The organism is Achromobacter insolitus (genome assembly GCF_002209555.1).
Classification (GTDB): Bacteria; Pseudomonadota; Gammaproteobacteria; order Burkholderiales; family Burkholderiaceae_B; genus Achromobacter; species Achromobacter insolitus.
Genome location: NZ_NJIF01000002.1, coordinates 56,810 through 112,628, shown reverse-complemented (window position 1 = coordinate 112,628; position 55,819 = coordinate 56,810). Strand labels below are relative to the sequence as shown.

Here is a 55,819-nt window from a genome sequence, read left to right as displayed (position 1 = left end):
CATGGCCAGAATGACCAGGTCGCGCCGGCCCTTCTGATAATAGAAGCCCAAGCCCAGGGTCACCGCGACCCAGGCGATGCCGTTATAGAGGCCCAGGCCGCGGCCCAGAAAGTCGCCAAGCATCTGGGTCACCACCAGCGCGCTGATCGCCAGGGCGGCCAGGACCCGCGGCCCGACCAGGGTGCTGGCGCGCCAGCGGCGGGCAGCCAGCTCCCAGCCCAGCAGCAGCACCAGGTTCAAGCCGGCCATCATCAGGCCGGGCACGCCCGGGCCGCCCAATATCAGCATCCAGGAGAACACCCGCTCGCCCAGCCACAAGGCCACGGCCACATTCAGCACCAGCGCCCACAGCAGCCAGACGGCCTGGCTGCCGGCGGCCAGCGCCCAGGGCAGCAGCAAAAGCGCCCACCAGGCGAACAGCTCCCAGGTATCGGCGCCGGTCTGGTAAGTTTGGCCTAGTAAAGCGAGAAGTGCGCCGAGCAGAATGCCGGCCAGGGCAAGCAGGGCGCCTGGTATGGTGCGCCGCACGCCGGGACTGGCCCGCAGGCGCAATCCGGCCCAGGCGGCGGCCAGCGCGCAAACCGCCAGCAGGCCCTGAACGCCGGCGAAGCGCTGCACTTTTGTCATGTCCTGCCAGTTGGCGGCAACCCAGCAAACCGCGGCGCTGCCCAGCAGCAAAACGCCTAGCCAGAGGGTGCTGCGCGCCAGAAATTGACGCCAAGCGTGTAGTTCGGATCCCGCTTGTCTTTCAGTGCCGACTTGCATCTGGCGAATCTCCGATCTTATTATCCGCGCTACTACGGCGGGACTGCCGCCACTGGATACACATGAATAAAACGCTGATTATTGCCGAGAAGCCCTCGGTAGCCCTCGATATATCACGCGCCTTGGGAGGCTTTGCGCGCGAGGGCGACTATTTTGAAAGCGAACGTTACGTACTTGCGTCGAGCATCGGCCATTTGCTCAGCTTGGTCGCGCCCAACGATCCGGTCAAGGGGAAGTGGAGCTTCACGCATCTGCCCGTGATTCCGCCTGAGTTCGAACTGGGGCCCACCGACAAGAAATCCGCCGAACGCCTTAAGCTCCTGGTCCGCCTGGCCAAGCGCAAGGACGTCGACGCCATCATCAACGCCTGTGACGCGGGGCGCGAAGGCGAACTGATCTTCCGCTACATCATTCAGTATGCGGGCGTGAAAAAGCCGATCCAGCGCCTCTGGCTGCAGTCGATGACCCAGGCCGCCATCCGCGAAGCCTTCGCCAACCTGCGCGACGACGTGCAGCTCAAGCCGCTGGAGGCGGCCGCGCGTTCGCGCGCAGAGGCCGACTGGCTGGTGGGCATCAACGGCACGCGCGCCATGACCGCCTTCAACAGCAAGGACGGTGGCTTCTTCAAGACCCCGGTCGGCCGGGTGCAGACGCCCACGCTGGCCATCGTGGCCGAGCGCGAGGAACGCATCCGCCGCTTCGTGCCGCGCGATTACTGGGAAGTACGCGCCCAATTCGTGGCGGCCGCCGGCCTGTACGAAGGCCGCTGGATCGACCCGGACTTCAAGAAAGACGAACGGGACCCCGAAAAGCGAGAATCCCGCCTGTGGTCGCAGGCCGCCGCCCAGAGCGTGGTCGCCGCCTGCCGCGACCAGCCGGGCCACGTCACCGAGGAATCCAAGCCCTCGACCCAGATGTCGCCGGCCCTGTACGACCTGACCTCGCTGCAGCGCGAAGCCAACGGCCGCTTCGGCTTTTCGGCCAAGACCACGCTGGCCCTGGCACAGACCCTGTACGAACGCCACAAGGCGCTGACCTACCCGCGTACCGATTCGCGCTACCTGCCCGAGGACTACATCAACACCGTCAAGGAAACCATGCGCGCCCTGGCGCAAGGCGGCTCCAACGCGGTGGGCGGCCTGGCCCGCCACGCCGGCACGGTGGTGAGCGAAAACTGGGTCAAGCCCAACCGCCGCATCTTCGACAACAAGAAGGTGTCGGACCACTTTGCCATCATTCCCACGCTGCAGATCCCGCACGACCTGAGCGAAGCCGAGGCCAAGCTGTACGACCTGGTGCTCAAGCGCTTCCTGGCGGTGTTCTTCCCCGCCGCGGAATACCGCGTCACCACGCGCATGACCGAAGTGCAGGGGCACCGCTTCCGCACGGATGGCAAGGTGCTGGTCAACCCCGGTTGGCTCACCGTCTACGGCAAGGAAGCCCAGGGCGAAGACGCCAACCTCGTGCCCGTGGCGGACGGCGAGACCGTGCGCACCGAGGACGTGGAGGCCGTCGGCCTCACCACCAAGCCGCCGGCGCGCTTCAACGAAGGCACGCTGCTGTCGGCCATGGAAGGCGCGGGCAAGCTGGTGGACGACGAGGAGTTGCGCGAAGCCATGTCCGAGCGCGGCCTGGGCACGCCTGCCACGCGCGCCGCCATCATCGAAGGCCTGCTCAACGAAAGCTACCTGCGCCGCGAAGGCCGCGACCTGGTGCCTACCGCCAAGGCCCGCCAGCTGATGACGCTGCTGTCCGGCCTGGACGTGACCGAACTGACCTCGCCGGAACTGACGGGCGAATGGGAACACAAGCTCAAGCAGATCGAGCAGGGCGGTCTGGGCCGCGAGGCCTTCATGCGCGAAATCGCGCAGATGACCCAAGTCATCGTCAAGCGCGCCAAGGAATACGAGCGCGACACGGTGCCGGGCGACTACGCCACGCTGCAAACTCCTTGCCCCAAGTGCGGCGCCGTGGTGAAGGAGAACTATCGCCGCTTCGCCTGCACCGCCTGCGATTTCTCCATCGGCAAACACCCGGGCGGCCGCACCTTCGAGCTCCCGGAAGTGGAAGAACTGCTGGCCAAGCGCGAAATCGGTCCGCTGCAAGGCTTCATCAGCAAGATGGGCCGTCCCTTCGCCGCCATCCTGCGCATCAGCGACGAATACAAGCTGGAGTTCGACTTCGGCCAGAACGACGAAGACGACACCGAGGCCGTGGACTTCTCGGGCCACACGCCGGTGGGCAAATGCCCGAAGTGCCAGTCGCGCGTGTTCGAGCACGGCATGAGCTACGTCTGCGAGAAATCCGTCGGTCCCGAAAAGACCTGCGATTTCCGTTCGGGCAAGGTCATCCTGCAGCAGGAAATCTCGCGCGAGCAAATGGAAAAGCTGCTGACCGATGGCCGCACCGACTTGCTCGACGGCTTTGTGTCCAGCCGCACGAACCGCAAGTTCAAGGCCTTCCTCGTCCGCCAGCCGGACGGCAAGATCGGTTTCGAATTTGAGCCGCGCCCTGAAAAGCCGGGCCGCGCGCCGGCTAAATCGGCGGCGAAAACCGCGACCAAGACCGCCGCCAAGAAGGCGCCGGCCAAAAAGGCCGCAGTGAAGAAAACCGCAACCAAGACCGCCACCAAGACGGCCACGAAAACGGCCGCCAAGAAAGCTGTGAAAAAGGCTGCGCCGAAGAAGACCGCCGCATAACGCGCGAGCGGCGCCTTGCGCGCCGGCTCCCGTCATTCGCGCACAACGCCCGGGCAACCGGGCGTTTTCCATTGTTGGACGCCAGTTGCTGGGGTATTGTCTACGCCAAACAGCTGCAACCAGACCTATCCCGAGGATGACATGAGCAACAGCCCCGACTTCACCACCCGCCGCCGTGTGCTGGCCGCCGCAGGCGCCCTGGCCGGCATCAGCCTGGTCAATGGCCGCGTCGCGTTCGCGCAACCCAAGCTGGGCCGCGTCGTCTATGGCCAGGGCAGCATCGACCCGTTCTTCGCCGCCGGCTATGTCGCGCTGAAGAAGGGCTATTTCGGTGAAGGCGGGCTGGAAGTCGAATACCTGAATTCGCAGAGCGGTCCGCGCACCAACCAGTTGCTGGCCGCGGGCCAGATCGTGTTCGGCGCCACCGCCGCCACGGCCGCTCCCGCGCTGACCCTCGCGGGCAAGCCCGCCACGCTGGTGTTCGGTTTTGACCGCAAGCTCACCTATGCCAACGTCATCGTGCGCCGCGAGGACTTCGAAAGCGGCAAGATCAAATCCCTGAAGGACCTGGCGGGCAAGCGCGTCGGCGCCACGCAGCCGCAGTCCAGCACCTGGCTGATGGCGTTGTACCTGATGCAGAAGGCTGGCGTGGCCGACAAGGTGGACATCCGCCCGCTCGGCGATCTGGCCACCATGCTGGGCGCGCTCAAGACGGGTTCCGTGTCTGCCAGCATGGCCACCATGTCCATGATGGAACAGGCCAAGCAGGAAGGCTGGGGCGTGCCCATCTTCGATGCCACCACCGAAAGCTCGTGGAACGAGTTCATGGGCGGGGACGTGCCCGGTATCGCGGCCCTGACCTTGCAGGACACCATCCAGAAGCGCCCCGAAGTGGTGCAGGCTTTCGTGACCGCCCTGGTCCGGGCCCAGGACTTCATCAGCGCCAACAGCGCGGCCGCCGTCACCGACGCCATCTACGACGACTATCTGAACGCCTTCCCGCGCGCGGCCATCGAAAAGACGCTGGGCGTCTACAAGGAAACGGTGTTCCTGAAGGACAACATCATCACCCAGGACGCCTATGACCGCATGACGGCCATCATGGGCGACGGCCGGCAATTCTCCAACGATGAGCTCAAGACCGTGCCCTACGACCGTTGCGTGAACATGAGCTTCGTGCGCCGCGCCCGGGGCCTCTGATGATCACGCTGGACAAGGTGGGCAAGGCCTACCAGACGCGCCAGGCCACCACCCACGCGGTGGGCGAGGTCAGCCTGACGATCCCGGAAGGCGAGTTCGTTTCCATCGTGGGGCCGTCAGGCTGCGGCAAGAGCACGCTGCTGAACATGATCGCGGGTTTCCTGCGTCCCACCACGGGCACGATCCGCGTGGACGGCAATATCGTAGATGGGCAGGTGCCGCCGGCCCTGGGCTATATCTTCCAGAAGGACACCCTGCTCCCCTGGTTCAGCGTAAGGAAAAATGTGGCGCTGGGCCTGAAGTTCCAGGGTGTGTCCGCTGACAAGATCGAGCGCCGCGTGGCCGAGCTGCTGGAAATGGGCCACTTAAGCCAGTTCGCCGACGCCTTTCCGCATCAACTGTCCGGCGGCATGCGGCGGCGCGTGGCGCTGCTGATGAGCCTGGCGGTGGAACCCCGCATCCTGCTGCTGGATGAGCCCTTCGGCGCGCTGGACACGCACACCAAGACGCATCTGCACCGCGAACTCATCGAGATCTGGCGCAAGCTGGGCCAGACCATCGTCATGGTCACGCACGACCTGGACGAAGCCATCCTGCTGTCGGACCGCGTGGTGGTGCTTTCCGGGCCGCCCAGCCGCGTGCTGCTGGACGAGCGCATCGAGATCCCGCATCCCCGCGACGTCTTCACGCTGCGCGAAACGCCGCAGTTCGTGACTCACGTGCAAAGCCTCTGGAGTGTGCTGGGACAGCAGTTCCGCGCCGCCGCCTGAACCGATACGCGTCATGACCCCGACTTATTCCGCCGACTCCCTGCAGGACCAGCTGCGGCTGGACCGCCGCGCAAGCATTGCGCGCCGGCTGCGCATCACGCTGTGGCAAGTGCTGATTCTTGCCTTCATCCTGGGTTCCTGGGAAATACTCACGCGCATCCCCTGGTTCGCCCAGAACACGCTGTTCGATCCGTTTTTCATCAGCCAGCCCTCGCGCGTGGCGGTCAGGCTATGGGAATGGCTGCAGCCCGGCCCGCGCTCGGTCTGGCCGCACCTGTGGCTGACCCTGCAGGCCACCATGGTGGGGCTGCTGGTGGGCGTGGGCAGCGGCTTCGTGGTGGGCATGACGCTCAGCCGCAGCCGCTTCCTGGCCGACGTGTTCAACCCATTCATCGTGGCGTTCAACTCGATGCCGCGCATCGCCTTCGTGCCGCTCATCACGATGTTCTTCGGGCTGGGGCTGGCCTCCAAGGTGGTGACGTCGTGGTTCGTGGTGTTCTTCCTGGTGTTTTTCAATACCTACAAGGGCGGGCGCAGCGTGGAACGCGAACTGGTGGATTTCTGCCGGACGCTGGGCGGTTCGCCGCGCCAGATCCTGTGGCGGGTCCGCATCCCGACCGCGGCCGCGTGGACCTTCGCCGCCTTGCCAAACGCCATCAGTTTCGCGTTGATCGGCGTGGTGCTGGCGGAGTTCGTTGGATCGACCACGGGCATGGGCTACCTGATGATTACGGCACTGGCGACCCTGAACGCCACCGACATGTTCGCGGCGGTAACGCTGCTGTCCATCGTGGGCATCGCGCTGGTGTATTGCGTGACCTGGCTGGAGCGCCGGCTGCTGCACTGGGCGCCCGAGTTCCGAGAAGGCTGAGGACCACTGACATGAACACGCTACCGTATCTGCGCAACTTCGACCTGACGGGGCAAGTCGCCCTGGTGACCGGCTCGGCCCGCGGGCTGGGTTTCTGCATTGCGCGCGCGCTGGCCGGTTGCGGCGCGCGCGTGCTGATCAATGGCCGCAACACCGAGGCCGTCGCCGCCGCGGCGAGCGAACTGGTGGAGGCAGGCCTGGACGCGCATCCGCTGCCTTTCGACATCAGCGACGATGCCGAAATGGAGCGCGCCTTCCAGCACATAGACCGCGAGCACCGTCGCCTGGACATCCTCGTGAACAATGTCGGCGCACGCAATCGGAAGACCTTGCGCGACACCAGCCCCGCCGAGATCCGCGAACTGATCGACACCGACCTGGTCGCGGGCATGCTGCTCGCCAAATTCGCTGCCGAGCGCATGATGCGGCAGGGCAACGGCCGCTTGATCGCGATCACGTCGGTGGTGGGCGAGTTGGCGCGCTCGGGCGATGCGGTCTATCCGGCGGCCAAGCAAGGCCTGACTGGCATGATGCGTGCGCTGGCGGCGGAGTTCGGCCCGCATGGCATCACCAGCAATGCCATCGCCCCGGGCACCTTCGCCACGGAAACCAACGCGGCTATGGTCGCGGACCCGACAGTCGGGCCGCGCGTCGCTACGCGCAACCCGCTGGGCCGCTGGGGCGAACCGGAAGAAATCGCCGGGGCCGCCGTGTTCCTGGCCTCGCCCGCGGCGTCGTACGTGAACGGTCACGTGCTGGTGGTGGATGGCGGGCTGTCCATCCAGTTCTAGGGCATTTCTGCTTGGATTGTTGACCTGTGGTGTTGTGAGGTCGGGGTTCTCAGGCCGCCGGCGTCCGGACTGCGGGATTCCAATGCTCGCCCCAATGGGGCTGCGCTTCGGATCCCTCCGCCCGGCCTCCGGCTCACGGCATCTGCCCCATGAGCGAGCGTCAAGGCCATCGGCATCTGCCCATGAGTCATGGGCAAAACAATGGCATGAGGCCGCTGTCAGCCGAGGACCCCGGAGCCATCCGAAGCGCAGCCCCATGGGGGCGAGCATCGGAATGGCGCAGGGCAGCCTCGGCGGCTAAAGAACCCCGGACAGAAACAACCCCGACACTCCACCGCACCGTCTGATCAGGTCGTTTCGTCCTGGTACCAGACGCCTTCGGCCAGCATCATCTTCTGATGCCCATGCCCGGCGGGCATCATCGGGAAGCAGTTCTCCTGCGCGGTGACCGCCACATCCAGAAAGTAAGGGCCGTCATGCGCCAGGCACTCGGCCAGCGCCTCGTCCAGCTTGGCGGGGTCGTCCACTCGGGCAGCGCCCCAGCCGAACGCTTTCGCCAGCGCCACAAAATCGGGCAGCGACGCGTTGTAGCTGTGGCTGTAGCGGCCGCCATGGATCAGTTCCTGCCACTGCCGCACCATGCCCATGTAGCCGTTGTTGCACAGTACGACCTTGACGGGGGTCTGGTGCTGCATGGCGGTGGACAGTTCCTGGATGTTCATCAGCACAGAGGCGTCGCCGCTGACGCACACCACGGTCTTGTCCGGATGGGCGACCTGCGCACCGATGGCAGCAGGCACGCCATAGCCCATGGTGCCGGCGCCGCCCGACGTCAACCAGCGGTTGGGTTTGTCGAAGCGCAGGTATTGAGCGGCCCACATCTGATGCTGGCCCACGTCGGTGGAAACGATGGCGTCCCGGTCCGACAGCGCGGCATTCAGGCGCGACATCAGGTGCTGCGGCAGGATCGCATCGGCCGCCGGGGTATAGCCCAGGCAGTCCTGGGCGCGCCAGGCGTCGATGCGCTTGTACCAGGGCGCCAGGCGCGCCGCGTCCAGAGGCTCGTCGCCCAGCTCTGCCCGCAACGCGCGCACCAGCGGCAGGCAATCGCCCACCAGCGCCACATCCACGCGCACCACCTTATTGATTGAGGCGGGATCGATGTCGATGTGGATCTTGCGCGCATGCGGGCAGAATTCCGACAGCTTGCCCGTGATGCGGTCGTCGAAGCGGGCGCCGATGCAGACCACCAGGTCCGCGTTGTGCATGGCCAGATTGGCTTCAACCGTGCCGTGCATGCCGAGCATGCCGACGAACTGCGGGTTGGACGCGGGAAAGGCGCCCAGGCCCATCAAGGTCAGGGTGCAAGGCGCGCCGGTGTGGCGCACCAGGTCGGTAAAGGCCTCGCAGGCTTCGGGGCCGGCGTTCACCAGGCCGCCCCCGCCGTAGAAGATGGGCCGCTTGGCCTGGGCAATCAGTGCGGCGGCGCGGCGCACGGCCGATTGCGGCAACTTGGGAGCCAGCTTGCCAGCCTGGCGGCGCGCGCGCAGCGCGGCCAACTTCTGCTGCGAAGGCAAGGCCAGCGCATCGTCGTCCGCGTCGCGCGGCACGGCCAGCTGCACATCCTTGGGGAAATCCACTAACACAGGGCCGGGGCGGCCCTGCCGGGTCAGTTCGAAGGCGCGGGCCACCACGCTGGCCACGTCATCCACCGAGCGGACCTGGGTATTCCACTTGGTCACCGAACGCGAGATGCCGATGGCGTCGCATTCCTGGAAGGCGTCGGTGCCGATGGCCGCCGTGGCGACCTGGCCGCTGATGCAAAGCACCGGGATCGAATCGCACATGGCGTCAAGCAGGCCGGAGGTGGTGTTGGCCATGCCGGGACCCGACGTAACGAAGACCACGCCCGGGCGGCCCGTGCTGCGCGCATATCCTTCAGCGGCATGGACTGCGGCCTGTTCGTGGCGCACCAGCACGTGGCGCAGGCGCGGCTCGGCGTAGAGCGCGTCGTACAGCGGCAGCACCGCGCCGCCGGGATACCCGAAAATGGTATCCACACCGCACGCAATCAGCGTATCGAGCAGAATTTTCGCCCCGTTGTCGGCGGGGCGTTCAGTAGCGGCAAGCGCGGCGGCGGCGGTGGGGTGCAGGCGATCGTTCATGCTATCTATCTTATTCGTAGATCGGAAGAATATTTATCTTCTTTTCCACGAATAACCGATAGACGGAGTAAATTTATCTTTGATTTTAAGGAATCAAAGAAAATGAACCTGGACAAGTTTGATCTCGCCATACTCAAGGTGCTGCAGGACAACGCGCGCGCCAGCCTGAACGACATCGGCGCGGCCGTCGGCCTGTCGTCCACGCCCTGCTGGAACCGCATCAAACGCATGGAAAGCGCCGGCGTGATCCGCGGCTATACCGTGGACATCGACCCGGCCAGCCTGGGCTTCATGGACACGGTAATCGTTCACGTCACCCTGGAGAGCCACAGCGAGGAGACGCTGTACGAGTTTGGCCGGGCGCTGGCGCAGATTCCCGAGGTCCTGGAAGCCTTTCTGGTCTCGGGCGACTATGACTATTACATCCGTATCGCCGTGCGCGACACCCGCGACTACGAGCGGCTGTTGCGAGAACAGCTCTACCGCATTCCGGGGATTCGCCACAGCAAATCCTGCTTCGTGCTGCGCCGGTTAAAGGAAACCAAGCTGCCGTTGACGGGTCTGGCGGAATAAGCGTCCTTCAGCGCAGCACGAAATCCACCGGGACGGCGGGCTCGGGCAGGGGCCGCACGCCCAGGCCTTCCAGCAGGTCGATTTCAATAACACGGGCCAGCGCCGACAGCGGCAGGTCGTTTTCGTCGTTACCGAACGGGTCTTCCAGTTCGTCGCCCACCGCATCCAAACCGAAGAAGGTGTAGGCAACGATGGTGACCGCCGCCGGCATCATGTAGTCCAGCGTGCCCACCAGGCCAAAGGGCAGCAGCAGGCAAAACAACCAGGCCGTGCGATGCAACAGCAGCGAATAGGCAAAGGGCGAAGGCGTGAACTTGATCCGCTCGCAGGCGGCCTGGATCGCGGCACAGGCGGCCACGCGGTGGGTCAGGGCCTGGTACAGGATGTCGGTCAGCTCGCCGCGCCGCAGACAGGCCGCCAGGTCGCGGTTGATGGCCATGAGCAGGGCGTCGGGCACGTTGCGGCAACCGGCCAGGGCCTCGGCCTCGTCCTGCTGCACCCAGGGCCGCGCCGCGACGGCCATATCCTCTTGCCGCAGCCGCGCCGCCAGCGCATAGCCGAAGCCGATGCAACGGCGCACGATGCGCTCCTGCACCGGATTGGCGGTGCTGGCCGCCAGCAGCACCGCGCTTTCTCGCGCCAGGCTGCGCGCCTGCACGATCAATTCGCCCCATTGCTTGCGCGCTTCCCACCAGCGGTCGTAACAGACGTTGTTGCGAAAGCCCATGAACACGGACAGGGCCAGACCGAACAACGAAAACGGCACCGCCGACAAGTGGGCGGGCGAGAACCATTCACGGTGGAACATCCACACCACGAAGCACGACAGCGCGGTGATGACCAGGATGCGGCTGAGGATTCGCGGGACGATGGAGCCGCGCAAGATAAAGAACAAAGCCAGCGCGGAAGGACGCGGACGGACAATCATGGTGTTAACCAGGAGGAACAAGGCGGCGCACACTATACGCCTATCAAACCGTCAAATAGGCGTCGATATAATTCTGTTTCGTCTCACCGCCACTTCCATCGAGCAATGACCAACGAAGACACCCCGATCAAGCCCTGGTATGTTGTCCGCCGCTCCAAGCTGCACGGCAACGGCGTCTTCGCCGCGCGCAAGATTCCCGCGGGTACGCGCATCATCGAGTACGGCGGCGAGCGCATCAGCGCCAAGGAGGCCGACCGCCGTCACCCGACCAATCCGGACGACCCCTTCCATACCTTCTTCTTCGCGCTCAGTACCGGCCGCGTGATCGACGGCGGCGACAAGGGCAACGACGCCCGCTGGATCAACCATTCCTGCCAACCCAACTGCGAAGCGCAGGAAGGCAAGCACGGCAAGCGGGTCTACATCGTCGCGCTGCAGGACATCCCGCGCGGCACCGAATTGTCGTACGACTACGGCCTGGTGCTGGACGGCCGCATCACCAAGAAGCTGAAGGAAGGCTACCGCTGCCTCTGCGGCACGCCGCCGTGCCGGGGCACCATGCTGGCGCTGCCGGCCAAAAAGAAGAAGAAAGAAAAGGCCGACAAGCCCGAAGACGCGGAAACCGCCGAAGCCATTGCCTGATCGGTGCGGGGTCGGACCCCGCCACCGCTGAAAACCCCAGGCGCAGCACGCGTATTGCCGGCTCCGTTCCAGACAGGCGTACAATTCCGCAGGTCGTTAACACGACATGCAGTACGTCTTCAGGGCGGGGCGAAATTCCCCACCGGCGGTATGCCATGCAATGTGGCGAGCCCGCGAGCGCCCGGCGTCCTTTATGGATACCGGGGTCAGCAGATCTGGTGAGATGCCAGGGCCGACGGTCATAGTCCGGATGAGAGAAGATGTGCCGGCACAACCCCGGTAGCACCAGGCGCCTTTGCGCCTGGACTGCCGTATTGCGTTCGGCTGTCGAGTAGCCCTGAAACGTTTTTCGCCCCTATTAACTTGCGAGAGCGTTTCAAATGTCCAACGTTACCCTTACCCCGCAGTCTCCCATCCCCAGCCTGGCTTCGCAGCCCTTTGCCGCCCGCTTGCAGCGCGCCCTGCATCATCTGCGCCTGGGCCGCCCGATCATCCTCATGGACGACTTCGACCGCGAGAATGAAGCCGACCTGATCGTGGCCGCCGACAAGCTGACCGTGCCCGTCATGGCTCAGCTGATCCGCGACGGCAGCGGCATCGTCTGCCTGTGCCTGCCCGGCGAAACCCTGGACCGGCTGGAACTGCCGCCCATGGTCCAGCGTAACCAGAGCCGCTTTGCCACCGCGTTCACCGTGTCCATCGAGGCGCGCGAGGGCGTCAGCACCGGCGTGTCGGCCGTGGACCGGGTCACGACCATCCGCGCCGCCATCTCGCCCACGGCGCAAAGCGACGACATCGTCAGCCCGGGCCATGTGTTCCCGCTGCGCGCCCAGCCGGGCGGCGTGCTGACCCGCCGCGGCCACACCGAAGGCTCGGTGGACCTGGCGGTGCTGGCAGGCCTGCGCCCGGCCGGCGTGCTGTGCGAACTGATGAATGCCGATGGCACGATGATGCGCGGCGCGGCCCTGGAGCGCTATGCCGCCCAGCACGGGCTGGTGGCGTTGACCATCGCCGAACTGGCCGACCATCTGCAACAGCTGAAGGACGGCCAGGCCGAAGCGATCGACGACGAAGTGCTGGAGATGGCCGCGACGGTCTGATCCGCGGGCAGGCGGCGCCGAGTCGGCGCCGCCTTGGGTATCAACGCCGTCCCTTGAGCGCCATGGCCACGACCATTGCCGCCAGCGCGCACGCGCCGCCCAACGCATACACCGCGCCGTAGCCTTGCGCCCCGGCCAACCAACCGGCCGCAGGGCTGCTCAGCCCCAAAGCGATATCCAGGAAGGCCACGTATGCGCCCATGGCAGTGCCACGGCTTGCCGCGGGCACGCGGCGCACCGCTTCCACGCCAAAGGCCGGGAATGCCAACGAGTAGCCCGCGCCCGTCAATAGCGCGCCTGCATAGGCCCAGGCGGGCGTGGAGCCGGTCCAGATCAGCCATTGTCCCGCCGCCTCGATCAGCACGCAGATCAGCGCCACGCGCGCGCCGCCCAGTTTGTCGGGCAGGCCCGCGAAGAACACACGCGCCAGGATGAAGCCCGCGCCGAAGGCGGTAAACATCCATGCTGCGCCCTCCCAGCCCCGCTGCGAGAACAGCAGGCTCACAAACGCGGTGATCACCCCGAAGCCGACGCTGGCCAGGGCCAGCCCCGCGCCGGGCAGAAGCACCAGTCCCAGCACGCGATAGAAGGGCGTGCGCGCGCCTCCGGCGGCACGCACTCCGCGCAGGGGCAGCACCAGGGCCAGAGCCACCAGTGGAATCAACGCGGTGGCCCAGGCGATACCGGCGAAACCGGTGGCGCCATATAGCTGCATGCCGGCCGGCGCGCCCAGCGCGTAGGCGGCATAGATCGCCACGCCGACCCAGGCCATCACGCGGCCCGCATTCTGGGGGCCCACACGGCCCACGCCCCAGCTCAGGGCGCCGGTAACGATGAGGCTTTCAGCGCAGCCCATCAGCGCGCGTCCCGCCAAGAGCGCGGCCAGCGCCGCCTGCGGCCTGGCCGACAGGTCATCGGCCAGCAGATAGCACAGCCCCGCGACCGAGCCCAGCGCGAAACCGCCCACTACCGCGCGCTTGGCGCCGCGGCGGTCGGCCAGCGAGCCCGCATAGGCGCGCGACAACAAGGCGGCGGCAAATTGCAGGCCCGCCACCACGCCGACGACCAGCGCGCCCAACGCCAATGTGCCGTCCACGTACAGTGGCAGCACCGGCATGGGCAGACCAATCATGAAGAACCCGACGAATACCGCCAGCGCCAGCGGCAGCACTTGCGCGAACACAGAGCGCACGGGCCCCTGGGCCGCGGGCATGGCCCCGGCCGTCGATGAATGCGACATTGAATTTCCTTAAGTGAGAGATGCGCAATCCGGAACCAGTTAGAAAACCGCCGATGGCATAATCGCCGTGTGCGGGCGATGAACCGGATTGCCTGCCGGAAATTTTATGAGCCATTGCTCATATTCGATACTCGCCTTTCACAGTACCCATGACCGCCATCCCCCAGCCCCGGAAATCGCCACGCCAGCTCAGGTCCCAGCACACCGTAGAGACAATTCTTCAAGCCACGGCTCGCGTTTTGGCCACGCACGGCTATGCGGGCACCAACACCAACCTGATCGCGGAGACCGCCGGCGTCAGCGTCGGTTCGCTGTATCAGTACTTTCCCAACAAGAATGCCCTGATCGCGGCGCTGCATAACCGCCACGACAACCAGATGCTGGATGTCATCGACGCGGTCCTGGACAGCAATCCCGCCGCCACGTTGCGCGAGCGCGTCGCCGCCATCGTCGAAGCGATGCTGCACGCCCACCTGCTGGAGCCCGCGTTGCACCGTGTGCTGGAAAGGGAGTTTCCACTGTTCGACCAGCCGCATGAGCACAGCCGCGCGGACCAGGATATCCACAGGCGCATGCGCCATCTTCTGGAACTGCATCGCGCCGAAATCGCGCAGCAGGACCGCGATCTGGCGACCTATGTCGTCTTGCGCATCATGGAGTCACTGGTGCACGCGGCGGCGTTGGAACCGCCCGCGGGATTCTCGACACAGCAGCTGGAACAGGCGGTGGTCGATGCGGTGATGGGATACCTGGGCGAACCCGCCCCGCGCGCCGCACCGCGCAAGACGGCAAAGGCCCGCGGCTAGCCGCCACCGTGCACGGGCACGGGGCCTAGCGCCCTGGCGCCCGGGCCATCTGCGCCAGGCAGTCGGCGGCGCCGCCCGTGACAATGCGGGCGCTGCACGCCAACATGAGATTCAGGCTCAGGCCGAAGTCTTCCACGGTGTAGCCGTGCGCATCGACCATGCGCGACACGCCATCGTCGGCCGCCGCCCCCACCGCAACCTGGTCTATCAGCGTGCCCGCCTGGCCGGTATAGCCCCACACGGGCTTGCCGCAGGCAATCGCGTAACCGACTTCAAATGCGGTGCCGGAATCAGGCTCCGCGCCGCGGAACGGATTCAGGTTCGCCATCACCATATCCGCGCGCCGGATCAGGGCGACGTTCTCGCGATAGATCCATTGCGCCAACGCCAGCCCGGACAGATCCTGCGGCGCCTCGTTGTCCAACGGAAACAGGCCTTCGAACCCATAGGTGGCGCAAAGCGCCTTCAAACGCATTCCGTGCGCCGCCGCATCGGGCAGGAACACGTCGAAACCCGCCAGATACACGCTGCGCATGACGATTACTCCGGATCGGAAACGTTAAAGGCTTCGCCGGTGGCGAAGAAAGAGCCACCCGCCACGTAGTGCACGGAACGGCGCTCGTCGTCGGGAAAATGCCAGCGGTTGCCGGAAAACGCTTCCGGCGCGGCCCAGGCCGCCACGACTTCGCCGATGAAGAGATCGTAGGCCTGCTGGTTGTGCGGTTCGGGCACGACGCGGCATTCAAGCCAGCCCAGGCAGCCGCTGATGAGCGGAGCGCCGATCTTGCTGGCGGGAAAAGTCGTCAGGCCGCTGGCCTGGAACTTATCTTCGTCGCGGCCGGAATTCGTGCCCACCAGCAGCGTGGCGCGGGCCTGTGCCCGCGACGGGATGCACAGCGCGAATTCGCCCGACGCTTCGATCAGGCCGCGCGTGTAGGTGTTCTTGTCCACAACCACCAGCATCTTGGGCGGACTGAAATCCAGTGGCATGGCCCACGCCGCCGCCATGACGTTGCGCGCATCGCCGTGCGCGCTGGTCACCAGCACCGTGGGACCGTGGTTCAGCAAAAGATAGGCGCGGGACAGTTCTACGGGTTCGATGCTGGACATGCGGCGCTTCCTAGAACATGCCGTTCTTGTTGGCCGGATTCTCGGGGATTTCCTGGCTCACGTCCCAGTGCTCGACGATCTTGCCGTTATCCACACGGAAGATGTCCATGACGGCCTGGCCGCGGTCTTCCGGCGAATCGCGCCACAAGTTGTGGATAACCACCAGGTCGCCCTCGGCGATCACGCGCTTGATCTCGACGATGGACTGCGGGTGCTGCTCGAAATACGCGGGGAAGAAATCCACCAACGGTCCGATGCCGTCCTGCATGTAAGGATTGTGCTGCGTGTAGTTCGGGCTCACGTACAGGCGCACGGCCTCGTCGATGTCGCGATCCTGGAACATCATGCGAAAGAACGCCACCACGAGGTCCTTGTTGGACTGAGGCGGCGCGGCGCTTGCAGGCACGGCCGCTACGCACGAGACGGCAACCAGCATACAGAGGGCCAACGATTTCAACTTCATACGCATACGGAGCAAACTCAGGTGTCGGAACGCCGGCTGGCGGTGTGCCAGTTTACAAACAAAAACATGGATTCCGGCCCTTACCCCGAATGAAAAAGAGGCCTCTCATCGAGGCCTCTTCCTGCTTGCGGGCTGCTGTCGGCTGACCGATCAATAGCCGACCGTATAGCGGCGGCGCGAGTGCTTGGGCGCTTCAAGTTCATCGACCAGCGCGATGGCGTAGTCTTCCATCGAGATCCAGCTCTTGCCTTCGTCATCGGCCAGCAAGGTGTCGTCGCCCAGCCGGAACTTGCCGGTGCGCTCGCCCGGCTCGAACAGCGCGGAAGGCGACAGAAAGGTCCAGTTCAGCACTTTTTCTTGGCGCAAGGCGTCAAGGAAGACCACGCCGGCGCGGGCCTCGGGCTTGTAGGCGTCGGGGAATTCGGGAGTGTCGATCAGCATCTTGCCGGGCGCGACCAGCAGGCTGCCCGCGCCGCCCACCACCAACAGGCGCGGCACGCCCGCATCCTTCACCGCGCTCAACAGCGGCTTGGCATCGGAAGACACGAAGCGGGATGCGCTGATGACGGCGTCGTGGCCCGTCAGCAACGAAGTCAGCGCTTGCGGGTCGGTGGCGTCACCCTGCTTGACGGTCAGGCCGGGCTGAGGATTCACGTCGGAAAGGTTGCGGGCGATGCCCGTGACCTGATGACCGCGCTTGAGCAATTCGTCAGCCACGCGCGAGCCCACGCGGCCGGTAATTCCGATCAATGCAACTTTCATGGTCTTGCTCCTTGGGAAGGGAAAGCCCGGGCCGCCGCGACTTGCGGCGTTACGCGCCCCGGCTCAGGCAAAGCCATACTATTCGTTCAAATCCGATCAAAAAACCCGTAAAACTGGACGAGTTTTTTGCATTCTATGCATCAATAGCGGGAAAGCGCGGATGGAACGGGACAAAGCGGCGGTCTGCCGGGGCGGACCACGCCTGCCAATGCCAGTGTGCTCCCGGCGGCCCCGGTTGAACAGGGGGCCCCCGGAACAGGCATCAAGCCGCGGCGCGGCGCGCCTGGTAGACCTGCAGATGCGCATATGCCGTGCGCAGCGCGGTCGCGTCCACGCCCAGGGTGCGGGCGCGGCGGACCATGTCGCCAACGATGTGATCCGCCTCGACGGGCAGGCCCTGGCTAAGGTCGCGGAACATCGAGGCCGTCATCGGTTGGGTGCGGTCGGTCAGCAGCTTGCGCGCCGACGCGTCCGCTTCCGCGCGCACCGCATGGCCCGAGGCGGCGGCAACCGCCTGCGATTCCTGCAACAGCCCGGTCAGGATGTCGATGCCGTCGTCGGTGGAAGCGATCTGTCCGACCGTGCCGCGCATCAGGCAGGTGGCCGCGGCCAGCGTCGTCAGGAACACGTATTTTTCCCAGATGTCCTGGTAGATGTCGGTGCTCAGGCGGCTGACGTATTCGCCGCCGGCCAGGGCCTGTTCCAATGCTTCGCAGCGCGCGCTGCGGGCGGGGCCGGCGCGCTCGCCGAAAACGATGCTGGCATGCTTGCCCAGGTGCACCACCTCGCCATCCGCGCCCAGCGTGGCGTTGATCTGGCACAGGCCGCCCAGCACCCGGTGCGGCTCGAATTCGCGGTCCAGCACGTCGTACTGAAGCACGCCGTTCATGATGGGTAGCACCGCGGTATCCGGACCGAGCGCGGGGCGGATGGCCTCGATGGCGCTGGCCAGGTCATAGGCCTTGCAGCTCAGCACCACCACGTCGTAGCTGCCTTGCAGGGTCTGGTGCGTGACCAGCTGAGGATGCAGCGTGGCGTCGCCCAACGGGCTTTTGATGCGCAGGCCCTGTTCGCGGATCCGTGCGGCGCGCGGCTCGCGCACCAGAAAGGTCACGTCCGCGCCCGCCTGGGCCGCGCGCCCGCCGAAATACCCGCCGGTGCCGCCGGCGCCCAAGAACAAAATCCGCATGCCTGTCTCTCCGTGTTGGCTGCCCGCCGTCCGCGCGGGCTCATGGCGGAATTATGCGCCTTGCGGGGGCAGCGGGTGTTCGTGTTCCCGCCAGGCCTGGTATCCGCCTCGCAGGGCCCAAGTCTTGGGATAGCCGGCGGCGCGCAGGCGCGACGCCAGCAGCGCGGCCGACACCTCGTTGGGGCAGGCGCAGTACACGACGATGTCCGAATCCAGCGCCTCGGCATCCAGTGACGGCAAGGGCGCCTTCAGGTCCACGGCGATCGCGCCGGGGATGCGCTGCTCTTCGCGCAACGCTTCGGGGCGCACATCGAAGACCAGCGCGTTGCGGCCGTCCTGGCGCCATTGCATCAGTTCGTCCACCGACAGGCGCGGAATCACACGCAGGCTGCGCAGCAGGATACGCCGGCGCAGGAAGCGCGCCAGGATGTACAGCGCCAGCACGGCCGCAAGCACGCCCAGTCCCATCGCGCCGTAGGTGCCCAGGATCTCCAGGACGTCATTCACCACGTTATGGAACAGGCCGCCCAGCAGCAGGGCCGAGCCAGACCAGATCAGGGACCCAACCAGGTCGTAGCCCAGGAAACGACGGTAGGGCGTACCCGTCAGTCCCGCCATGACCGTGGACAAGGCGCCCGCGCCCGGCAGGAATTTGCACACCAGCAACGCGCGCACGCCGATGCGCAAGTACAGGCGCTGCGTCTGCCGGATGCAGGAATCCTGCGATAGCGACATCTTGCAGATCACGCCCAGCAGGCGCGAGCCGTAGCGCTGGCCCGCCGCATACCAGAGGCTGTCGGCCAGCAGGCAGGCGACGGTGGCGGCCAGCCAGGGAGTGAGCCACCCGCCCGCGCCAGCCAGCGCCCCCGCGGCGATCAGCATGGGGTAGGCGGGCACCGGCAGGCCGGCCTGCTCGACCAGCACATTGGCGAACACCAGCCACCCGCCGTACTGTTCCAGCAGCAGTTGTATATCTTGCATCGGGTCTTCCAGCGTGCCGCGCCACGCGCGCGGCTCATATATGCGATTTTAGGCGCGCGGACCCTGGATGGGGGGCTGGCGGCCGCAACGGGGCGTTCCACGCGCGTCCTGTCCACCCCGTGGGACGGCGCGCACCGCCGTGGTGCCACCAATCCCCGCCAGGGTGCCTATAATCCTGCCCGGCCATCAGGTTTCCCCGACTTGTCGCGGGAACGCCCCATGGCATACAACTTGCTTCGCCAGGGCTGGCTGCGAACCCGACCATTCGGATGGGGCGCGTCTCCTGGCGCTCCCATCCGATGACCGATCCCACGCCTTCGTTTCCGTACGCTAGTCCCGGCACGCCTGCCGGCGACCGTCTTATGGAACCGGGCCGGGGCAACGCGCGCGCTCACGCCGCGCGCGGGCCGGCGCCAAGCGCGCATCGTCTCCAATCCCTATCCCTTTCCCTCCCCGCGTAGGAGTCACCCGCATGAAAGCCTTTTCCACCCCGTCCGTCGCCGGCATCGCCCGCCGCGGCCTGCTCAAGCTGGCCGTGGCCGCCGCTGGCGCGCTGCTGTTCTCGGGCGCAGCCCAGGCCCAGGCGCCCGCCAAGACCAAGGTTGCCGCCATCTACACGGTGCCGGTCGAACAGCAATGGGTGTCGCGTATCCACAAGGCGCTGGTCGCGGCGCGCGATCGCGGTGAGATCGAATACACGTTCTCGGAAAACGTCACGAACGCCGACTACGAGCGCGTGATGCGCCAGTATGCCGAACAGGGCAACAAGCTGGTGGTGGGCGAGGCCTTTGCGGTGGAAGCCGCTGCCCGCAAGGTGGCCAAGGACTATCCGCAAACCGCTTTCCTGATGGGATCTTCGGGCAAGCCTCAGCAGCCCAACTTCTCGGTGTTCGACAACTACATCCAGGAACCCGCCTACCTGACCGGCATGATCGCCGGCGGCATGAGCAAGACCGGCAAGATCGGCCTGGTGGGCGGCTACCCCATTCCCGAAGTGAACCGCCTGATGCACGCCTTCATCGAAGGCGCCAAGGAAGTGAACCCGCAGAGCGAATTCACCGTAACCTTCATCGGTTCGTGGTTCGATCCCCCGAAGGCCAAGGAAGCCGCCTTCGCCATGATCGACAAGGGCGCGGACGTGCTCTATGCCGAACGCTTCGGCGTTTCCGACGCCGCCAAGGAACGCGGCAAGCTGGCCATCGGCAACGTGATCGACACGCAGCAGCAGTATCCCGAAACCGTGGTGGCCTCGGCGCTGTGGAGCATGGAGCCCACCATCGAAGAAGCGCTCAAGCAGGTGCGCGCCGGCACGTTCAAGGCCGATGACTACGGTCAGTACTCGCTGATGAAGCACAAGGGCTCCTCGCTCGCCCCCCTGGGCACCTTCGAAAGCAAGATCCCCGCCGACCTGATCGCCAAGGTGCAGGCCAAGCAGAAAGCCATCCTGGACGGCAGCTTCACCGTCAAGGTCAACGACAAAGAACCCAAGTCCTCGGCACGATGAACCAAGCGCCTCTCGCCCTGCAACTCGCAGGGATCACCAAACGCTTTGGCAGCCTGACGGCCAACGACGACATATCGCTCACGCTGCGCCAGGGCGAAGTGTTGGCCTTGCTGGGCGAGAACGGCGCCGGCAAATCGACCCTGGTATCCATCCTGTTCGGCCATTACGTGGCCGACGCGGGCAGTATCGAAGTCTTCGGCCTGTCCCTGCCCGCCGGCCGGCCCGACGCCGCGCTGGCGGCCGGCGTCGGCATGGTGCATCAGCACTTCACGCTGGCCGACAACCTGACCGTGCTCGACAACATCATGGTCGGCACGGAATCGCTGTGGAAGCTGGCGTCCGGGCGCGGCAAGGCGCGGCAGCGCCTGGTCGAACTCGGCCAACGCTTCGGCCTGGGCGTGGATCCGGATGCGCGCGTGGGTACGCTGTCGGTCGGCGAGAAGCAGCGGGTGGAAATCCTGAAGGCGCTGTATCGCGGCGCGCGCATCCTGATCCTGGACGAGCCGACCGCCGTGCTCACGCCGCAGGAAGTGCAGGACCTGTTCGCGACCTTGCGCGGCTTCGTCGACGAAGGCCTGGCCGTGATCTTCATCTCGCACAAGCTGGACGAGGTAATGGCGGTGTCCAGCCGCGTGGCGGTGCTGCGCCAGGGCAAGCTGGTGGCCGAACGCGAGACCGCCAGCACCAGTCCCGCAGAACTGGCCGAACTGATGGTGGGCCGCAAGGTTGTCATGCCGCATGCGGAAGCCGTGGCCGCCGCCGAGCAGGCTGCGCCTGTGGTAACGCTGTCGCAAGTCACCGTGCGCGACGGCCGCGACGGCGCGACGCGCCTGGATAGCCTGGACCTGGTTATCCACAAGCATGAAATCGTGGCGATCGCGGGCGTGGCCGGCAACGGCCAGCAGGCGCTGGTGTCGGTGCTGACCGGCCTGCGCCAACCCACGGACGGCACAATCCGCCTGGGCCCCGAACATGCGGCTGCCCCCACAACGCCGGCCGGCTGGACCGCCGCGCACGTGGGCCGCATTCCGGAAGACCGCCACGGCGAAGGCGTGATCGGCGACAGCCCGTTATGGGAAAACGCCATCGTCGAAGACCTGAAGGACCCGCGCTTCGCGCGCTGGGGCCTGATCCGCGCGCGCGCCGGCCGCGCCTACGCCCAGGCCCTGGCCAAGCAGTTCGACGTGCGCGCCGCATCGCTCGACGTGCGCACGCGCAGCCTGTCCGGCGGCAATATGCAGAAGCTGATCCTGGGCCGCACGCTCGCGCGCGAACCGCGCTTCATCGTGGCCGACCAGCCCACCTGGGGCCTGGACATCGGCGCGGTTGCCTATGTGCGCGAACAGCTCCTGGCGGCGCGCACGCGCGGCGCTGGCGTGCTGCTGGTCTCCGAGGACCTGGAAGAGATCTTCGCGCTTGCCGACCGCATCGCCGTGCTTTGCGGCGGCAAGCTGATCGCCGTGAAACCGGTGTCCGAATGGACGCCCGCCACGGTGGGCCTGGCCATGACAGGCACACGGGGATGACAGCCCGTTCCCTTCCGCGCGACTCCACCTCCTATCGAGCATTACTCGCATGAAACTGATCCTGGAACGCCGTCCGGAGCCCAGCCGCCTGGCGCTGGCCGTGGCGCCCTTCGCGGCCATCGCCTTCACGCTGGCGGTCTGCACCCTTCTGGTGGCCTGGGCCGGCGCCCCCGTGGGCCGCACCTACGCCTTGCTGTTCGAAGGCGCGTTCGGTTCGCGCTTCGCGTTGTCGGAAACGCTGACCCGAGCCACCCCGCTGATGCTGACCGGCCTGGCTTGCGCCGTGGCGTTCCGCGCGCGCTTCTACAACATCGGCGCCGAAGGCCAGCTGTACCTGGGCGCGCTCGCCGCGGTCGCAGTGGGCGGCCTGCACGACGGCACAGGCTTCGACCTGCCCGTGCCTGCGCTCTTTGCCGGCATGATGCTGGCGGCGGCGCTGGCTGGCGCCTTGCTGCTGCTGATTCCCGCCCTCCTCAAGACCCGGCTGGGCGTGGATGAAGTGGTGACGACGCTGCTGGGCAACTTCATCGTGCTGCTGTTCGTATCGATGATGCTGGACGGCCCCATGAAGGATCCCATGGCCATGGGCTGGCCGCAGTCCGTGGCCCTCAATGGCGATCTGGAACTCGGCAAGCTGATCGAGCGCACGCGCGCCCACACCGGCCTGCTATGGGCGGCGGGCCTGGCGCTGGGACTGTGGTTGTTGAATCGCTACACGGTATTCGGTTTCCAGATGCGCGCGGTCGGCGCAAATGCGCATGCCTCCCGCTTCCTGGGGCTGCCCGTGAACCGCGTGATGCTGGGCACCGCCATGCTGTCGGGCGCGCTGGCCGGCCTGGCCGGCGCGATCGAAGTGGCCGGCCGCACGGGCTACGTCACGCTGGACATGTCTCCGGGCTATGGCTACACCGGCGTGGTGGTCGCCATGCTTGCCGGCCTGCATCCGTTGGGCGTGATCCTGGCCAGCCTGTTCGTCGCCGGCATGCTGGTGGGCGCGGACAGCATGAGCCGCGCCATCGCGGTGCCGAACTACATCGCCGACGTCATCGTCGCCACTTCGTTGCTCGCCATGCTGGTCGCGACGCTATTCGCGCAGTACCGCCTGCGCCGCAACCGGGCCTGAGGAGCGCGCCATGGAATGGATGGATCTGATGAGTTCTTCGGCGTTCTGGGTGGCGGTGCTGCGCCTGGCGACGCCGCTGATACTGGGCACGCTGGGTGTCCTGCTGTGCGAACGCGCGGGCGTGCTGAACCTGGGCATCGAAGGCATCATGGCCGCTGGCGCCTTTACGGGCTGGCTGGTGGTGTACCTGGGCGCGCCGTTATACGTGGGCGTGCTCGCCGCCGCACTGGCAGGCGCGGTGTTCGGGCTGCTGCACGCCGTGCTGACCGTTCCGCTGGGCCTGTCGCAACACGTGTCGGGCCTGGGCGTGACGCTGCTGGCCACCAGCCTGAGCTACTTCGCATACCGCGTCACCTTCCCCAGCGTGAACACGCCGCCCACGATCACGCCGTTCGCCGAAATGAAATTCCTGGATGGCATTCCCATCATCGGACCGGTGCTCGCGGGACAGACGCCCATGACCTTGCTGGCCTTGGCCGCGGTCCCGTTGCTGGCCTGGGTACTGAACCGCACGCCGGTCGGCCTGGCGATCCGCATGGTGGGTGAGAATCCGGCAGCGGCCGAAGGGCAGGGCCTGTCGGTGACGCGCCTGCGCATGGGCGCCATCGTTGCCGGTTCGGCGCTCATGGGCGTGGCGGGCAGCTTCCTGACGCTGGCGGCGTTCAACGCCTTCTTCTTCAATATGGTCAACGGCCGCGGCTGGGTCTGCGTGGCGCTGGTCGTGTTTGCCTCATGGCGGCCCGGCAAAGCGCTGCTGGGCGCGCTGATCTTCGCCTTCTTCGACGCGCTGCAATTGCGCATGCAGCAAGGCGGCGCAGCTCTGCCCGGCCTGCCGGAGTTGCCGTACCAGGTCTATCTGATGCTGCCCTACGTCCTGTCCATCCTCGCCCTGGTGGTGATGGCGCGCCGCGCCGCCTACCCGCAAGCGCTGATGAAGCCCTACCGTAAAGGCGAAAGATAGAGAAGGGCCCACCCCCGAAGCGCTGCGCGCTTCCCCCTCAAGGGGGCGTCGCTACGGACCGGCGGAGCCGGCTCCGTGCGACCCGGATCGGGTACGCCGGTTTGCTGTGGCGGGGGCGCAGTACCATGAACAACAGAAACCTTCCGCAAGGAATTCCATGCTCGATCTGATTCTTAGACATTGCACGCTGCCCGATGGCCGGCAGAATATTGACATCGGCATCGCCAATGGCCGCATCGTGGCGTTGGAGCCGGCGCTGAAGGCCGAGGCCGCGCAGACCGTGGACGCGGGCGGCCAGCTGGTGTCGCCGCCTTTCGTGGACGCGCACTTCCATATGGATTCCACGCTGTCCTTCGGACTGCCCCGCGTGAACCAGTCGGGCACGCTGCTCGAAGGCATCGCGCTGTGGGGCGAACTGAAGCCGCTCTTGACGCAGGAAGCGCTGGTCGAGCGCGCGCTGGCCTATTGCGACTGGGCCGTTGCCCGCGGCCTGCTGGCCATCCGCTCGCACGTGGACGTGTGCGACCCGCGCCTCCTGGCCACCGAAGCGCTGTTGCACGTACGCGAGAAGGTCAAGCCTTACCTGGCCCTGCAACTGGTGGCTTTTCCGCAGGACGGCGTGCTGCGCGCCCCCGGCGCCCTCGACAACCTCAAGCGCGCCCTGGACATGGGCGTGGACGTAGTGGGCGGCATTCCGCATTTCGAGCGCACCATGCAGGACGGCGCGGAATCGGTGCGCATCCTCTGCGAACTGGCCGCCGAACGCGGCCTGCGCGTGGACATGCACTGTGACGAAAGCGACGACCCGCTGTCGCGCCACATCGAAACGCTGGCCTACCATGCCCAGCGCCTGGGCTTGCAGGGCCGCGTAACCGGCTCGCACCTGACGTCCATGCATTCCATGGACAACTACTACGTTTCCAAGCTGATCCCGCTGATGCGAGAAGCCGGCGTGGCCGCCATTGCCAACCCGCTGATCAACATCACGCTGCAGGGCCGCCACGACACCTATCCCAAGCGCCGCGGCATGACGCGCGTGCCCGAGCTGCTGGCCGCCGGCGTGCCCGTGGCCTTCGGCCACGACTGCGTGATGGATCCCTGGTACAGCCTGGGATCCGGAGACATGTTGGAAGTGGCGCACATGGGCCTGCACGTGGCCCAGATGACGGGGCAGGACGCCATGCGCGCCTGTTTCGAGGCCGTGACCACCACGCCCGCGAAGATCCTGGGCCTGGACGAAACCGGCCTCGCGGTCGGCAAGCGCGCCGATCTGGTGCTGCTGCAGGCGCGCGATGCCGTCGAGGCCCTGCGCTTGCGCGCCACGCGCCTGATGGTGCTGCGCGCCGGCCAGGTGGTGGCTACCACGCCGCCCGCCACGGCAACGCTGAATCTGCCCGGCCGTCCGGCGCAGGTCAGCTTCCAGACCCCGGCCCGCTGAACGCACCAGGCGCGGCGCGGCCGCGCCTCACTTCAGCGGCAGGCAGATGCGCGTCTGCAGCTGTGCGGGCGGCGTCGTGCGGGGATCGTTCAGGTACTGCTCGAACATGGGGAAGTCCGCCGGCACCTCGCCGCTACCCGGCAGCCATTCCGAAAACATCCAGTTATAGGGCTTGTCCATCTCGTTGTATGGCCCGGTGTAGGTCAGTATGGCGCAACGGCCTTCTGGAATCTCGAAGCGTTCCAGTTCGCTGCCCAGGTCCGCATCGGGCGCCACCGACATGCCGGCCATGGAGCGCAATTGGCCGGCCGGCACTTGCTCGGGGTCGTCGAAGTACACGCCGTAGCCAATGGAATCCGGCTGTGCGATGCCGCGGCTGATGGCGAGCATGAAGGCTCGCGAAAACAGCGGGCCGATTTCCTGATAGCTGCCCCGATGCGGCAGAACCGCCAACGTCGCGCCGGGAAAGGTTTCGATCTTGATGGGATACATGCCTAGCTCCTTTGGGTCGAAGGGACGGGAGCGGGCCGCCCGGTAGCGCCCCGGCGAAATGCCGAAGGTCGCGCCGAATGCCCGGTTGAACGCCGCGTCCGACTCATAGCCGGCGCGCTGCGCCACCTCCCGCAAGGAAGCCTCGGAATGCCCCAGCGCCACCGCCGCGCGGTGCATGCGGATACGCTGCACGGTGGCGTTCACCGTTTCTCCCATCATGGCGCGGTAGACGCGATGGAAGTGATACGGCGACAGGCAGGCCAGCTCCGCCAGCCGGTACAGATCCGGATCGGCATCGGGGTGGCTCGCCAGCCAGCGCAGGACGGGCTCCAGGCGCTGGCCATAGTGATTCAGGGTTGCGGGCTTCATGCGGTCTCCTTGGAGGGCAATGTAGCGGGCCGGCCTTTGCAGATTTTGCGCTTTTTAGCGCGTATCCTCGGCGCGGCCCTCAGCGCCCGATTTCCCGATTCCAGCGGGCGTTGAACGCAGGCCGGGATTCATTGATCTGATCCCAGTTCGGGATCCTGGCGTTCGACATATAGCCCTGGAAGCGCTGCAGCGCATCCGCGTGGCCGGCGGGCGCCAGCACATTGCGGTTGGACGGAAAGTGTCCACCCATCTCCAGCGCTTTCGTCTGCGCCTGCGCCGACAACAGGTACAGCGCCAGCTTTTGCGACAGTTCCGGTTCGCTGTTCCCGGCGACGACGCACTCGCCTACCATCAGGATCATCGCTCCCTCCCTGGGTTGCGCGTATTCCACGTGCACGCCCCGCCTCTTCAGGCGGGAAATGGCCGTGGGCGTCCAGGGAAACAGCGCAGCCCGGTCCGCCTGCACCATGTCCGCCAACCGCGCCGAATCCGGGATGTATTCGCGCACGTTGGGTCCGATGGTGGCCGGCCACTGCGCGAAACCCGGTTCGTAGTTCCGGTCGTCGCCGCCCAGGATGCGGTTGACCATCAGGAACGCGTGCAGGCCGAAGGTGCTGCTGGCAGCCGACTGCACCACGACCTCGCCCTTGTACTTGGGGTCCGCAAGATCCATCCAGGAAGTGGGCGGGGCCCAGCCCCGCTCCGCGAACACCTTGGTGTTGTAGCCCAGGCCGGTCATGCCGATATCGATGCCCGCGGCCATGCGGTCCTTCTTCAGCGCGGTGGGATACAGCTCTTTCAACACCGGATCTTCATTGAGCGGCGCGCACAGGCCCATGGATATCGCACGCGCCATGATGCCGTCGTCCAGGAACATGAGGTGCAGCCGCGGCTTGTCCTTGTCGGCCTGCGCCCGCGCCAGCACCTCCGTGGACATGCCCGGCTCGACCACGATCCTGACGTTATGGGCGCGCTCGAATTCCGGAAACACGTGCTGCGAGAAGGCGCGCGCCATGTCGCCGCCGTTCATCCCGACGTAAAGCGTCTTCTGTTGCGCCACGGCTGCGGCCGACAACAACATCGCCAGTACAGCGCCCAGCAGCGGCATGCCCGCGCCCGGACGGCGCGGACCAACTTGTTTGTTACGTGTCATGGAGCTTCCGCATTTGCTCATGTGTCCTCCCAGGCCGGCGCGCCAACGAAAAAAGCCTGGCACTAACGTGTCCAGGCTTTTGTCCATGGCCCGCGGAACCATTCAGTTCGGGTAGGTTCCGGGCAGCAGGATGCTGCGGTCGCCGGGCTCGATCGAGCGACGGCCGCACAGCGCCATCGTCGTATCCATTTCCTTGTACAGGATCTCCAGCACGCGGGTAACGCCAGCTTGACCGTATGCGCCCAGGCCGTAGAGGAAAGCGCGGCCGATCATGGCGCCGCGCGCGCCCAGCGCCACGGCCTTAAGGATGTCCTGGCCGGAACGCACGCCGCCGTCCATCCACACTTCGATCTTGGAGCCGACGGCGTCGGCGATCGAGGGCAGGGCGGCGATGGACGACATGGCGCCGTCCAGCTGGCGGCCGCCGTGGTTGCTGACGATGAGCGCATCGGCGCCGCTATTGGCGGCCATCTGCGCGTCTTCGACGTCCAGGATGCCCTTGATGATGAGCTTGCCGCCCCAGCGCTGCTTGATCCATTCGACGTCGTCCCAGCTCAGGCGCGGGTCGAATTGTTCGGCCGTCCACGACGACAGCGAAGACAGGTCGCTCACGCCCTTGGCGTGGCCGACGATGTTGCCGAAGGTGCGCCGCTTGGTGCCCAGCATGCCCATGCACCAGCGCGGCTTGGTGGCCAGGTTGATGAGATTGCGCAACGTGGGCTTGGGCGGCGTCGACAAGCCATTCTTGATGTCCTTGTGCCGCTGGCCCAGGATCTGCAAGTCCAGCGTCAGCACCAGCGCCGAGCAGCCAGCCGCCTTGGCGCGGTCGATGAGGTTGGCGACGAACTCGCGGTCGCGCATCACGTAGAGCTGAAACCAGAAGGGCTTCTTGGTCGCAGCGGCCACGTCCTCCAGCGAGCAGATGCTCATGGTGGACAGCGTGAAAGGGACGCCGAAATCCGCCGCGGCCTTGGCCGCCAGGATTTCTCCGTCGGCGTGCTGCATCCCGGTCAGGCCGGTAGGCGAAATCGCCAGCGGCATGATGACGTCGTGGCCCACCATGGTGGTGCGCAACGACCGGCCTTCCATGTTCACCGCCACGCGCTGGCGCAGCTTGATCTTCTGAAAATCGCTTTCATTGGCGCGGTACGTGCCTTCGGTCCAGGCGCCGGAATCCGCGTAGTCGTAGAACATGCGCGGCACGCGCTTCTGCGCAATGGCGCGCAGATCTTCGATGCAGGTGATCGTAGAAAGGTTAGCGGTCATGGAGTGGTCTATGGAGTGTTGGGGCGCCAGCTGCGGCTCGTTATTTTTAGACGCCGGGCCGCCAGCTGCGGGCAGCTCCAGCGATTGCGCGGGCCTCGCAAGGCCCGCAACGCCGCCCAGTATACGCGCCGAGGCCGGCAAGCGTCGCTTGCCGGCCTCGTTCGCCCCCCTGTCGCAGGGACTCTTGCGGCCCCTGCGCCCCCTTATCGCGGCCAGACCTTGGACACGGCCCGGATCGTCGCCCATGCCACCCAGCGCGGGCTTGTCAGTCGCGCTCCGGGCAGGCGCCGCATCACGTCCACGGCCAGGCCGCCGCGCTTGTGCCACTGCTTCTTGCGCGTCTGGCTGTCCGTCCAGCGGCCTTCCAGCCACGGGAACTCCCGGCGGCCCGGCTTGTAGACCGGCGGCGTGTTGTAGATCAGGATGTACGCCAGGCGCGGCGACTGCGAGGTATTCGGCCCGGTAAAGTGCAAGGTGCGGGCGTCGTGAACGGTGATGCCGCCCGGATCCAGCGGTTCCGGCACCGCCTGGTCACGCGGAAAGTCGCCGCAGCACTCCAGCGGATGCAGCGTCTTGTCGCCACCCGGCGAGCGATGCTCCAGCACATCCCATTTGTTGGACCCGGGGATGAACTGCATGCAGCCGTTTTCCGTGGTGGCCGGCTGCAGCGCCAGCCAGATGCTGAGTTCGTTATAGATGAAGTCCGGCGAACGGAAGGCCTCGTCCTGGTGCCATGGCGTTTCCGGCCCGTGCGGGCCTGGCTTGAGCAGGGCATGCTCGCCGTACAGGGCCGCCTCCGGTCCCAGCAGCTGGCGGGCCAGTTCCAGCGTGCGCTCGTGGTACTCGGTCTTCAGAAGACCCGGGGCATAATGGCGCGGATCGTGCAAACTGGGAAACTTGGCGGGTTTGGACGGGTCGTCGCGGCTTACAAAGTCATACTGCGCGCCCTCGTTGTAGCCGGTTTTGTTCGCGAACAGGTCGAGCAGCGTCCTGCGGATGTAACCCACCTCGTCCTGCGGGCACATGTCCTTCAGGGCCAGGTAACCCTGCTCCCTGTAGCGCGCTGTCTCAGCTTCCGACAACAAACTGGTCTCTTCCATAATGGCTTCTCCAAGCTCTGGTAACGGGTGTTCCCGCTGGCACGTTTTGACATGAGCTCTAACGTATCGCCAGGGGCCGCCCGGGCCTATAGACCATCCGCCGTAGCCATTACCGCCTACGTACATCGCCGCGTGCGGCGCCTCATCCGAGAGAGAATCGATGCAAGACCCTAAAGCCGATACCCATATCGAGACCGTGCACGTCACGATCACCGGCACCGTGCAGGGTGTGGGATACCGCCACGCCACGGTCCGGCGCGCCCATATGCTGGGCGCCAAGGGCTGGGTGCAGAACCTGCCGGACGGCACGGTCGAAGCCATGGTGCAGGGCACCGCCGACCAGGTCGATCACATGCTGGAATGGCTGCGGCGCGGCCCGCCGGGAGCCAGCGTGCAGGAAATAACCACCCGCCGGGAGTACACCGATAAGCGTTACATCCGTTTCGAGCAATTGTGAGCTCGACGCGTCTGTTCGCCGTTATGGATTAGTCTGCTCGGCCGATGCGGGCGGAGGGCTCAGCGCGTGCGCAGCCAGCGGCCGCCCAGCTGATTGAAAAGCAGGCCCGCCAGCACGCCGGCCACGCCCAGCCATTGCATGGGCTCCAGGCGTTCGCCGAAGGCCACGGACGCGGCCCACAAGCCCACCACGGGAACCAGCAGCGAAAACGGCGCGATCTTGGCGGCGGCGTGGCGCGTCAGCAACTGCGTCCACAAGGTGTAGGCCAGCAACGTAGCCAGCCCCGCCAGGTACACCACAGACAGGATCTCGCCCCAGCCCATGCCGAGAATCATGCCCGTTACTGGCTCCCACCCGTCGATCAGCACGGCCAGCAACAGGAACGGCAGCACCGGTGCGGCGCTGCTCCAGGCGATGAAGGCGAACGGGTCGTAGCCTGGCGACTTGCGGCTGGCCAGGCGCACGATAATGTTGGACACCGCCCACATGAACGCGCCGCCCAAGGTCAGCACGAAGCCCAGCATGGTCATCTGGCCCGGCCCTTCACCGCGGCCGCCGGCAATGACCGCCAGCCCTAGCGCCGCCACGCCCAGCCCGATCCAGTGATGGCGTTGCGCGCGCTCATGCAGGATGGGGGCCGCCAGCAGCAGCGTGAAAAAAGCCTGCGTCTGGATGACCAGCGAGGCCATGCCGGCCGGCATGCCGAATTTCAAGGCGGTGAACAACAGCCCGAACTGGCCCAGGCCCTGGACCAGCCCATAGGCCGCGACCCAGCGCCACGGCAAGCGCGGCGCGCGCACGAAGAGAATCAATGGAAAGGCCGCCAGCGCGAACCGCAGAGCGCCCAAGAGCATGGGCGATAAGCCCCGCATGCCGACTTTCATTGCGACGAAGTTGGTGCCCCAGATGACCACGACCGCCAGTGCGCAGAGATAGTCTTTTCGGGAAAGATGGGTCGTGGTCATGCGGCATTATCGCATCGGCGCCGCCCGGGGAACGGAGCAGATCAGCGGCCGTTCAGCACCGTTTCGAAGGCCAGCACCGCCGCGTCGATGTCCGCGTCGCCGATGTGGCGATGAGTCACGCAGCGCAGCCGCGTGCGGCCCCATGGGCGCACCAGCAGGCCCGCCGTCTGCAGCGCCGCTACCCACTCCGTATTGCTCAAGCCGGTGCCCGCGGTTTCGACCTGCACGATGTTCGTCTGCGGTTCGGTCGCCGAGATGGCCGGTCCCAGCCGGTTGACGCCCACGCTCAGGCGGCGTGCGCGCGCATGGTCTTCGACCAGCCGGCCGCCCATGGTCTGCACGCCTTCCAGTCCGGCCGCGGCCATGATGCCCGACTGTCGCTGCGTGCCGCCCAGCATGCGGCGCAGTACGCGGGCACGAGCCATCACGGGTTGGCTGCCCGCCAGAACCGCGCCCACCGGCGCGCTCAAGCCCTTGGACAGACACAGCGACACCGTGTCGGCATGGCGGGCAATTTCCTCCGCCGCCACACCCAGCGCCACGGCCGCGTTGTACAGCCGCGCGCCGTCCAGATGCACGGGGGCGCCGGCCGCCTGCGCCAGGCTGCGGACCGCCTGCATGTGATCCAGCGGCAGCACCGCGCCGGCGGCATTGTTATGCGAGGTTTCCATGGTCACCAACGCGGTCTTCAGCCTGTGGCCGCCGGGCAGCAAGGTCTCTTCCAGCCGGTTCAGGTCCATGGCGCCGTCCGTCCCCGGCACGCCCAGGTAAAACACGCCGGTGAACGTGGCGGCGCCACGTTCGGACGTGTACATGTGCGCGGCCGACTCCAGCACGACCTGTTCATTGCGCTGCGTCTGCGCCAGGACCGCCAGCAGATTGGCCATGGTGCAGCTGGGCACGAACAGCCCGGCTTGCTTGCCCAGCTGCGCGGCCACATAGGCCTCGAGCTCGCGCACGGTGGGGTCGCCGTCCAGGCCGTCATCGCCAATGGGGGCGGTGCGCATCCGTTCGTACATGGCCGCGGTGGGATGGGTGACCGTGTCGCTGCGCAGGTCGACGGGTGCGTGCGCGGCGGCGGAAGAGGTCTGGTTCATGGCTATCAGTGCTGCAGGATTTTGGAAAGAAACTGGCGCGTGCGCGGCGCACGCTCCTCCACATCGCCGAAAAACTGCTCCTTGTCGCAGTCCTCCACGATTTTGCCGCCGTCCATGAAGATCACACGGTCGGCGACGCGGCGGGCAAACCCCATTTCATGGGTCACCACCATCATCGTCATGCCTTCTGCGGCGAGGTCGGTCATCACGTCCAGCACCTCGTTCACCATCTCCGGGTCCAGGGCCGAAGTCGGCTCGTCAAAGAGCATGACCACAGGGTCCATGGACAGCGCGCGCGCGATTGCCACGCGCTGCTGCTGGCCCCCCGACAATTCCCCGGGATGCTTGTCTTTGTGCGCCGACAGGCCCACGCGCTCCAGCAACGCCAGCGCGCGCTGGCGGGCTTCTTCCTTGCCGCGCTTAAGCACCTTGAGCTGGCCCAGGCACAGGTTCTCGGTCACCGACAAGTGCGGGAACAGCTCGAAGTGCTGGAACACCATGCCCGCCACCGCGCGCAGCTTGGGCAGGTTGGTTCGCGGATCGCCCACCGAAATGCCGTTGACCAGGATCTCGCCCTTCTGAAAGGGCTCCAGCGCATTCACGGTTTTGATCAGCGTGGACTTGCCGGAACCCGAAGGGCCGCAGACCACGACGACCTCGCCGCGGCCGACGGTGGTGGAGCAATCGTCCAGCACCTGAAAATCGCCGTACCACTTGCTGACCTGCCTGATCTCGATCATCGAGGGAGTGGAAGAGAGTTGCATCGTTGAAACCTGTGGATAACTGGAAGGGCCGCGCTAGCGCAGCACCCGCGTGCGCTTTTCCAGCAGCTTGACCAGGCGGGACGCCGTGAAGCAGATCACGAAATACACCACCGCCACGAACAGATAGAGCTCAACCAGGCGCCCGTCGCGCTGACCGATCTTGGCGGCCGCGCCCAGGAAGTCGGTCAAGGACAGCACATACACCAGCGAGGTGTCCTGGAACAGAATGATGATGCGCGTCAGAAGCGCCGGCAGCATGTTGCGAAACGCCTGGGGCAGCACCACGTAGCGCATGCCCTGCCAGTGGTTCAGCCCCAGCGCCATGCTGGCCGACACCTGGCCGCGCGCGATCGACTGTATGCCCGCGCGCATGATTTCGCAGAAATACGCGGCCTCGAACAAGGTGAAGGTGATCACGGCCGAGTTGAACGCCCCCACGCGCAGCGGCGTGGGCGAACCCACCACCCAGGCGGCAATGTAGGGCACCAGGAAATAGAACCAGAAGATCACCAGCAAGAGCGGGATCGAACGCATCACGTTCACGTAGATGCCCGCCGGCACCGACAATATCCTGAACCGCGATAACCGCATCATGGCCAGCAGCGTGCCCAGCGCGAGGCCCATTACCGCGGCCAGCACCGTCAGTGTCAGCGTGAACGTCATGCCCGTCTGGAACAGATAGGGCAGCGCTGTCCATATCACGTCGAAATCGAATTTGCCCATGTCGCTTCCCTAGGGCCTTTTCGCCGAACCGATCAGTCCGGGCACCGCGACATGGCGCTCGAGCATGCGCATGCCCAGCACCACCATGCCGTTGATGATCAGGTAGATCACCGTGGCCGCGGAGAATGCCTCGAAGATGTGGAAGCTGAATTCCGCCATCGAACGGGCCTGGCCCGTCAGCTCCAACAGCCCTATCGTCAGTGCCACCGACGAATACTTGATGGTGCCCATGAACTCGGAGGTCAGCGGCGGCAGCACGATGCGGAACGCCTCCGGCAGAATGATGTAGCGATACACCTGCGCCTCGGTCAGGCCCAGGGCGGTGCCCGCCTGGAATTGGCCCCGCGGCAGGGACTGTATGCCTGCGCGCAATTGCTCGGCCACGCGTGCCGACCCATAAAACCCCAGGCACAGCACGGCGGGCACGAACTGGCCCCAAGGCTGCGGCATCTGCTTCATCGCCAGGCCCCAGGCATGCGGCAGCAATTCCGGCAGCACGAAATACCACAGGAACATCTGCACCAGCAGCGGGATGTTGCGAAACACCTCTACATAGGTTGCGCCCAGCGCATTCATCAGGCGCGAACTGGCCGTGCGCATCACCCCCAGCCACGACCCCAGCAATAGCGAGAACACCCATGCGCTCAGGGCCAGCGCCAATGTCCAGCCCACGCCGATGCAGATCGTCTCCAGGAAGGTATGCACGCCGTCCGGCGACATATCCAGGAAGACGCTCCAACTCCAGTTGTAATTCATGCCCGTCCCTTGATGGCGATGCCGGCCGCGCGGCTGGCGGCCGGCGTCTGGCCCGGCGGCAGCGGGACGCCCCGCGCCCCGCCGCCAGCCTGCTTACTCGTACGCCTTGGGGTCGCCGGAATCCGTCGGATTGGCCAGCGCGCGCTTCAGGGCATCGCTCATGGGGTACTTCAGGTTGATCTGCTTGGGCGGGATCGGCGAATTGAAGTACTTGTCGTAGATGGCGGCTACCTTGCCCGACTTGATCAGGTCGCGCACGGCATCGTCCACTACCTTCTTGAAGGCGGGATCGTCCTTGGGTTCCATGATGCCGTAGGGCGCCATTTCCAGCCCCTTGGTACCGATCACGAAGGCGTCGGGATTCTTCGACGAAGCGACCGCGCCATAGGCAATGCCGTCGTCGTTGGCCGAACCCGCGGCGCGGCCCGACTCCACCATCAGGATCGTCTCGGCCGTGTCCTTGGTGGGCGCCATGGTGATGCCCAGGTTGCCCTTGGCATTGAGCTGCGAGATCAGGCGGAAGGTCTGTCCGCCGGCTTGCGCGGCAATGGATTTGCCGCGGAACGACTCCAGGTTGTTGGGGTCGACGCCGCCGTCCTTGCGCGCCACCAGCACCACCTGTGCCACGAAGGTCGTGGGCGCGAACGACACCAGCTTGTGGCGTTCGAGGTTGTTGGTGGTGTTGCCGCATTCCAGGTCGATGGTGCCGTTGGCCAGCAGCGGGATGCGTGTGGCCGACGTGGTCGGGTTGTAGCGAACCTCAAGCTTCGGCAGCTTCAACGCGGCCTTCACGTATTGCGCGACTTCCTGGCAGATCTCCACCGTGTAGCCGATCGGCTTCTGGTTGCCGTCAAGATAGGCGAAGGGGACCGAGGTCTCCGGATGGCCCAGCGTGATCACGCCGGTTTCCTTGATCTTGTCCAGGCGGCTGGGGCCTTCGGCGTGGGCGGATGCGGCGCTGCCAAGCAGGGCCGCGGCGACGGAGATCGCAGCAAGTGCTTTCATCTGATTCCCTTGGCGCCGTTCGAGCGGCGCATGCTTATGTTCACGATCAGCGGCTCCAGCGTGGCTGAAGACCGCCTCGTCCCGCGATGAGCCCCGCGGCTGGCGAAAAGTATCAACTAGCGGTATGGTTTTATCCAGTTCCAATCGAGTATTCCTCTATACGGATTTGACATGGCCATTCCACGGATGGGCCTGAGGCACATCGAGGCGTTCCGCGCCGTCATGATGACCGGCTCAATGACCGCCGCCGCGCGGCGCGTGCACACCTCGCAGCCGCACGTTAGCCGCTTAATTGCGCAATTGGAAGCCATTACCCAGTTCGCCTTGTTCGACCGCAATGGCAGCCGGCTGACCCCCACGCAGGACGGATCGCGCTTCTTTCAGGAAGTGGAGAAAACCTTCATCGGCCTGGCCGGCCTGGAATCGGCGGCGGCCAGCATCCGTTCGTTCAGCGCCAGCCGCCTGAGTGTGGCCGCCATGCCGCGGCTGGCCGGCGGCCTGCTGGCGCGCATCGTCGCCGCCTTCAAGACGGAGTATCCGGACGTGATGGTGTCCATCCATTCCGGCAATGCCAGCACGGTGCACAACTGGATCAGTTCGGGGTTCTGCGACACGGGGCTGGCCATGCTGTCGGGAGACTCCCCAGGCATCCAGGTCGAACCCGTGCTGACGATGAGTTGCGTGGCGGTGGTGCCCAAGGGCCACCGCCTGACCAGGCTGAAGAAGCTCAAGCCCGCCGACTTCGCCGGCGAGCCGTTCGTAGCCTTCACCAGCGGCACACCCCTGCGCGAAAAGATCGACGCCGTGTTCAAGTCGGCCAAGATCGAACGCCAGATCGTGGCCGAAGCCGGCCTGGGTTCGTCCATCTGCGCCCTGGTGGGCGCGGGCCTGGGGGTGGCGCTCATCAACCCGCTGGCCGCGCGCGAGGAATACGCCGCGCACAACGTTGAAATCCGCCCCTTCAGCCCCGCCGTGCCCGTGACGGTGGCGCTGCTTTACCCGCCGTACCATACGCGCACACGACTGGTCAGCGTGTTTTCACGTTATGCGCACCAGCTCATGCTGGAAGAGATGGGGGACCTGAAGGCGCGGCCGGGGCGGTGACGCCCGCCCGGGCGTTTCCCGTTCTAGATCTTGCCTTGCTCCAGATACCGCTCGGCCTCCCCGGACTGCTTCAGCGCTTCCCATTGCGCCAGCGTCAGCTGGGGCATCTGGAAGTCCGCCTGCGGCCGACAGTACCAGCCCGGGTTGTGCAGGCGCGCCAGCAGGTCCATCGCCGGGCCATTCAAATACAGGTGTTCCCGGTCCGCCACCACGTCGTCACGCACGTGCATGGCAGCCACCTGCGCGACGATCAGGCTGCGGCGGTCGATGCGCATCAATTCATGCACGCGGCATTCGAACGCCACCGGAGACTGCGCCACCCAGGGCACTTCGATACGCCGTGATGGTGACAGCTCCAGGCCGGCTTCGCGGGACTCGTCCACGCCCACCGGAAAATCCACGGCGGTCACATTCATGCGTCCTGCCTGCGGCGCGGAAACCAGGCTCACCGTGAACTCCCCGCGTTCGGCGATGTTGCGCGCCGTGTCCTTGGGCGCGTCGCCGCGCACCCCGATGCCGACGCAGATCAGCGGAGGATCGCCGGACATCAGGTTGAAAAACGAGAACGGCGCCACGTTCGTCGTCCCTGCGGCGTCGCGCGACACGATCCAGGCAATGGGCCGCGGCACGATGGCCGCAGTCAGCAGCTTGTAGCGCGCCGGGCCCGCCAGGTCATTCAGATCGATGAACATGGCTTATCCCCAGGCCCCTCAACCCCGGCCCTGCGTGGGCGCGGCGCCTTGCGCGGCCTTGGCGTCGGCAAAGGCGCGGTCGCTGCGCTTGCAGCGGCAGCGGCCAATCTGATGCAGCTCGATCAGGTTGCCCACCGGATCGCGCAGGAACAGCTGCATGAGCTCGGGCGCCGCGACGTTGTCCAGCTTCCAGTAGTCCACGGCGAGGCGCTGCAGCTCCGTCTCGGCCGCCGCGATATCGCGCACGGCCAGCGCCACGTGGTTTTCCACAGGATCACAGCCCGGGCCCTGGGAATAGGGCGAGGGGCCGTCGCTGCCCAGGAGGTGGATCTGGCAGTCATTGCCCATGTCCAGGAAGTACCCGGCGATGCCCGGAATCTCCCAGCGGCCACGGTCCGTGTCCAGTCCCAGCACGTCTCCATAGAACGCGCCCATGGCCGCGACCTTGTCCAGCGACATGCGCACGGCGTGATGATGCAGTTCCAGAACTTCCAGCGCCATTTGTCTCTCCTTGGTTTTCATCGGCCCGCATCCACGCGCGGCCACGGCTCGAATCTTGGTCCCGGACGCAACGCCGAGGAATGCCGCCCGGCGCAATCCAGAAGTGCATAAGACGCAACCCTGGAATGGCCGCCTCGTTTGCCCGCCGCGCTATGCTTGGCCACATGAAACCGCTAGACCTGAACCTGCTGTTGACGCTGGACGTGCTGATCCAGGAAGGCAGCGTCGTCGGCGCGGCGCGCCGGCTGAACCTGAGCACTCCCGCCATGAGCCGCAGCCTGGCGCGCATCCGGGAAGCCGTCGGCGACCCTGTCCTGGTGCGCTCCGGTCGCGGCCTGGCGCCCACGCCCCGGGCGCTGGCGCTACATGCCCAGGTTCGTCACGTGATCGAACAGGCGCAGGCCGTCTTTACCGCCTTCGGCGAGGACGTCAATCTGGCGACCCTGACGCGGGTCTTCACCTTGCGCGCCAATGACGTTTTCGTCGGGGGCTACGGCGGCCGGCTGCGCGAGCACCTGCGCCGCTATGCGCCGCGCGCCGTGCTGCGCTTCGTCTCCGAGGGCAATCATGACGCCGACGCGCTCAGCGGCGATGCCGACCTCTATATCGGCTCTTCCCAGAAATTCGGCGCCGACATCAAGGTGCAGACCCTGTTCACCACCGCCTTCTGCGGTCTGGCGCGCAAGGAGCATCCTATCTTCAAGGCGCCCATCACCCCGCAACGCTTCTGCGCCTATGACCATGTCAGCGTGTCGCGCCGCGGACGTGCGCGGGGACCGATCGACGACACCCTGGAAGAACTCGGGCTGGCGCGCCACGTCTCGCTGATCACGCCCACCTTCCATGCCGCCATCTTCGCCCTGGCCGATTCCGACCTGGTGCTGCCATCCATGCCCGAAAACCTCATGCCCGGCGTCGAACGCCTGGGCTTGAAGCTGCACGCCTTCCAGGTCCCGGTGCCGATGCGCCCGGTCACGCTCGTGCAGGCCTGGCCCCCGCGGCTGGACAGCGACCCCGCGCACCGGTGGCTGCGGCAGACCATCAAGCAGGTCTGCGGCACGCCTCCCGAAGCTCTCTCGACCCCATAAAAAGAGGGTTCCCGGCCTGTTTCTCTCCTGTATACTGCCTCACAATTGTTCAACAATCCTGGCATCGGATCCAGGAGCGTTTTCAGGAGGCAGGACATGTCGAATTACCCCGCGGCGTACCAGGTGAGCAAGGGTTCGGTATTGAATGTGGACCGGGATTTCTACCGGACACTCGTCGCCGACCCAGCGCAACGCAAACTCGTTGAATCGCACATCGTTCCTATCCGCAGCGGATTTGCCTGGAAGGTTCCCGCTGGCCATGTCTTTCGCATCGTCACGCTCGAAGGCCCACAAGTGGCGGACTTCAATATGTGGAACCTGCACAATCCGCGCGAACGCATGTGGGCGTCCCGGACCCGCCAATTGCAGCAGGCACATGTCAGCACGCACGACCGCATCTGGTCCACGCTGCCGTACCTGCGCCCCATGGTCACGATCACCGATGACACGCTGGCCGGCTACGGCAAGGACAGCGATGGCGGACGCGTGCACGATCTGCTGGGCACGCGTTGCGACCCCTACGTCAACAAGCTGCTAACGGGCGAGGACTTCCACTTCCATTGCCATTCCAATCTGACACGCGCCGTGGCGCCGCATGGCCTAACGGAATTCGACGTCCATGATGTGCTCAACGTGTTCCAGGTCACCGGACTGAACGACGACGACAAATACTTCATGAAGGCATGTCCGGCCAAGCCAGGCGACTACCTGGAGTTCTTTGCCGAGATGGACCTGCTCTGCGCGATGTCGACCTGCCCCGGGGGCGATTTGTCCGTGCCAATGTGGGGCCCCGATGCGCGCGATCCCATCGACGTATGCCGCCCTCTGGGCGTGGAGGTCTATGCGTTGGACCCAGCCCTGCTGCAAGGCTGGACACCGCCCGAGGTTTCACCGTATAAGGGCGTCCACGGACTGCACCCTGAAAGGGTCGAGTGGAAATAACAACAAGAGGCGCCCGGCCACGCCGCGGCGCCTTGCAAGGAGCCCATGCCATCATGCCCGCCGAACGCGACACCGGAATCTCGATCGCCGAACGCATCAGCCACCAGCTGCGCGATGACATCATGGAAGGCAAGCTGCCCCCGGGCACGCAATTGGTCGAAGTCGATCTGGCCGCTGACTATGGCGCGTCGCGCAACACCATCCGTGAAGTCCTGCACCAGCTGGGCCGCGAAGGGCTGGCAACATTCATCCGCCATAAGGGGGTGGTGGTCCGCCGCATGGAACGCAAGGATCTGCGCGAGATCTACGCGGCCCGCCGCGCCCTGGAACTGCAGGCCATCTCCGGCAGCCTCCCGTTGCAGCCTGCGTTGCTGGACAAGATGCTCACAGCCATTGATGCGGCCGAACGCGCGCTTGCCAGGAAGAAATGGCGCAATGTCGGCACGCTGAGCCTGCAGGTGCACCAGCATATCGTCGCGCAGCTCGGCAGCCGTCTGCTGGACGAGTTCTTCCTCACGCTTTGTGCACAGCTACGCCTGGTATTTGCATCGGAGGTCGATGAAAGCCTTATCCAGACCCCCGACTGGATCGAACGCGAGCGCCGCATCCACGGCCTATTGGTGGAGGGCCGGCGCGACCTGGCCGCACAAGCGCTCGCTGACTATCTCGACGACTCCGAACGCACGCTGATGGCCGTACTGACGCGCCTGAAGCAACAGTCCAAGTAGGACGCGCCGCACAGGTCGACAAGGCCCTAGGCGCGCGCGTCTGCTACAGGTTCGGCATAGCTGCCGTCCTCCCGGTGCGTTTCCTCTCCGCTCAACGGCGGATTGAACACACAAACCAGGCGCAGATCGCCCTTCACTGCCCGAAGCACATGTTGATCGTTCTTGTCCAAGGCGTATAAGGTGCCCGGCCGTATGGCGTGCGTGGCGCCCGTGGCCACGTCCAGCACCTCGCCTTCGCCCTCCATGCAATAGTTTGCCTCGTAATGATGCTTGTAGTGCAGGTGCAGCTCTGCACCTTCGAAGACTCGCGTTTCATGCACTGAATACCCGATGCCGTCGCGCTTGACGATCATGCGTCTGCTTTCCCAGCCCGGCCCGCGGGCGTGGCGTTCGGTGTTGGTGAGTTCGTCGCTGTGGATAACTATCATGGATGGGATCCGAGAACGGTTGGATGAAAGTCGATGTCTGCGTCACGAGGATCCGAGGGAATCCTCAATCTGCTTGGCTGCCAATAACAAGGCTCGATCGCCGCGACGCAGGCCGGTCGCCATCAGGCCCACGGCCTTCGGCGTCGCCAGACCGCCTGGCAAGGAAATGCTGGGCAGGTCCAGGCGATTGGCAAATTCCGTCAGGCTGAATGCGCGCGCGTTCTCGCGTAGATAGATGTCGTCGTCAGCCAGCAGCGCGACCGGCGGAGGCAGCATGGGCACCGTCGGCGTCAACACGGCGTCCGCGCCTGCGACAGCATCGTCGTACTCCCGGCGCAATTCCGCCAGCCGGCGTTGCGCAGCGATATAGACGTGCGCCGGCACTTGCGCCCCCAACAACATGCGTGGTCCCACGCGAGGATCGTAGCGAGCAGCGTCCGCCGCCAAACGGGACGCATGCAGGGCGTAGGCGTCGGCCGCGATGATGCCGCCGTCCCGCGCCACGCAGCCAGCCTGCGCCAGACAAGGCACCGGTATGCGGCGCAGCACAGCGCCGGCCTCCATCAGGCGCTCCAACCATATGGCAAAGGCGGTCCTGACGTCCGCGTCCAGCAGCTCCTCTACATGGTCCGGCACCACGAACACCCTGCCTGTCAGCGGCTTCGCGCCACAGTCGCCCGATGCAGGCGCCGCGGTATCCCATGGCGCCAGCACCTTGTCCACACGCAGGCATTGAGCGGCGCTTGCAGCGATGATGCCGGGCACATCGAAGGTAGGCGACAGAAACATCATGCCCGCGTCCTCGTATCGCCCCTGGGACGGCTTGAAGCCCGCGACACCGCAAAACGCCGCGGGAATGCGTGCCGACCCGCTCGTATCCGAGGCTAGCGCTACGGTCACCATGCCCCGTGCCACCGCAACCGCTCCGCCGCTACTGGAGCCTCCGGCGACGCGCGGCACATCGGTCAACAGCGGCGACAACGGCGTGCCGAACCGGCCATTCAGTCCCAGCGCGCCATAGGCGAACTCGGTCATATTGTTCTGCGCCAGCAGAACCGCTCCCGCACGCCGCAGCCCACGCACCAGCGCGGCATCCCTGCTGGCCGCCGGCGCGTCGGCCAGCACCCGCGAACCCGCGTGCGTCGTCCACCCCCGCACATCGAAACAGGCCTTGACGCCCAGCACCATGCCGGCCAGGGGCTCGTCGTCCGGAGTTAGCGCGCGCAAAGCGTCGCGCGCCCGCGCTTCGGCCAACGCAACCTCGTCGCGGCGCGACACCATGGCCAGGGCGGCGCTCGCGGGGTCGGCCGCCGCCCGTTCCAGGCAAGCGGACACCGCGCGCAGCGCAACGTCGCGCCGTTCAGGAAACATGGACATGGCTTAGAAAGTCCTTGACGCGCGGGTCCGCGCTTGCCAACACCTCGGCCGGCGGCGCGTCCAGCAGCACGCGTCCACCCTCCATGAACACCACGCGATCGGACACCTTGAACGCGAACCCCATCTCATGCGTCACTATCAGCATCGTCATGCCTTCGCGCGCGAGCGTTTCCACCACTTTGAGAACTTCGGCGACCAACTCCGGATCCAGTGCCGACGTTGGCTCGTCAAACAACATGATGGAAGGGCGCATGGCCAGCGCGCGGGCGATCGCCACGCGTTGCTGCTGGCCACCCGAAAGTTGATGCGGATATTTGTGCGCGTGATCGAGCATGCCCACCTTGTTGAGCAGCACCAGCGCTTCGCGGCGCAACACCTCAGCGTTGCCGCGCCCGTGGTATTGCGGCGCCAACATGACGTTCTGCAGCACTGTCTTGTGCGGAAACAGGTTGAAGCTCTGGAACACCATGCCAATATCGAGGATGCGGTCGCCAGGCCCCGCCTGCGCACCGGTCCGCGACGATCCCAGGAAGGGTTTGCCATGCAACAGCACTTCGCCGCCGTCCAGCGTCTCCAAGCCATTCAAGGTTCGTATCAAAGACGTCTTGCCCGAACCGGACGGACCGATGATGCTGATGACTTCCCCGGCCTTGACCGTGAGGTCTATGCCCTTGAGCACTTCATGGTCACCAAAGCGCTTGCGGGCCTGCCGCACTTCCAGGGCGGGCGCGTCGCCCGTGGCCGTCAGTGCTGGTCCGGACTGTCCTTCCTGTATCTGCCGCCGCGCTTCTTCGTTCAATGCCAGCGGCTTGGGCGCGCGCCGCAAGATGTTCATGTGCGACTCCAGCCAGCCCAACAGCTTGTCGAACAGCGTGACGATCAGCACGTAGTACAACGCCACGGCCAGCATGGTCTCGAACACCAGGAAATTCTGCGTGTACAGGCGCTGGCCTACCAGCAGTATCTCTGCCAGCGAGATTACCGAGACCAACGACGTCAGCTTGGCGATCGTGATGAACTCGTTGCTCAAGGCGGGCAGGGCGATTCGCAGTGCCTGCGGAATCACGATCATGCGCTGGATGCCGGCATAGCGTATGCCCAACGCGCGCCCCGCCTCTATCTGCCCGCGCGGCACGCCCAGGATGCCACCGCGGTGGATCTCGGCGATGAAGGCCGTTTCGCTCACGACCAAGGCGGTCAGCCCGGCGTAGAACGGGTCCGACAATAGCGCACCTGCTGCGGGGAATACCTGCGGCAGGTTGTAGATGAACACCAGCAGCACCAAAAGCGGCAGGCTGCGGAAGAACCAGATGTACAGACCCGCCAGACGGCTGATGAAAGGGTTCTTCGCTTGCTTGCCCAGCGCCAGCAGAAAGCCCGCCGCTACGCCTATCACCCACGTTGCCGTGCTCAGCTTTACCACCACCCAGCACGCCTTCCAGAAGTCGGTGTCCCAGAGCAGGCTGACGGCATAGTCCCAGTCGAAATGCATGGTCGCGGATCCTGTCGCGGCGTTAACGCGCCGGACCCGCCAGGGCGGCCTGGATTTCCGCGGCGGACGGTTCCTCCAGCCCGTAACGCGCCAACAGCGCCTGGTACTCGCCGCTGTCGCGTGCGCGCTGCAGCGCCCCGTTCAGCGCGCCCTGCAGTTCTTTCGATTCCTTGTTGATCCCCAGCCCGATCACGATCGGATAAAGCAGGGAAGTCGAAGTCACTTTCAAGCTGTCTTTGGACTGCGTCAGCATGCCGTGCACCACCGCGGCGTCCTCGATCATCGCGTCCGCCGCCTGCGAACGCAGCGCCATCATCGCCTCGGGAGAGGTCGGAAATTCCAGTACCTTGATCTCTCCCTGGCCCTTGGGCATGCAAGTCTCGCGCGAGACCTTCTGCAGCTTCGGCGTCCACGAAGCCCCCTTGATTGAGGCCACACGCTTGCCGCAGAGCGCCTCCGGCCCCGCAGGGGCGTACTGGCTGCTGGCCAGCACCAGCAGCGATGCACCGGTCTTCAGGTAAGGAATGAAATCGATCAACTTGGTGCGCTCAGGCGTAACGTAAAGCGCCGACGCGACGGTATCGAACCGGCGCGCCCGCATGCCCAGGATAAGGTCGGGAAAGCGCGTGTCGACGAACACGGGCTGCAGGGACAGCTTGGACGCCAGCAGCCGGGAGAAGTCCGCATCGAAACCTGCGGGCTTTCCGCCTTCCATATAGGCATAGGGCGGGTAGGTGAGATCGGAACCTATGGTCAGGCTGTCTGCCTTGATGGTGCCGGCGCCAAACACCACGGGAGTTGCCGTGCACAACATGAACGCGGCCAGCGCGTGAGCGACGCCTCGACGCGACGCCACCAGAATCTGAGTGAGCATGTTTTTCCCTTGGAACGCCCTGAGAGCCGCGACCAGACTGAATCTGCCTATACCGGGAGGTATTTTTCGCATCAGGATTGTTGAACAATTTTTGCGATTTTCCGGCAACGCGAACACAGCGGATATGGGTATTTTCCCTAGCGTTTTCGCCAGGTGCGGCAGATTCCCGGCAGTCGGCCCGTGCCCGCCGCACGACGAACAGGCGCGCGCAATGACGGCGATCGGAACCCGATCGCCCAGGATCGTGCCAAGTAGGGGAATGGCTCGCGCAAGGCGAGCAATGGCCGTCTCTACGCAGCCAGTCAAGGGCCAGGGACTTCGGCCAAAGGCCGCTATCCGGACTGGCCCTTATCTCTCAGGACGCAGCGCCGCCGGACTTTGATACCCGCAGATCCAGCCACGCCACCAACAGCAAGCCGCCCGCCAGGCCCAGGTGCTCGAAAAACGAGTTGGCCGCCATGAAGCGCTCTTGCCCCGCGGGCATTTCCCAAAAGCGCAACGCGATGCCCGTCGCCACCAGCGTGAAGGCCGCCAGCGCCAAGGCGCCCAGCCAACGCAGCCGGCCGGCCAGGATCATGATGGAGGCCACCAGCTCCAACGCAATCACCAGCACGGCGAACAGCGGCTCGGGTGACAGGCCGAAGTGCGCCATTTCGCGCAGCGCTCCGGGAAAATCGGTGAGCTTCACCAAGCCTCCCTGGAGGTAAGCGGCGCACAGCCCCAGATAAGCCAGGAAGCGGACCGCGGCCGCGCCGAACAGCGGACGAGCCCGGTCGGCCAGCCGCCGTTCCCACTGGAAGGGAGCATTCATTGCCTGTCCCCTCAGACGGCCCAGCAAGAGCAGCCCAGAGCGCCAAAAAAACCCTGCAGGTCCGAGCTGGGCGCATTCGATGCCCAGGCCCGGGCATGGTCATGTCCATGCAGACCGCAGGAGCTGGCGCACGCGCAGGCCGCCATATTGCGGTAGCCCAGCGAGTTGCGGCCGGCGCCGTCCGGATCGCCCCAGGCAGCATAGCCGCCAAACAACCGGGTAGGCGACCAGTCGGGCATGGCAGGTGGCAGCGGGTTGTCGTCCAGCGGCGCGAATTCGCCCGCGCCGTACACCACCCGGCCGCCCACCACCGTCAGGTCCGACGTCAAGAACGAAATCTCGTCCTCCGCGCAGCTGAAGTAGTCCTTGTCCGGCACGATGAAATCGGCAAGCTGGCCCGGTTCGATGCGGCCGCGCTTGCCTTCCTCGTTGGAGAACCACGCCACGTTCTCGGTCCACATGCGCAGCGCCGTCTCGCGGTCCAGGCAGTTGCGCGCGGGATAGAGGCGAGTGCCTCCAACGGTCTTGCCCGTGACCATCCAGGACAAGGACACCCAGGGGTTGTAGGAAGCAACCCGGGTCGCGTCGGTGCCAGCTGAAACCTTTACGCCGCGTTGCAGGATCTTGGCGACAGGCGGCGTGGCTTCGGCGGCTTTTGCGCCGTAGCGCTCAATGAAATACTCCCCCTGGTAGGCCATGCGGTGCTGCACGGCAATGCCCCCGCCCAAGGCGGCGATGCGGTCGATCGATTTGTCGGAGATGGTCTCTGCGTGGTCGAAAAACCAGTTCAGCCCGGTCAGCGGCGTATCGCGATGCACTTTCTCGAACACGTCCAGCGCGCGCGCAATGGTCTCGTCATAAGTGGCATGCAAGCGCCACGGCCACTTGTTCTGCGCAAGCACACGCACCACTTCTTCCAGCTCACCTTCCATTTCCGGCGGCATGTCCGGACGCTCGACGCGGAAGTCCTCGAAGTCCGCCGCCGAGAACACCAGCATTTCGCCCGCGCCGTTATGCCGGAAATAATCGGTGCCTTGCTTGTATTTCACGCTCGACGTCCAGTTGAGGAAGTCCTCTTTTTCCTGCTTGGGCTTCTGCGTGAAGAGGTTGTAGGCCAGCCGCACCGTCATCTGGTTGTCGTCGGCCAGCTTCTGGATGACGGCATAGTCGTCCGGATAGTTCTGGAAGCCGCCGCCCGCGTCGATCACCCCGGTAACGCCAAGGCGATTCAGCTCTCGCATGAAATGGCGCGTGGAATTGACCTGGTAGTCGAAGGGCAGCTTGGGGCCCTTGGCTAGCGTAGCGTACAGAATGGTCGCGTTGGGCTTGGCCAGCAGCAACCCCGTGGGGTTGCCCTGGGCATCGCGCATGATCTCGCCACCGGGTGGATTGGGTGTGGTCTTGGTATAGCCCACCGCGCGCAGCGCGGCGCCGTTGAGCAGCGCGCGGTCGTACAGATGCAGAAGGAACACCGGCGTGTCGGGCGCGATGGCGTTGATCTCCTCGATGGTGGGCAAGCGCTTTTCGGCGAACTGATGCTCGGTGAAGCCGCCCACCACGCGCACCCATTGCGGCGCGGGCGTGATGGCGACTTGGCGCTTGAGCATGGCCATGGCGTCGGCCAGGGAACGCACGCCATCCCAGCGCAGCTCCATGTTGTAGTTCAGGCCGCCGCGCACTACATGGGTATGGTTGTCGAACAGGCCAGGCAGGGCCGCTCGGCGCTTCAGGTCGATGACCCGCGTGCCTGTGCCGGCCAGCGCCATGACTTCGGCATCGGTGCCGACAGCCACGAACCTGCCGTCCTTGATCGCGACCGCGCTGGCCTGAGGCCTGGCGCGGTCCAGCGTGGTGATGCGGCCATTATGGAAGATGACATCCGGTGTTGCGTTGGACATGGCGGGAACTCCTTGGGAACTGGCGATGGCGTGGCGCCCCAACATGCCGTTGAGGGCCAGGGCGGAAGCTACACCGATAAGGTCGCGGCGGGTAGGCATACGAGGTCTCCTTGGGTGCAGGGACAGGTTCAGCTTTGTTCTTTATCCCGGGGCTGGCGGCCGGGCAGTTGCCCGAACACGTGGGCCACGGCTTTTTCCTTGTCGCAGGCGGCGACGAAAGGCGTTCCGTTGAGCAGCTGCCTGCCCACCGGAATGACCTGTTCGCCAACCAGGATGCCGAGCAAGCCGATCAGCGCCACGAGCGGCGGCGCGGGCGAACGGACTTGCAGCAAGCTGTAGACCACGCCGACCAGCAGTCCGGCGCCCAGGGAAAGCAGATAGATTTTCATGCGCGTCCTCGCGATATCAATAGGTGGTGAGTGGATGGGGTTCCGGCGTGCGTATCGGCCAGGAGGACCTCGGCGTCGTCCAGGGCCGTCAGGTGCAGGTCGATTTCGTCGCGGATGGCAGCGCCGTCGCCCAGGCCGATCTCCACGCCGTTGACTTCCAACCTGCCCTTGGAGGCAACCAGATAGCCGCGACGCCGGCCTCCCGCGAACCGATAGATGGCGGCTTCGCCCGCCTTCAACGCCAGGGTGAGTACCCGCGCATCGCTGCGGATGGGCAACGCGTCTTCGTCGCCGTCGATGCCGCTGGCCAGCGTAAGGAACCGCCCCCTGCTGGCTTCGCGGGTAAAGGACTTTCGGCCCCAGCTAGGCGGCGCGCCGCGACGGTCCGGCTCGATCCAGATCTGGAACACGTGCGCGGGCCTGCCTTCCATATTGAACTCGGCATGCGTAACCCCGCTGCCCGCGCTGATGACCTGCACCTCGCCAGCGTTCGTGCGCCCCCGGTTGCCCAGGTCGTCTTCATGAGTGAGCGCCCCTTCCCGCACGCAGGTAATGATTTCCATGTCCGCATGCAGCGAGGGAGGAAAGCCCGCGCCCGGCGCTATCGTTTCGTCGTTCCATGCGCGCAACGCGCCCCAGCGCATGCGGGCGGGATTCTGGTAATTGGCGAAGGAAAAATGATGCTTCACGTCTAGCCAGCCGCGGCGGGCATGGCCCAGGCTTGCAAGAGGGCGGCGCTCAATCATCGCGCGTCTCCCAGGTCGGGCAATGGCAAATCGTGGCGACATGGTTCGTGTGGTTCATGAGCTAGCTCCCGCCGCGGTCCGTCAGTGCTTGAGGGCCAGGAAGTGATGCACTTCGGGCTTGTCCGGACCTATGTGAAAGCGCAGCGCTTCGGCCTGCAGATCGGCGTCGGCGTGGGAAACCCGGTGATGCTGGCGCAAGTGTTCGGCCCAGGATTCCACGAAGAACCACTCGACCACCCGCTGCGGATCGCCGGTATGTTCCACGACTCCCCACGCGTATGCTCCGTCGCGCAACCGCTCTTGCGACAGACGTTTCATGGCGTCGAGAAAGGCTGGCCGATCCTCCTGGCGGATGCGGTACTCAACCTGCACCAACACCGGCCCACGGTCATTGGCGACGGGCTCGGCCACCAGCGGCTCGGGCCAGTGGTTCGAGGCCTGAAGGTCCGCTTCACCAATGGGCAGGCGGGCACGGTGGAACAGCAGCGCCACCACGACCAAGCCGGCGGCGCTTACCGCCAAGGCGTAAGGCACGCCGATCTCCCGCGCGACCAGGCCCCAGCCCAAGCTGCCGGCCGCCATCGCGCCGTTGAAGACCATCAGGTACACCGCCAATCCGCGGCCGCGCACCCAGTTTGGCAGTACGGCCTGGGCCACGCCGTTGAACGTGGTGAGCGCAGTGATCCAACCCATGCCCAAAAAGACCAGCATCAGCACGGCCAGCCATTGGGGCGGCGCAAACACCAGCACGGCCATGACCGCCGCGCTGGCCACGGAGGCCGCCAGCACCAGCCCGTCGGCATTCAGACGGGCGCTGAGCTTGGGCATGACCAGCGCGCCGATGATCGCGCCCGCGCCTACCGCGCCCAGCAGCACGCCGTAGAAGCCCGACGAGCCGCCCAACATCTGCCGTGCCACCAAGGGCAGCAACGCCCAGACGGCGCTGGCGAACAGGAAGAAGACGGCTGCGCGCAATAGCACGCGATGCAGTTCCTTGCTGGCCCGCGTGTAACGCAGCCCCGCGCGAAACGCCCCAAAGAAGTTCTCCGACAGCGCGCTATCGACGGTCGCGGGGCGTTTCCACCACAGCAACGCCGCAATAACGAACACGTAGCTCAGTACGTCCATTCCATATGTGACCGCCGCGCCAAAGCTGGCCAGGATCAAGCCGCCAGCCGCCGGACCGATGGCCCGGGCGATATTGATGCCCAGCGAATTCAGCGCGACAGCCCCCTTGAGCTCTTCGCGCGGCACGAGTTCGGGGACGATGGATTGCCAGGTCGGTCCCATCAGGGCGGCGCCGATGCCGCCGACGAAGGTCAGCGCAATCAGGTAGTCGACGGTCAGGGCGCCAAAGTGCGACAGCAGCAGCAGCGTGCCGCTGACACAGGCAAGCAGGACCTGCACGAATATCAGGAAACGGCGGCGGTCCAGGATGTCGGAAAGCACGCCCGCCGGGATCGCCAGCAGGAATATCGGCAGCGTCGCAGCCGTCTGGATCAGCGCCACGGCAGTAGGGCTGGCCGACAGGTCCGTCACCAGCCAGGAGCTGGCCACGTCCCGCATGAAACTCCCAACGTTGCCCAGCACCGTCGCGGCCCACAGCACGGCGAACACGGACTGGCGCAAGGGCGCAAAGGTGCCTGGCGCTTTGGTCTTTATTTCTGGCATGGGACTCTCCTAGATCGCGCGAGGCTGCTCCGGACTAAAAGTCCCGCCGCCCGCCGTACTCAAAAGCAAAAGCCGGGCTGCGCCGAGCATTGGTCTCGGCGGCCCGGCACGCGGTTACTGAGCGGGGTTGGGGCCAATGCGTTCGCCGTGCTTGACGCGCTCTTCGAGCTTGTGCACATGCGTCACCGCATAGTCGATGCCCATGCCGTACGCGCCGGAGTGTTCTTTGACGATGCCGGTAACGGCGTCATAGGTTTCCTTGCGCGCCCAGTCACGCTGCCATTCCAGCATCACTTGCTGCCAGGTCACCGGCACGGCGCCGGCCTGCACCATGCGGTCCATGGCGTACTTGTGCGCATCCACCGACGTGCCGCCCGAGGCGTCAGCCACCATGTAGATTTCGTAATCGCCTTCGAGCATGGCGCAGAGCGCGAAAGTGGTATTGCAGACCTCGGTCCACAGTCCGGCAACGATGACCTTCTTGCGGCCGTTGGCAGCCAGCGCATCGCGCACGTTCTGATCGTCCCAGGAGTTCATGGAGGTGCGCTCCAGGATCTTGTGCTCGGGGAACACGGCCAGCAACTCAGGGTAGGTGTTGCCCGAGAAGCTGTCGGTTTCGACGGTGGTGATGGTGGTCGGGATGTTGAACGCGCGAGCGGCCTTGGCCAGGCCCACCACGTTGTTCTTCAGGGTCTGGCGATCGATGGATTGAACGCCAAACGCCATTTGCGGCTGCTGGTCGATGAAGATGATCTGGCTGTTCTGCGGGGTCAGGACTTCGAGGTACTTGTTGGCGGACATGGCAGGTCTCTCTTTCAGGAAAACTAGCGGGGAATAGGGTCGGCTAGGGCCGGTTCAGCGACCACCGGGAGTGCATCTGGAAGAATCCGGCACGCCCTGTTTGTCGGTGTGTTCATAGTAGGGAGAGGCCGTGGTCCTGAGAACCCGCAGCGCGGAATTCCATCCTTTCCATTTTTTGCATGATGCTGGCCGCGGACCGGATTTTGCTGCGCCGCGTTCACCACCGTTCTTGTCCATGCCATAGGCAACGGCTATCATCGGCGCGAGCATTTCCCGAGAGCAAGAGATGAACAAGCTGCCAGATCTGGAAGGTTGGGCGATATTCGCCAAGGTCGCCGAGACCGGATCGTTCGCCAAGGCGGCGGCCGAGTTTTCCCTGTCGCAAGCCACGGTTTCCAAGACCATCAGCCGTCTGGAAGCCCGCATGAAAGCCACCCTGTTCCATCGCACTTCCCGCAGCATGACGCTGACCGAGTCCGGGTACGCGGCGCTTGAACGCGCTTCCCGCATCCTTGAAGAAGGCGAAGCGGTCGAAAGCGAAGTACGAGAGAAATCAACCAGCCTGTGCGGCAAGATCAGGCTGTCCGCGCCCATGTCTTTCGGCGTCACGCATCTGGCGCCCATGCTGCCGCCATTCATGCAGGCCAATCCCGACGTGGCCCTGGAAATCGAATTCAGCGACAAGCAGGCCGACCTGGTCTCGGAACGCTTCGATCTGGCGCTGCGGATCTCCAACCTGGTGGACTCCACGTTGCTGGCGCGGCGCCTGTGTTCCGTGCGCATCCTGCTGGTAGGCGCGCCGAGCTATTTCAAGCGCGCGGGGCGTCCCAAGCATCCCAAAGACCTCGCGCAGCACACCGCGCTGCAATACATGTATGCGCGCAATGGATCCAGCTGGCGCTTTCGCCATGAGAAGCATGGCGAGTTCTCGCAGTCCATGCCCGTGCTTCTGAACGTGAACAACGCGGAAGCCCTGACACCGGCATTGCAGGCGGGCATGGGGCTGGCCCTGCAGCCGGAGTTCCTGGCCTGGCAGGACCTGCAATCGGGCGCGCTGGAAACCGTCATGGACGACTGGCAAGTCGACCCTATCGCCCTGCACATCGTCACTCCCCCCGGGCGCAGGCGCCCGGCCCGGGTACAAGCCTTCATCGAGTATCTGGCCGAGCGCCTGACGGCCGAGCCCTGGGCCAATGATGTGCAGGTGTAGGTGATGAGCGCTACGACATTTACCCTGCCGCTGGGATATACCGACGTCCCGGCAGGCCATATCGCAAGCGTGGTGACCGACCTGGAAATGCGCGCGCCACCGGCGCCTTCCCCGGACCGCCTGCCCGAGGGCCTGGTCTTGGCACCCATGGACCAAGCCGACCCCGGCGCCTTCCGCGCCTTGTTCCGCAAGATAGGCGCGGACTGGCTCTGGTATTCGCGCCTGCTGATGCCCGATGACGAGTTGGCCGCCATCCTGGACGACAGCCAGGTCGAGACCTTCGTCATTCGGCAAGAAGGCGAGGATATCGGCCTGCTCGAACTGGATTACCGGCAGCCGCACAGCTGCGAACTCACCTTCCTGGGATTTATCGCGGGACTTACCGGCAAAGGATATGGACGCGCCGTAATGAACGCCGCTGTCCGGATGGCTTGGTCGAAGGATATTCGCCGCATGTGGGTGCATACGTGCAGCTACGACCACCCGGCGGCTCTCGCCTTTTATATCCGATCCGGATTCCGCCCCTATGCGACTCGCATCGAGGTTCAGGTCGACCCCAGATTGACGGGCCACCTCCCGCGCAATGCCGCCGCGCACGTGCCCATCATCGAACCAAGACCAACCGCGGAATGAAAAAAGGGCTGCCCTGGAGCAGCCCTTTTTAACCTCGGACGGGGTCTTGCCGATCAGGCGTCGATATTGCCCGCCGACAGCGCGTGCGTCTCGATGAAGTTGCGGCGCGGTTCGACGTCGTCGCCCATCAGCGTGGTGAAGACTTCGTCGGCCGCGATGGCGTCCTCGATCTGCACACGCAACAGGCGGCGCACCTTCGGATCCATCGTGGTTTCCCACAGCTGATCCGGATTCATTTCACCCAGGCCCTTATAGCGCTGCTTGGAAATGCCGCGTTCGGCTTCGCTGCGCAGCCACTGCATGGCTTCACGGAAATCCGACACGGTCTGTTCCTTGCGCTTCTCGCCTTCGCCGCGCGCAACCAGCGAGCGTGCGCCGACCTTGCCGGAGAAGCTCTTGGCAGCCTTGGACAGCACGGCATAGTCGGAGCCGTTCACGAAGTCCGCATCGATGATGCTCACGCGCACGTTGCCGTGGTGCATGCGCTGCACCGACAGGCGATGGCGTTCCGTTGTTTCGTCGAACTGCGGCACGACTTCCACGCCGTTGCCGCTGACGGGGTCGCGCATGGCGTCGGCCAGGCGGCGGGCGGACTCGGCGGTGGATTCGGCCGTTTCCAGGTTGATTTCCACGCCTTCCGCCATGGCCGACAGCGCGGCCACGTCGAACACGCGCGACAGGCGCGCGATCACGCCGTCGGCGGCCACGTACTGGCGGGCCAGTTCGTTCAGTTCGTCGCCGCGGATGATGTTGCCGCCCGAGATGATCTCGGCGTCCTTCAGCGCCAGCGACAGCATGAACTGCGCTTCTTCCTGGTCGTCCTTCAGATAGCGTTCTTCACGGCCGACCTTGACCTTGTACAGCGGCGGCTGGGCGATATACACGTAGCCACGCTGCACCAGCTCGGGCATCTGGCGGTACAGCAGGGTCAGCAGCAGGGTGCGGATGTGCGCGCCGTCCACGTCCGCGTCGGTCATGATGATGAGGCGGTGATAGCGCAGCTTGTCCACGTTGAAATCGGGACCGATGCTGGTGCCCAGCGCGGTGATCAGCGTGGCGATCTGTTCGCTGGCGATCAGGCGGTCGAAACGCGCCTTCTCCACGTTCAGCACCTTGCCGCGCAGCGGCAGGATGGCCTGGAACTTGCGGTCGCGGCCTTGCTTGGCCGAACCGCCTGCGGAGTCACCCTCGACGATGTAGAGCTCGCACAGCGCGGGATCCTTTTCCTGGCAGTCGGCCAGCTTGCCGGGCAGGCCAGCGCCTTCCAACACGCTCTTGCGGCGGGTCATCTCGCGCGCCTTGCGCGCGGCTTCGCGCGCGCGGGCAGCTTCGACGATCTTGCCGCACAGCGCCTTGGCGTCGTTCGGATGCTCCAGCAGCCAGGTTTCCAGCGTGCGGGCCACCGCTTCTTCAACAGCCGGACGCACTTCACTGGAAACCAGCTTGTCCTTGGTCTGGCTGCTGAACTTGGGCTCGGGCACCTTGACCGACAGCACGCAGGCCAGGCCTTCACGCATGTCGTCGCCGGAAGTCTCGACCTTGGCCTTCTTGGCCAGTTCGTTATCGGTGATGTACTTGTTGATGATGCGGGTCATCGCCGCGCGCAAGCCGGTCAGGTGCGAACCGCCGTCACGCTGCGGGATGTTGTTGGTGAAGCACAGCACGCTTTCGCTGTAGCTGTCGTTCCACTGCATCGCCACTTCCACGCCGACCGGCACGCCGCCCGCCGAGGACTCGGTGGTGACCGAGAACACGTTCGGGTGCAGCACGGTCTTGCTGCGGTTGATGTACTCGACAAAGCCCTTCACGCCGCCGGAGAACGCGAAGTTCTCTTCCTTGCCCTGGCGCTGGTCGATCAGGCGGATCTTCACGCCATTGTTCAGGAACGACAGCTCGCGCAGGCGCTTCGAGAGAATCTCGTAGTGGTACTCGATGTTGGTGAAGATGATCGGGTCGGCCAGGAAGCGCACTTCGGTGCCGCGCTTGTCGGTCGTGCCGGTCACGGCCAGAGGCGCGACGCGCTCGCCCTGGCGGAACTCCATCTGGTGCACCTGGCCGTTGCGGCGGATAGTCAGCCGCAGCCATTCGGACAGCGCGTTCACGCAGGACACGCCCACGCCGTGCAGGCCGCCGGACACCTTGTAGGAGTTCTGGTCGAACTTGCCGCCGGCATGCAGTTCGGTCATGACGATTTCCGCCGCGCTGCGGTGGAATTCGTCGTCCTTGTGGATGTCGGTGGGAATACCCCGGCCGTTGTCGGTGACCGAGATGGAGTTGTCGGTGTGGATCGTGACGACGATATCGTCGCAGTAGCCGGCCAGGGCTTCGTCGATGGCGTTGTCGACGACCTCGAACACCATGTGGTGCAAGCCGGTACCGTCGGACGTGTCGCCGATGTACATGCCGGGGCGCTTGCGCACGGCCTCCAGCCCCTTGAGCATCTTGATCGAGTCAGCGCCGTAGCCGCTGTTCTCGGGAGTGGTGTTCTGCTGATCTGACATGTCTGTATCGATAACGCTTTAAAGAACGGCCTGGCGGCCGGACCGCCCACGAGCCCTCAGGCCCGCAAGCGGCACAAACCCACGATGGGTGCGGATCAAATCCGCATGGGCATGACGACGTACTTGAACTGGTCGTCTTCGGGCAGGGTGATGAGCGCCGACGCGTTGGCATCGGGCAT

55 protein-coding genes and 1 riboswitch (2 of these 56 cut by a window edge) are annotated in these 55,819 nt (G+C 65.4%); of the genes, 21 read left to right on the top strand and 34 right to left on the bottom strand.

All coding sequences use genetic code 11. The features are described 5' to 3' along the window. A protein-coding gene (locus CEY08_RS06005) for a GDYXXLXY domain-containing protein (RefSeq protein ID WP_063639153.1) crosses the window boundary here: on the bottom strand, positions 1-765 show its 5' end (the start). Its footprint begins 1,866 nt before the window's first position; only the first 765 of its 2,631 coding nucleotides appear in the window; its start codon is at positions 763-765; the stop codon falls past the left edge of the window. Between the two features lie 62 nt (positions 766-827). On the opposite strand from CEY08_RS06005, the gene CEY08_RS06000 reads away from it, so the two are divergent. The 5 genes from CEY08_RS06000 to CEY08_RS05980 all read left to right on the top strand — a co-directional run bounded on the left by CEY08_RS06000 (position 828) and on the right by CEY08_RS05980 (position 7,096). After that, positions 828-3,464, top strand: a complete 2,637-nt coding sequence (locus CEY08_RS06000) for a DNA topoisomerase III (RefSeq protein ID WP_063639152.1) — start codon at positions 828-830, stop codon at positions 3,462-3,464. Positions 3,465-3,605: 141 nt separating this feature from the next. After that, positions 3,606-4,664 (top strand): ABC transporter substrate-binding protein, encoded by a 1,059-nt coding sequence (locus CEY08_RS05995; protein ID WP_042795812.1) that lies wholly within the window; start codon positions 3,606-3,608, stop codon positions 4,662-4,664. Further along, entirely contained in the window at positions 4,664-5,434 is a 771-nt protein-coding gene (locus CEY08_RS05990; protein ID WP_042795813.1) for an ABC transporter ATP-binding protein, read from the top strand. Before CEY08_RS05995 ends, CEY08_RS05990 begins: the two co-directional genes overlap by 1 nt. A gap of 13 nt (positions 5,435-5,447) precedes the next feature. After that, positions 5,448-6,305, top strand: coding sequence for an ABC transporter permease (locus CEY08_RS05985; RefSeq protein ID WP_042795814.1), 858 nt, complete (start codon positions 5,448-5,450; stop codon positions 6,303-6,305). Between the two features lie 11 nt (positions 6,306-6,316). After that, positions 6,317-7,096, top strand: coding sequence for an SDR family oxidoreductase (locus CEY08_RS05980; RefSeq protein WP_042795815.1), 780 nt, complete (start codon positions 6,317-6,319; stop codon positions 7,094-7,096). Positions 7,097-7,443: 347 nt separating this feature from the next. Here CEY08_RS05980 and ilvB read toward each other — a convergent pair whose 3' ends face one another. Further along, complete coding sequence (gene ilvB, locus CEY08_RS05975; RefSeq protein WP_088607614.1) at positions 7,444-9,270, bottom strand: biosynthetic-type acetolactate synthase large subunit; 1,827 nt, start codon at positions 9,268-9,270, stop codon at positions 7,444-7,446. Positions 9,271-9,363: 93 nt separating this feature from the next. Between ilvB and CEY08_RS05970 the strand changes: the two genes are divergently transcribed. Next, the gene (locus tag CEY08_RS05970; RefSeq protein ID WP_013390823.1) at positions 9,364-9,834 is read left to right on the top strand and encodes an Lrp/AsnC family transcriptional regulator; all 471 of its coding nucleotides are present in this window, start codon (positions 9,364-9,366) and stop codon (positions 9,832-9,834) included. 7 nt (positions 9,835-9,841) lie between these two features. Here the strand turns inward: CEY08_RS05970 and CEY08_RS05965 are convergent, their stop codons facing one another. Beyond that, positions 9,842-10,762 carry a bestrophin family protein gene (locus CEY08_RS05965; RefSeq protein ID WP_076818070.1) on the bottom strand — a complete coding sequence of 307 codons (921 nt, stop codon included), beginning with the start codon at positions 10,760-10,762 and terminating at the stop codon, positions 9,842-9,844. Between the two features lie 105 nt (positions 10,763-10,867). Between CEY08_RS05965 and CEY08_RS05960 the strand changes: the two genes are divergently transcribed. Together CEY08_RS05960 and ribB are read left to right on the top strand one after the other, a co-directional pair. After that, on the top strand, positions 10,868-11,404 hold the full coding sequence (locus CEY08_RS05960; protein WP_076816896.1) for an SET domain-containing protein: 537 nt from the start codon (positions 10,868-10,870) through the stop codon (positions 11,402-11,404). A 111-nt stretch (positions 11,405-11,515) separates the two neighbouring features. Next, a riboswitch (FMN riboswitch) is annotated at positions 11,516-11,670 on the top strand. A gap of 114 nt (positions 11,671-11,784) precedes the next feature. Further along, on the top strand, positions 11,785-12,504 hold the full coding sequence (gene ribB / locus CEY08_RS05955; protein ID WP_063961595.1) for a 3,4-dihydroxy-2-butanone-4-phosphate synthase: 720 nt from the start codon (positions 11,785-11,787) through the stop codon (positions 12,502-12,504). 40 nt (positions 12,505-12,544) lie between these two features. Here ribB and CEY08_RS05950 read toward each other — a convergent pair whose 3' ends face one another. Then, positions 12,545-13,744: an arabinose transporter gene (locus tag CEY08_RS05950; protein ID WP_076816894.1), complete on the bottom strand. Its 1,200-nt coding sequence runs from the start codon at positions 13,742-13,744 to the stop codon at positions 12,545-12,547. Positions 13,745-13,893: 149 nt separating this feature from the next. On the opposite strand from CEY08_RS05950, the gene CEY08_RS05945 reads away from it, so the two are divergent. Continuing rightward, positions 13,894-14,550: a TetR/AcrR family transcriptional regulator gene (locus CEY08_RS05945; protein WP_042795819.1), complete on the top strand. Its 657-nt coding sequence runs from the start codon at positions 13,894-13,896 to the stop codon at positions 14,548-14,550. 25 nt (positions 14,551-14,575) lie between these two features. Here CEY08_RS05945 and CEY08_RS05940 read toward each other — a convergent pair whose 3' ends face one another. From CEY08_RS05940 to CEY08_RS05915, 6 genes are all read right to left on the bottom strand, one after another. After that, positions 14,576-15,085, bottom strand: coding sequence for a nucleoside 2-deoxyribosyltransferase (locus tag CEY08_RS05940; protein ID WP_076816892.1), 510 nt, complete (start codon positions 15,083-15,085; stop codon positions 14,576-14,578). A 5-nt stretch (positions 15,086-15,090) separates the two neighbouring features. Continuing rightward, positions 15,091-15,660, bottom strand: a complete 570-nt coding sequence (locus CEY08_RS05935; RefSeq protein ID WP_063639145.1) for a flavin reductase family protein — start codon at positions 15,658-15,660, stop codon at positions 15,091-15,093. A gap of 10 nt (positions 15,661-15,670) precedes the next feature. Continuing rightward, positions 15,671-16,129: a nuclear transport factor 2 family protein gene (locus CEY08_RS05930; RefSeq protein WP_084738643.1), complete on the bottom strand. Its 459-nt coding sequence runs from the start codon at positions 16,127-16,129 to the stop codon at positions 15,671-15,673. 144 nt (positions 16,130-16,273) lie between these two features. Next, positions 16,274-16,885 carry an NAD(P)-dependent oxidoreductase gene (locus tag CEY08_RS05925; RefSeq protein WP_076816888.1) on the bottom strand — a complete coding sequence of 204 codons (612 nt, stop codon included), beginning with the start codon at positions 16,883-16,885 and terminating at the stop codon, positions 16,274-16,276. 262 nt (positions 16,886-17,147) lie between these two features. Beyond that, positions 17,148-18,074 carry a 2-dehydropantoate 2-reductase gene (gene panE / locus CEY08_RS05920; protein ID WP_076816886.1) on the bottom strand — a complete coding sequence of 309 codons (927 nt, stop codon included), beginning with the start codon at positions 18,072-18,074 and terminating at the stop codon, positions 17,148-17,150. A 51-nt stretch (positions 18,075-18,125) separates the two neighbouring features. Beyond that, entirely contained in the window at positions 18,126-19,055 is a 930-nt protein-coding gene (locus tag CEY08_RS05915) for a DedA family protein/thiosulfate sulfurtransferase GlpE (RefSeq protein ID WP_063961597.1), read from the bottom strand. 472 nt (positions 19,056-19,527) lie between these two features. On the opposite strand from CEY08_RS05915, the gene CEY08_RS05910 reads away from it, so the two are divergent. The 5 genes from CEY08_RS05910 to CEY08_RS05890 all read left to right on the top strand — a co-directional run bounded on the left by CEY08_RS05910 (position 19,528) and on the right by CEY08_RS05890 (position 25,607). After that, entirely contained in the window at positions 19,528-20,559 is a 1,032-nt protein-coding gene (locus CEY08_RS05910; RefSeq protein WP_063961598.1) for a BMP family protein, read from the top strand. Beyond that, the gene (locus CEY08_RS05905) at positions 20,556-22,085 is read left to right on the top strand and encodes an ABC transporter ATP-binding protein (protein ID WP_063639140.1); all 1,530 of its coding nucleotides are present in this window, start codon (positions 20,556-20,558) and stop codon (positions 22,083-22,085) included. The genes CEY08_RS05910 and CEY08_RS05905 overlap by 4 nt, the downstream gene beginning before the upstream one ends. Before the next feature lie 49 nt (positions 22,086-22,134). Next, a complete protein-coding gene (locus CEY08_RS05900) occupies positions 22,135-23,208 on the top strand; it encodes an ABC transporter permease (RefSeq protein WP_063639139.1) in 1,074 nt (357 codons plus the stop codon). Between the two features lie 10 nt (positions 23,209-23,218). After that, the gene (locus tag CEY08_RS05895; RefSeq protein ID WP_042795824.1) at positions 23,219-24,169 is read left to right on the top strand and encodes an ABC transporter permease; all 951 of its coding nucleotides are present in this window, start codon (positions 23,219-23,221) and stop codon (positions 24,167-24,169) included. Between the two features lie 157 nt (positions 24,170-24,326). Further along, positions 24,327-25,607: an amidohydrolase family protein gene (locus CEY08_RS05890; protein WP_076816884.1), complete on the top strand. Its 1,281-nt coding sequence runs from the start codon at positions 24,327-24,329 to the stop codon at positions 25,605-25,607. 27 nt (positions 25,608-25,634) lie between these two features. Here the strand turns inward: CEY08_RS05890 and CEY08_RS05885 are convergent, their stop codons facing one another. From CEY08_RS05885 to CEY08_RS05870, 4 genes are all read right to left on the bottom strand, one after another. Continuing rightward, positions 25,635-26,468, bottom strand: coding sequence for an AraC family transcriptional regulator (locus CEY08_RS05885; protein ID WP_076816883.1), 834 nt, complete (start codon positions 26,466-26,468; stop codon positions 25,635-25,637). A 79-nt stretch (positions 26,469-26,547) separates the two neighbouring features. Further along, entirely contained in the window at positions 26,548-27,621 is a 1,074-nt protein-coding gene (locus CEY08_RS05880) for an extracellular solute-binding protein (RefSeq protein ID WP_076818067.1), read from the bottom strand. Between the two features lie 102 nt (positions 27,622-27,723). Continuing rightward, positions 27,724-28,887: an alpha-hydroxy acid oxidase gene (locus CEY08_RS05875; RefSeq protein WP_042795827.1), complete on the bottom strand. Its 1,164-nt coding sequence runs from the start codon at positions 28,885-28,887 to the stop codon at positions 27,724-27,726. Between the two features lie 203 nt (positions 28,888-29,090). After that, positions 29,091-29,987, bottom strand: coding sequence for a phytanoyl-CoA dioxygenase family protein (locus tag CEY08_RS05870; protein WP_042795828.1), 897 nt, complete (start codon positions 29,985-29,987; stop codon positions 29,091-29,093). A 160-nt stretch (positions 29,988-30,147) separates the two neighbouring features. On the opposite strand from CEY08_RS05870, the gene CEY08_RS05865 reads away from it, so the two are divergent. Continuing rightward, a complete protein-coding gene (locus CEY08_RS05865; protein WP_063961602.1) occupies positions 30,148-30,444 on the top strand; it encodes an acylphosphatase in 297 nt (98 codons plus the stop codon). A gap of 59 nt (positions 30,445-30,503) precedes the next feature. Here CEY08_RS05865 and CEY08_RS05860 read toward each other — a convergent pair whose 3' ends face one another. The 6 genes from CEY08_RS05860 to CEY08_RS05835 all read right to left on the bottom strand — a co-directional run bounded on the left by CEY08_RS05860 (position 30,504) and on the right by CEY08_RS05835 (position 35,754). Next, positions 30,504-31,409, bottom strand: coding sequence for an EamA family transporter (locus CEY08_RS05860; protein WP_076816880.1), 906 nt, complete (start codon positions 31,407-31,409; stop codon positions 30,504-30,506). Between the two features lie 41 nt (positions 31,410-31,450). Beyond that, the gene (locus CEY08_RS05855; RefSeq protein ID WP_076816878.1) at positions 31,451-32,506 is read right to left on the bottom strand and encodes a threonine aldolase family protein; all 1,056 of its coding nucleotides are present in this window, start codon (positions 32,504-32,506) and stop codon (positions 31,451-31,453) included. A gap of 5 nt (positions 32,507-32,511) precedes the next feature. Then, positions 32,512-33,246, bottom strand: a complete 735-nt coding sequence (locus tag CEY08_RS05850) for an amino acid ABC transporter ATP-binding protein (RefSeq protein WP_063961604.1) — start codon at positions 33,244-33,246, stop codon at positions 32,512-32,514. Positions 33,247-33,303: 57 nt separating this feature from the next. Next, a complete protein-coding gene (locus CEY08_RS05845) occupies positions 33,304-33,993 on the bottom strand; it encodes an amino acid ABC transporter permease (RefSeq protein WP_063639135.1) in 690 nt (229 codons plus the stop codon). A 9-nt stretch (positions 33,994-34,002) separates the two neighbouring features. After that, positions 34,003-34,749 (bottom strand): amino acid ABC transporter permease, encoded by a 747-nt coding sequence (locus CEY08_RS05840; RefSeq protein WP_063961605.1) that lies wholly within the window; start codon positions 34,747-34,749, stop codon positions 34,003-34,005. 93 nt (positions 34,750-34,842) lie between these two features. Continuing rightward, positions 34,843-35,754, bottom strand: a complete 912-nt coding sequence (locus tag CEY08_RS05835; RefSeq protein ID WP_042795834.1) for an amino acid ABC transporter substrate-binding protein — start codon at positions 35,752-35,754, stop codon at positions 34,843-34,845. 171 nt (positions 35,755-35,925) lie between these two features. On the opposite strand from CEY08_RS05835, the gene CEY08_RS05830 reads away from it, so the two are divergent. After that, on the top strand, positions 35,926-36,858 hold the full coding sequence (locus CEY08_RS05830) for a LysR substrate-binding domain-containing protein (protein ID WP_063639133.1): 933 nt from the start codon (positions 35,926-35,928) through the stop codon (positions 36,856-36,858). A gap of 23 nt (positions 36,859-36,881) precedes the next feature. On the opposite strand, the gene CEY08_RS05825 is transcribed toward CEY08_RS05830, so the two are convergent. Then, positions 36,882-37,550 (bottom strand): flavin reductase family protein, encoded by a 669-nt coding sequence (locus CEY08_RS05825; protein ID WP_076816875.1) that lies wholly within the window; start codon positions 37,548-37,550, stop codon positions 36,882-36,884. An 18-nt stretch (positions 37,551-37,568) separates the two neighbouring features. Next, entirely contained in the window at positions 37,569-38,051 is a 483-nt protein-coding gene (locus tag CEY08_RS05820) for a VOC family protein (protein WP_042795836.1), read from the bottom strand. Positions 38,052-38,215: 164 nt separating this feature from the next. Here CEY08_RS05820 and CEY08_RS05815 point away from each other — a divergent pair, with 164 nt between their 5' ends. The 3 genes from CEY08_RS05815 to CEY08_RS05805 all read left to right on the top strand — a co-directional run bounded on the left by CEY08_RS05815 (position 38,216) and on the right by CEY08_RS05805 (position 40,809). Continuing rightward, positions 38,216-39,139: a LysR family transcriptional regulator gene (locus tag CEY08_RS05815; RefSeq protein WP_063639536.1), complete on the top strand. Its 924-nt coding sequence runs from the start codon at positions 38,216-38,218 to the stop codon at positions 39,137-39,139. A 96-nt stretch (positions 39,140-39,235) separates the two neighbouring features. Next, on the top strand, positions 39,236-40,081 hold the full coding sequence (locus CEY08_RS05810; RefSeq protein WP_042795839.1) for an urea carboxylase-associated family protein: 846 nt from the start codon (positions 39,236-39,238) through the stop codon (positions 40,079-40,081). Between the two features lie 53 nt (positions 40,082-40,134). Further along, the gene (locus CEY08_RS05805) at positions 40,135-40,809 is read left to right on the top strand and encodes a GntR family transcriptional regulator (protein WP_076816873.1); all 675 of its coding nucleotides are present in this window, start codon (positions 40,135-40,137) and stop codon (positions 40,807-40,809) included. 26 nt (positions 40,810-40,835) lie between these two features. Here the strand turns inward: CEY08_RS05805 and CEY08_RS05800 are convergent, their stop codons facing one another. The 10 genes from CEY08_RS05800 to CEY08_RS05755 all read right to left on the bottom strand — a co-directional run bounded on the left by CEY08_RS05800 (position 40,836) and on the right by CEY08_RS05755 (position 51,296). Beyond that, positions 40,836-41,237 carry an ectoine synthase gene (locus CEY08_RS05800; RefSeq protein WP_063961608.1) on the bottom strand — a complete coding sequence of 134 codons (402 nt, stop codon included), beginning with the start codon at positions 41,235-41,237 and terminating at the stop codon, positions 40,836-40,838. A 42-nt stretch (positions 41,238-41,279) separates the two neighbouring features. Then, a complete protein-coding gene (locus CEY08_RS05795) occupies positions 41,280-42,614 on the bottom strand; it encodes an amidase (protein ID WP_088607613.1) in 1,335 nt (444 codons plus the stop codon). Next, the gene (locus CEY08_RS30265) at positions 42,598-44,106 is read right to left on the bottom strand and encodes an amino acid ABC transporter permease/ATP-binding protein (protein WP_042795842.1); all 1,509 of its coding nucleotides are present in this window, start codon (positions 44,104-44,106) and stop codon (positions 42,598-42,600) included. Before CEY08_RS30265 ends, CEY08_RS05795 begins: the two co-directional genes overlap by 17 nt. A gap of 22 nt (positions 44,107-44,128) precedes the next feature. Then, positions 44,129-44,980 (bottom strand): transporter substrate-binding domain-containing protein, encoded by an 852-nt coding sequence (locus CEY08_RS05785; RefSeq protein WP_076816871.1) that lies wholly within the window; start codon positions 44,978-44,980, stop codon positions 44,129-44,131. A gap of 355 nt (positions 44,981-45,335) precedes the next feature. Further along, entirely contained in the window at positions 45,336-45,791 is a 456-nt protein-coding gene (locus tag CEY08_RS05780; protein WP_042795844.1) for a DoxX family protein, read from the bottom strand. Positions 45,792-45,802: 11 nt separating this feature from the next. After that, complete coding sequence (locus tag CEY08_RS05775; RefSeq protein WP_076818065.1) at positions 45,803-47,689, bottom strand: amidohydrolase; 1,887 nt, start codon at positions 47,687-47,689, stop codon at positions 45,803-45,805. A 128-nt stretch (positions 47,690-47,817) separates the two neighbouring features. Next, the gene (locus tag CEY08_RS05770) at positions 47,818-48,078 is read right to left on the bottom strand and encodes a XapX domain-containing protein (RefSeq protein WP_042795845.1); all 261 of its coding nucleotides are present in this window, start codon (positions 48,076-48,078) and stop codon (positions 47,818-47,820) included. Then, positions 48,075-48,824, bottom strand: a complete 750-nt coding sequence (locus CEY08_RS05765) for a pirin family protein (RefSeq protein WP_076816868.1) — start codon at positions 48,822-48,824, stop codon at positions 48,075-48,077. The genes CEY08_RS05770 and CEY08_RS05765 overlap by 4 nt, the downstream gene beginning before the upstream one ends. An 81-nt stretch (positions 48,825-48,905) precedes the next feature. Then, the gene (locus CEY08_RS05760) at positions 48,906-50,495 is read right to left on the bottom strand and encodes an MFS transporter (protein ID WP_042795847.1); all 1,590 of its coding nucleotides are present in this window, start codon (positions 50,493-50,495) and stop codon (positions 48,906-48,908) included. Positions 50,496-50,609: 114 nt separating this feature from the next. After that, a complete protein-coding gene (locus CEY08_RS05755; protein ID WP_042795848.1) occupies positions 50,610-51,296 on the bottom strand; it encodes a hydrolase in 687 nt (228 codons plus the stop codon). Between the two features lie 286 nt (positions 51,297-51,582). On the opposite strand from CEY08_RS05755, the gene CEY08_RS05750 reads away from it, so the two are divergent. Together CEY08_RS05750 and CEY08_RS05745 are read left to right on the top strand one after the other, a co-directional pair. Continuing rightward, positions 51,583-52,506, top strand: coding sequence for a LysR family transcriptional regulator (locus CEY08_RS05750; protein ID WP_063961614.1), 924 nt, complete (start codon positions 51,583-51,585; stop codon positions 52,504-52,506). Positions 52,507-52,509: 3 nt separating this feature from the next. Continuing rightward, positions 52,510-53,139 (top strand): GNAT family N-acetyltransferase, encoded by a 630-nt coding sequence (locus CEY08_RS05745; protein WP_076816866.1) that lies wholly within the window; start codon positions 52,510-52,512, stop codon positions 53,137-53,139. Between the two features lie 53 nt (positions 53,140-53,192). Here CEY08_RS05745 and gyrB read toward each other — a convergent pair whose 3' ends face one another. Beyond that, complete coding sequence (gene gyrB / locus CEY08_RS05740) at positions 53,193-55,640, bottom strand: DNA topoisomerase (ATP-hydrolyzing) subunit B (protein ID WP_076816864.1); 2,448 nt, start codon at positions 55,638-55,640, stop codon at positions 53,193-53,195. Positions 55,641-55,735: 95 nt separating this feature from the next. Further along, positions 55,736-55,819: the end of a DNA polymerase III subunit beta gene (gene dnaN / locus CEY08_RS05735; protein WP_063639534.1), read on the bottom strand. It continues 1,026 nt past the right edge of the window; 84 of the gene's 1,110 nt are visible here — the last part of the coding sequence; the start codon falls outside the window, past its right edge; its stop codon occupies positions 55,736-55,738.

Bases quoted from the DNA above. Each gene is read 5' to 3' on its own strand.
- CEY08_RS05985 (WP_042795814.1), top strand. From the start codon at position 5,448: ATGACCCCGACTTATTCCGCCGACTCCCTGCAGGACCAGCTGCGGCTG.
- gyrB (WP_076816864.1), bottom strand. From the start codon at position 55,640: ATGTCAGATCAGCAGAACACCACTCCCGAGAACAGCGGCTACGGCGCT.
- CEY08_RS05795 (WP_088607613.1), bottom strand. From the start codon at position 42,614: ATGTCCATGTTTCCTGAACGGCGCGACGTTGCGCTGCGCGCGGTGTCC.
- CEY08_RS05770 (WP_042795845.1), bottom strand. From the start codon at position 48,078: ATGAAAATCTATCTGCTTTCCCTGGGCGCCGGACTGCTGGTCGGCGTG.
- CEY08_RS05900 (WP_063639139.1), top strand. From the start codon at position 22,135: ATGAAACTGATCCTGGAACGCCGTCCGGAGCCCAGCCGCCTGGCGCTG.
- CEY08_RS05845 (WP_063639135.1), bottom strand. From the start codon at position 33,993: ATGGGCAAATTCGATTTCGACGTGATATGGACAGCGCTGCCCTATCTG.
- CEY08_RS05765 (WP_076816868.1), bottom strand. From the start codon at position 48,824: ATGATTGAGCGCCGCCCTCTTGCAAGCCTGGGCCATGCCCGCCGCGGC.
- CEY08_RS05925 (WP_076816888.1), bottom strand. From the start codon at position 16,885: ATGAAAGTTGCATTGATCGGAATTACCGGCCGCGTGGGCTCGCGCGTG.
- CEY08_RS05865 (WP_063961602.1), top strand. From the start codon at position 30,148: ATGCAAGACCCTAAAGCCGATACCCATATCGAGACCGTGCACGTCACG.
- CEY08_RS05800 (WP_063961608.1), bottom strand. From the start codon at position 41,237: ATGATAGTTATCCACAGCGACGAACTCACCAACACCGAACGCCACGCC.
- ribB (WP_063961595.1), top strand. From the start codon at position 11,785: ATGTCCAACGTTACCCTTACCCCGCAGTCTCCCATCCCCAGCCTGGCT.
- CEY08_RS05935 (WP_063639145.1), bottom strand. From the start codon at position 15,660: ATGTCCAGCATCGAACCCGTAGAACTGTCCCGCGCCTATCTTTTGCTG.
- CEY08_RS05780 (WP_042795844.1), bottom strand. From the start codon at position 45,791: ATGAATGCTCCCTTCCAGTGGGAACGGCGGCTGGCCGACCGGGCTCGT.
- CEY08_RS05905 (WP_063639140.1), top strand. From the start codon at position 20,556: ATGAACCAAGCGCCTCTCGCCCTGCAACTCGCAGGGATCACCAAACGC.
- CEY08_RS06000 (WP_063639152.1), top strand. From the start codon at position 828: ATGAATAAAACGCTGATTATTGCCGAGAAGCCCTCGGTAGCCCTCGAT.
- CEY08_RS05835 (WP_042795834.1), bottom strand. From the start codon at position 35,754: ATGAAAGCACTTGCTGCGATCTCCGTCGCCGCGGCCCTGCTTGGCAGC.
- CEY08_RS05760 (WP_042795847.1), bottom strand. From the start codon at position 50,495: ATGCCAGAAATAAAGACCAAAGCGCCAGGCACCTTTGCGCCCTTGCGC.
- CEY08_RS05930 (WP_084738643.1), bottom strand. From the start codon at position 16,129: ATGCGTATGAAGTTGAAATCGTTGGCCCTCTGTATGCTGGTTGCCGTC.
- CEY08_RS30265 (WP_042795842.1), bottom strand. From the start codon at position 44,106: ATGCATTTCGACTGGGACTATGCCGTCAGCCTGCTCTGGGACACCGAC.
- CEY08_RS05895 (WP_042795824.1), top strand. From the start codon at position 23,219: ATGGAATGGATGGATCTGATGAGTTCTTCGGCGTTCTGGGTGGCGGTG.
- CEY08_RS05775 (WP_076818065.1), bottom strand. From the start codon at position 47,689: ATGTCCAACGCAACACCGGATGTCATCTTCCATAATGGCCGCATCACC.
- CEY08_RS05965 (WP_076818070.1), bottom strand. From the start codon at position 10,762: ATGATTGTCCGTCCGCGTCCTTCCGCGCTGGCTTTGTTCTTTATCTTG.
- CEY08_RS05830 (WP_063639133.1), top strand. From the start codon at position 35,926: ATGGCCATTCCACGGATGGGCCTGAGGCACATCGAGGCGTTCCGCGCC.
- CEY08_RS05940 (WP_076816892.1), bottom strand. From the start codon at position 15,085: ATGCGCAGCGTGTATCTGGCGGGTTTCGACGTGTTCCTGCCCGATGCG.
- CEY08_RS05840 (WP_063961605.1), bottom strand. From the start codon at position 34,749: ATGAATTACAACTGGAGTTGGAGCGTCTTCCTGGATATGTCGCCGGAC.
- panE (WP_076816886.1), bottom strand. From the start codon at position 18,074: ATGCGGATTTTGTTCTTGGGCGCCGGCGGCACCGGCGGGTATTTCGGC.
- CEY08_RS05870 (WP_042795828.1), bottom strand. From the start codon at position 29,987: ATGGAAGAGACCAGTTTGTTGTCGGAAGCTGAGACAGCGCGCTACAGG.
- CEY08_RS05945 (WP_042795819.1), top strand. From the start codon at position 13,894: ATGACCGCCATCCCCCAGCCCCGGAAATCGCCACGCCAGCTCAGGTCC.
- CEY08_RS05755 (WP_042795848.1), bottom strand. From the start codon at position 51,296: ATGTCCGCCAACAAGTACCTCGAAGTCCTGACCCCGCAGAACAGCCAG.
- CEY08_RS05855 (WP_076816878.1), bottom strand. From the start codon at position 32,506: ATGAACCAGACCTCTTCCGCCGCCGCGCACGCACCCGTCGACCTGCGC.
- CEY08_RS05805 (WP_076816873.1), top strand. From the start codon at position 40,135: ATGCCCGCCGAACGCGACACCGGAATCTCGATCGCCGAACGCATCAGC.
- CEY08_RS05815 (WP_063639536.1), top strand. From the start codon at position 38,216: ATGAAACCGCTAGACCTGAACCTGCTGTTGACGCTGGACGTGCTGATC.
- CEY08_RS05745 (WP_076816866.1), top strand. From the start codon at position 52,510: ATGAGCGCTACGACATTTACCCTGCCGCTGGGATATACCGACGTCCCG.
- CEY08_RS05785 (WP_076816871.1), bottom strand. From the start codon at position 44,980: ATGCTCACTCAGATTCTGGTGGCGTCGCGTCGAGGCGTCGCTCACGCG.
- CEY08_RS05970 (WP_013390823.1), top strand. From the start codon at position 9,364: ATGAACCTGGACAAGTTTGATCTCGCCATACTCAAGGTGCTGCAGGAC.
- CEY08_RS05980 (WP_042795815.1), top strand. From the start codon at position 6,317: ATGAACACGCTACCGTATCTGCGCAACTTCGACCTGACGGGGCAAGTC.
- CEY08_RS05820 (WP_042795836.1), bottom strand. From the start codon at position 38,051: ATGGCGCTGGAAGTTCTGGAACTGCATCATCACGCCGTGCGCATGTCG.
- CEY08_RS05960 (WP_076816896.1), top strand. From the start codon at position 10,868: ATGACCAACGAAGACACCCCGATCAAGCCCTGGTATGTTGTCCGCCGC.
- CEY08_RS05825 (WP_076816875.1), bottom strand. From the start codon at position 37,550: ATGTTCATCGATCTGAATGACCTGGCGGGCCCGGCGCGCTACAAGCTG.
- CEY08_RS05990 (WP_042795813.1), top strand. From the start codon at position 4,664: ATGATCACGCTGGACAAGGTGGGCAAGGCCTACCAGACGCGCCAGGCC.
- CEY08_RS05880 (WP_076818067.1), bottom strand. From the start codon at position 27,621: ATGACACGTAACAAACAAGTTGGTCCGCGCCGTCCGGGCGCGGGCATG.
- CEY08_RS05860 (WP_076816880.1), bottom strand. From the start codon at position 31,409: ATGACCACGACCCATCTTTCCCGAAAAGACTATCTCTGCGCACTGGCG.
- CEY08_RS05995 (WP_042795812.1), top strand. From the start codon at position 3,606: ATGAGCAACAGCCCCGACTTCACCACCCGCCGCCGTGTGCTGGCCGCC.
- CEY08_RS05810 (WP_042795839.1), top strand. From the start codon at position 39,236: ATGTCGAATTACCCCGCGGCGTACCAGGTGAGCAAGGGTTCGGTATTG.
- CEY08_RS05750 (WP_063961614.1), top strand. From the start codon at position 51,583: ATGAACAAGCTGCCAGATCTGGAAGGTTGGGCGATATTCGCCAAGGTC.
- CEY08_RS05890 (WP_076816884.1), top strand. From the start codon at position 24,327: ATGCTCGATCTGATTCTTAGACATTGCACGCTGCCCGATGGCCGGCAG.
- CEY08_RS05910 (WP_063961598.1), top strand. From the start codon at position 19,528: ATGAAAGCCTTTTCCACCCCGTCCGTCGCCGGCATCGCCCGCCGCGGC.
- CEY08_RS05950 (WP_076816894.1), bottom strand. From the start codon at position 13,744: ATGTCGCATTCATCGACGGCCGGGGCCATGCCCGCGGCCCAGGGGCCC.
- CEY08_RS05875 (WP_042795827.1), bottom strand. From the start codon at position 28,887: ATGACCGCTAACCTTTCTACGATCACCTGCATCGAAGATCTGCGCGCC.
- CEY08_RS05850 (WP_063961604.1), bottom strand. From the start codon at position 33,246: ATGATCGAGATCAGGCAGGTCAGCAAGTGGTACGGCGATTTTCAGGTG.
- CEY08_RS05915 (WP_063961597.1), bottom strand. From the start codon at position 19,055: ATGCAAGATATACAACTGCTGCTGGAACAGTACGGCGGGTGGCTGGTG.
- CEY08_RS05885 (WP_076816883.1), bottom strand. From the start codon at position 26,468: ATGAAGCCCGCAACCCTGAATCACTATGGCCAGCGCCTGGAGCCCGTC.